The organism is Desulfofarcimen acetoxidans DSM 771, assembly GCF_000024205.1.
Taxonomy (GTDB): Bacteria; Bacillota; Desulfotomaculia; order Desulfotomaculales; family Desulfofarciminaceae; genus Desulfofarcimen; species Desulfofarcimen acetoxidans.
This window is the reverse complement of record NC_013216.1, coordinates 807,399-865,069: the sequence shown is the minus strand read 5'-3', so window position 1 is coordinate 865,069 and position 57,671 is coordinate 807,399. Positions and strand designations below refer to the sequence as shown.

59 protein-coding genes, 1 tRNA gene and 3 pseudogenes (2 of these 63 cut by a window edge) are annotated in these 57,671 nt (G+C 41.6%); 15 read left to right on the top strand and 48 right to left on the bottom strand.

Translation table 11 applies throughout. The features are described 5' to 3' along the window. From DTOX_RS04130 to DTOX_RS04110, 6 genes and pseudogenes are all read right to left on the bottom strand, one after another. Positions 1-333: pseudogene (locus DTOX_RS04130) on the bottom strand (IS200/IS605 family accessory protein TnpB-related protein); it reaches 1,126 nt to the left of the window's first position. Further along, positions 290-958: an IS607 family transposase gene (locus tag DTOX_RS04125; RefSeq protein WP_015756473.1), complete on the bottom strand. Its 669-nt coding sequence runs from the start codon at positions 956-958 to the stop codon at positions 290-292. The pseudogene DTOX_RS04130 and the gene DTOX_RS04125 overlap by 44 nt, the downstream one beginning before the upstream one ends. A gap of 300 nt (positions 959-1,258) precedes the next feature. Further along, entirely contained in the window at positions 1,259-1,453 is a 195-nt protein-coding gene (locus tag DTOX_RS23370; RefSeq protein WP_162013532.1) for a hypothetical protein, read from the bottom strand. 22 nt (positions 1,454-1,475) lie between these two features. Further along, the gene (locus DTOX_RS04115) at positions 1,476-1,790 is read right to left on the bottom strand and encodes a hypothetical protein (protein WP_015756471.1); all 315 of its coding nucleotides are present in this window, start codon (positions 1,788-1,790) and stop codon (positions 1,476-1,478) included. Between the two features lie 325 nt (positions 1,791-2,115). Next, complete coding sequence (locus tag DTOX_RS23605) at positions 2,116-2,283, bottom strand: hypothetical protein (RefSeq protein WP_015756469.1); 168 nt, start codon at positions 2,281-2,283, stop codon at positions 2,116-2,118. A 217-nt stretch (positions 2,284-2,500) separates the two neighbouring features. Beyond that, positions 2,501-2,836 (bottom strand): hypothetical protein, encoded by a 336-nt coding sequence (locus DTOX_RS04110; RefSeq protein WP_015756468.1) that lies wholly within the window; start codon positions 2,834-2,836, stop codon positions 2,501-2,503. An 831-nt stretch (positions 2,837-3,667) separates the two neighbouring features. Here DTOX_RS04110 and DTOX_RS04105 point away from each other — a divergent pair. Further along, positions 3,668-4,894 (top strand): IS110 family RNA-guided transposase, encoded by a 1,227-nt coding sequence (locus DTOX_RS04105; RefSeq protein WP_015756467.1) that lies wholly within the window; start codon positions 3,668-3,670, stop codon positions 4,892-4,894. Between the two features lie 318 nt (positions 4,895-5,212). Here DTOX_RS04105 and DTOX_RS04100 read toward each other — a convergent pair whose 3' ends face one another. The 5 genes from DTOX_RS04100 to DTOX_RS24085 all read right to left on the bottom strand — a co-directional run bounded on the left by DTOX_RS04100 (position 5,213) and on the right by DTOX_RS24085 (position 6,923). Further along, positions 5,213-5,419: a helix-turn-helix domain-containing protein gene (locus DTOX_RS04100; protein WP_015756466.1), complete on the bottom strand. Its 207-nt coding sequence runs from the start codon at positions 5,417-5,419 to the stop codon at positions 5,213-5,215. 274 nt (positions 5,420-5,693) lie between these two features. Further along, positions 5,694-6,215 (bottom strand): AAA family ATPase, encoded by a 522-nt coding sequence (locus DTOX_RS04095; RefSeq protein WP_015756465.1) that lies wholly within the window; start codon positions 6,213-6,215, stop codon positions 5,694-5,696. A 4-nt stretch (positions 6,216-6,219) separates the two neighbouring features. Beyond that, the gene (locus tag DTOX_RS04090) at positions 6,220-6,417 is read right to left on the bottom strand and encodes a hypothetical protein (RefSeq protein ID WP_015756464.1); all 198 of its coding nucleotides are present in this window, start codon (positions 6,415-6,417) and stop codon (positions 6,220-6,222) included. A gap of 120 nt (positions 6,418-6,537) precedes the next feature. Continuing rightward, the gene (locus DTOX_RS24090; protein ID WP_015756463.1) at positions 6,538-6,738 is read right to left on the bottom strand and encodes a hypothetical protein; all 201 of its coding nucleotides are present in this window, start codon (positions 6,736-6,738) and stop codon (positions 6,538-6,540) included. Then, positions 6,735-6,923, bottom strand: coding sequence for a hypothetical protein (locus DTOX_RS24085; protein WP_015756462.1), 189 nt, complete (start codon positions 6,921-6,923; stop codon positions 6,735-6,737). Before DTOX_RS24085 ends, DTOX_RS24090 begins: the two co-directional genes overlap by 4 nt. Before the next feature lie 142 nt (positions 6,924-7,065). Between DTOX_RS24085 and DTOX_RS04075 the strand changes: the two genes are divergently transcribed. From DTOX_RS04075 to DTOX_RS04060, 4 genes are all read left to right on the top strand, one after another. After that, positions 7,066-7,212, top strand: a complete 147-nt coding sequence (locus DTOX_RS04075) for a helix-turn-helix domain-containing protein (RefSeq protein WP_015756461.1) — start codon at positions 7,066-7,068, stop codon at positions 7,210-7,212. Positions 7,213-7,355: 143 nt separating this feature from the next. Beyond that, positions 7,356-9,038 carry an IS1634 family transposase gene (locus DTOX_RS04070; RefSeq protein ID WP_015755906.1) on the top strand — a complete coding sequence of 561 codons (1,683 nt, stop codon included), beginning with the start codon at positions 7,356-7,358 and terminating at the stop codon, positions 9,036-9,038. Between the two features lie 358 nt (positions 9,039-9,396). Then, positions 9,397-9,789, top strand: a complete 393-nt coding sequence (locus DTOX_RS04065; RefSeq protein ID WP_015756460.1) for a cupin domain-containing protein — start codon at positions 9,397-9,399, stop codon at positions 9,787-9,789. A gap of 212 nt (positions 9,790-10,001) precedes the next feature. Beyond that, complete coding sequence (locus tag DTOX_RS04060) at positions 10,002-10,244, top strand: aspartyl-phosphate phosphatase Spo0E family protein (protein ID WP_015756459.1); 243 nt, start codon at positions 10,002-10,004, stop codon at positions 10,242-10,244. Between the two features lie 93 nt (positions 10,245-10,337). On the opposite strand, the gene DTOX_RS04055 is transcribed toward DTOX_RS04060, so the two are convergent. The 5 genes and pseudogenes from DTOX_RS04055 to DTOX_RS23820 all read right to left on the bottom strand — a co-directional run bounded on the left by DTOX_RS04055 (position 10,338) and on the right by DTOX_RS23820 (position 13,713). Then, complete coding sequence (locus tag DTOX_RS04055) at positions 10,338-10,667, bottom strand: FAD-dependent thymidylate synthase (RefSeq protein WP_052292906.1); 330 nt, start codon at positions 10,665-10,667, stop codon at positions 10,338-10,340. Positions 10,668-10,740: 73 nt separating this feature from the next. Continuing rightward, on the bottom strand, positions 10,741-12,063 hold the full coding sequence (locus DTOX_RS04050) for an RNA-guided endonuclease InsQ/TnpB family protein (RefSeq protein WP_015756458.1): 1,323 nt from the start codon (positions 12,061-12,063) through the stop codon (positions 10,741-10,743). Positions 12,064-12,121: 58 nt separating this feature from the next. After that, positions 12,122-12,322 (bottom strand): annotated as a pseudogene (gene tnpA / locus DTOX_RS21970) (IS200/IS605 family transposase); the annotation flags it as partial. 86 nt (positions 12,323-12,408) lie between these two features. Continuing rightward, entirely contained in the window at positions 12,409-13,107 is a 699-nt protein-coding gene (locus tag DTOX_RS23825) for an AAA family ATPase (protein ID WP_207636006.1), read from the bottom strand. A gap of 33 nt (positions 13,108-13,140) precedes the next feature. Continuing rightward, a complete protein-coding gene (locus DTOX_RS23820; protein ID WP_207636005.1) occupies positions 13,141-13,713 on the bottom strand; it encodes an AAA family ATPase in 573 nt (190 codons plus the stop codon). Between the two features lie 349 nt (positions 13,714-14,062). Between DTOX_RS23820 and DTOX_RS04040 the strand changes: the two genes are divergently transcribed. Beyond that, positions 14,063-15,346, top strand: coding sequence for a hypothetical protein (locus tag DTOX_RS04040; protein ID WP_015756456.1), 1,284 nt, complete (start codon positions 14,063-14,065; stop codon positions 15,344-15,346). Positions 15,347-15,576: 230 nt separating this feature from the next. Then, positions 15,577-15,740, top strand: a pseudogene (locus DTOX_RS21960) (AAA family ATPase); the annotation flags it as partial. A gap of 83 nt (positions 15,741-15,823) precedes the next feature. On the opposite strand, the gene DTOX_RS22845 reads toward DTOX_RS21960, so the two are convergent. Further along, positions 15,824-15,988, bottom strand: a complete 165-nt coding sequence (locus DTOX_RS22845; RefSeq protein WP_157862845.1) for a transposase — start codon at positions 15,986-15,988, stop codon at positions 15,824-15,826. Positions 15,989-16,201: 213 nt separating this feature from the next. Beyond that, positions 16,202-16,288: transfer RNA gene (locus tag DTOX_RS04030), tRNA-Leu, on the bottom strand. A gap of 163 nt (positions 16,289-16,451) precedes the next feature. Here DTOX_RS04030 and DTOX_RS04025 point away from each other — a divergent pair. Beyond that, complete coding sequence (locus tag DTOX_RS04025) at positions 16,452-17,564, top strand: DUF6765 family protein (RefSeq protein ID WP_015756454.1); 1,113 nt, start codon at positions 16,452-16,454, stop codon at positions 17,562-17,564. Between the two features lie 16 nt (positions 17,565-17,580). Here DTOX_RS04025 and DTOX_RS04020 read toward each other — a convergent pair whose 3' ends face one another. Continuing rightward, positions 17,581-18,414, bottom strand: a complete 834-nt coding sequence (locus DTOX_RS04020) for a DNA adenine methylase (protein ID WP_015756453.1) — start codon at positions 18,412-18,414, stop codon at positions 17,581-17,583. 227 nt (positions 18,415-18,641) lie between these two features. On the opposite strand from DTOX_RS04020, the gene DTOX_RS04015 reads away from it, so the two are divergent. The 3 genes from DTOX_RS04015 to DTOX_RS04005 are packed head-to-tail and all read left to right on the top strand — an operon-like array spanning position 18,642 to position 22,241. Next, complete coding sequence (locus DTOX_RS04015) at positions 18,642-19,316, top strand: HAD-IB family phosphatase (RefSeq protein WP_015756452.1); 675 nt, start codon at positions 18,642-18,644, stop codon at positions 19,314-19,316. A 58-nt stretch (positions 19,317-19,374) separates the two neighbouring features. Further along, entirely contained in the window at positions 19,375-20,973 is a 1,599-nt protein-coding gene (locus DTOX_RS04010) for an NAD(P)/FAD-dependent oxidoreductase (RefSeq protein WP_015756451.1), read from the top strand. Between the two features lie 23 nt (positions 20,974-20,996). Continuing rightward, the gene (locus tag DTOX_RS04005) at positions 20,997-22,241 is read left to right on the top strand and encodes a BaiN/RdsA family NAD(P)/FAD-dependent oxidoreductase (protein ID WP_015756450.1); all 1,245 of its coding nucleotides are present in this window, start codon (positions 20,997-20,999) and stop codon (positions 22,239-22,241) included. 27 nt (positions 22,242-22,268) lie between these two features. Here the strand turns inward: DTOX_RS04005 and DTOX_RS04000 are convergent, their stop codons facing one another. Continuing rightward, complete coding sequence (locus tag DTOX_RS04000; protein ID WP_042315376.1) at positions 22,269-22,568, bottom strand: hypothetical protein; 300 nt, start codon at positions 22,566-22,568, stop codon at positions 22,269-22,271. Positions 22,569-23,190: 622 nt separating this feature from the next. Further along, on the bottom strand, positions 23,191-23,772 hold the full coding sequence (locus tag DTOX_RS03995) for a DUF1256 domain-containing protein (protein WP_157862843.1): 582 nt from the start codon (positions 23,770-23,772) through the stop codon (positions 23,191-23,193). A gap of 236 nt (positions 23,773-24,008) precedes the next feature. Between DTOX_RS03995 and cysK the strand changes: the two genes are divergently transcribed. Beyond that, positions 24,009-24,935, top strand: coding sequence for a cysteine synthase A (gene cysK, locus DTOX_RS03990; protein WP_015756448.1), 927 nt, complete (start codon positions 24,009-24,011; stop codon positions 24,933-24,935). A 64-nt stretch (positions 24,936-24,999) separates the two neighbouring features. Here the strand turns inward: cysK and glgA are convergent, their stop codons facing one another. The 19 genes from glgA to DTOX_RS03895 all read right to left on the bottom strand — a co-directional run bounded on the left by glgA (position 25,000) and on the right by DTOX_RS03895 (position 48,272). After that, entirely contained in the window at positions 25,000-26,448 is a 1,449-nt protein-coding gene (gene glgA / locus DTOX_RS03985) for a glycogen synthase GlgA (RefSeq protein ID WP_015756447.1), read from the bottom strand. Between the two features lie 43 nt (positions 26,449-26,491). Continuing rightward, on the bottom strand, positions 26,492-27,610 hold the full coding sequence (gene glgD, locus DTOX_RS03980) for a glucose-1-phosphate adenylyltransferase subunit GlgD (RefSeq protein WP_015756446.1): 1,119 nt from the start codon (positions 27,608-27,610) through the stop codon (positions 26,492-26,494). A 25-nt stretch (positions 27,611-27,635) separates the two neighbouring features. Beyond that, on the bottom strand, positions 27,636-28,844 hold the full coding sequence (locus DTOX_RS03975; RefSeq protein WP_015756445.1) for a glucose-1-phosphate adenylyltransferase: 1,209 nt from the start codon (positions 28,842-28,844) through the stop codon (positions 27,636-27,638). After that, entirely contained in the window at positions 28,777-30,801 is a 2,025-nt protein-coding gene (glgB, locus tag DTOX_RS03970; protein ID WP_015756444.1) for a 1,4-alpha-glucan branching protein GlgB, read from the bottom strand. The genes DTOX_RS03975 and glgB overlap by 68 nt, the downstream gene beginning before the upstream one ends. Before the next feature lie 293 nt (positions 30,802-31,094). Continuing rightward, a complete protein-coding gene (locus tag DTOX_RS21290) occupies positions 31,095-32,090 on the bottom strand; it encodes an SGNH/GDSL hydrolase family protein (RefSeq protein ID WP_015756443.1) in 996 nt (331 codons plus the stop codon). A 48-nt stretch (positions 32,091-32,138) separates the two neighbouring features. Then, the gene (locus DTOX_RS03960) at positions 32,139-32,729 is read right to left on the bottom strand and encodes a DedA family protein (RefSeq protein WP_242652598.1); all 591 of its coding nucleotides are present in this window, start codon (positions 32,727-32,729) and stop codon (positions 32,139-32,141) included. Positions 32,730-33,089: 360 nt separating this feature from the next. Next, on the bottom strand, positions 33,090-34,841 hold the full coding sequence (pyk, locus tag DTOX_RS03955; RefSeq protein ID WP_015756441.1) for a pyruvate kinase: 1,752 nt from the start codon (positions 34,839-34,841) through the stop codon (positions 33,090-33,092). Between the two features lie 12 nt (positions 34,842-34,853). Continuing rightward, positions 34,854-35,816 (bottom strand): 6-phosphofructokinase, encoded by a 963-nt coding sequence (gene pfkA / locus DTOX_RS03950; protein WP_015756440.1) that lies wholly within the window; start codon positions 35,814-35,816, stop codon positions 34,854-34,856. A gap of 130 nt (positions 35,817-35,946) precedes the next feature. Then, complete coding sequence (locus DTOX_RS03945) at positions 35,947-36,924, bottom strand: acetyl-CoA carboxylase carboxyltransferase subunit alpha (RefSeq protein WP_015756439.1); 978 nt, start codon at positions 36,922-36,924, stop codon at positions 35,947-35,949. A gap of 1 nt (position 36,925) precedes the next feature. Further along, positions 36,926-37,774 (bottom strand): acetyl-CoA carboxylase, carboxyltransferase subunit beta, encoded by an 849-nt coding sequence (gene accD, locus DTOX_RS03940; protein WP_015756438.1) that lies wholly within the window; start codon positions 37,772-37,774, stop codon positions 36,926-36,928. 27 nt (positions 37,775-37,801) lie between these two features. Then, positions 37,802-37,993: a hypothetical protein gene (locus DTOX_RS03935; protein ID WP_015756437.1), complete on the bottom strand. Its 192-nt coding sequence runs from the start codon at positions 37,991-37,993 to the stop codon at positions 37,802-37,804. A 173-nt stretch (positions 37,994-38,166) separates the two neighbouring features. After that, on the bottom strand, positions 38,167-38,394 hold the full coding sequence (gene mtrB, locus DTOX_RS03930; RefSeq protein WP_015756436.1) for a trp RNA-binding attenuation protein MtrB: 228 nt from the start codon (positions 38,392-38,394) through the stop codon (positions 38,167-38,169). A 134-nt stretch (positions 38,395-38,528) separates the two neighbouring features. Beyond that, complete coding sequence (locus DTOX_RS03925; RefSeq protein WP_015756435.1) at positions 38,529-41,966, bottom strand: DNA polymerase III subunit alpha; 3,438 nt, start codon at positions 41,964-41,966, stop codon at positions 38,529-38,531. Positions 41,967-42,203: 237 nt separating this feature from the next. Continuing rightward, complete coding sequence (locus DTOX_RS03920) at positions 42,204-43,979, bottom strand: sigma-54 interaction domain-containing protein (RefSeq protein WP_015756434.1); 1,776 nt, start codon at positions 43,977-43,979, stop codon at positions 42,204-42,206. Positions 43,980-44,077: 98 nt separating this feature from the next. Beyond that, entirely contained in the window at positions 44,078-45,517 is a 1,440-nt protein-coding gene (locus tag DTOX_RS03915; RefSeq protein WP_015756433.1) for a VWA domain-containing protein, read from the bottom strand. 20 nt (positions 45,518-45,537) lie between these two features. Beyond that, a complete protein-coding gene (locus DTOX_RS03910) occupies positions 45,538-46,497 on the bottom strand; it encodes an AAA family ATPase (RefSeq protein WP_015756432.1) in 960 nt (319 codons plus the stop codon). Between the two features lie 66 nt (positions 46,498-46,563). Continuing rightward, complete coding sequence (gene trmL, locus DTOX_RS03905) at positions 46,564-47,070, bottom strand: tRNA (uridine(34)/cytosine(34)/5-carboxymethylaminomethyluridine(34)-2'-O)-methyltransferase TrmL (protein ID WP_015756431.1); 507 nt, start codon at positions 47,068-47,070, stop codon at positions 46,564-46,566. 92 nt (positions 47,071-47,162) lie between these two features. Continuing rightward, complete coding sequence (gene nth / locus DTOX_RS03900; RefSeq protein WP_015756430.1) at positions 47,163-47,822, bottom strand: endonuclease III; 660 nt, start codon at positions 47,820-47,822, stop codon at positions 47,163-47,165. A gap of 3 nt (positions 47,823-47,825) precedes the next feature. Further along, positions 47,826-48,272, bottom strand: coding sequence for a CoA-binding protein (locus DTOX_RS03895; protein WP_042315373.1), 447 nt, complete (start codon positions 48,270-48,272; stop codon positions 47,826-47,828). 238 nt (positions 48,273-48,510) lie between these two features. Here DTOX_RS03895 and DTOX_RS03890 point away from each other — a divergent pair, with 238 nt between their 5' ends. From DTOX_RS03890 to DTOX_RS03880, 3 genes are all read left to right on the top strand, one after another. Beyond that, positions 48,511-49,245: a DUF4912 domain-containing protein gene (locus DTOX_RS03890; RefSeq protein WP_015756428.1), complete on the top strand. Its 735-nt coding sequence runs from the start codon at positions 48,511-48,513 to the stop codon at positions 49,243-49,245. Positions 49,246-49,269: 24 nt separating this feature from the next. Then, complete coding sequence (locus tag DTOX_RS03885; RefSeq protein WP_015756427.1) at positions 49,270-50,880, top strand: glycoside hydrolase family 57 protein; 1,611 nt, start codon at positions 49,270-49,272, stop codon at positions 50,878-50,880. A gap of 299 nt (positions 50,881-51,179) precedes the next feature. Then, positions 51,180-51,776, top strand: a complete 597-nt coding sequence (locus tag DTOX_RS03880; protein WP_015756426.1) for an acetate uptake transporter family protein — start codon at positions 51,180-51,182, stop codon at positions 51,774-51,776. A gap of 173 nt (positions 51,777-51,949) precedes the next feature. Here DTOX_RS03880 and DTOX_RS21955 read toward each other — a convergent pair whose 3' ends face one another. From DTOX_RS21955 to DTOX_RS03850, 8 genes are all read right to left on the bottom strand, one after another. Then, positions 51,950-52,138: a DUF4368 domain-containing protein gene (locus DTOX_RS21955; RefSeq protein ID WP_083773359.1), complete on the bottom strand. Its 189-nt coding sequence runs from the start codon at positions 52,136-52,138 to the stop codon at positions 51,950-51,952. Between the two features lie 207 nt (positions 52,139-52,345). Further along, entirely contained in the window at positions 52,346-52,690 is a 345-nt protein-coding gene (locus DTOX_RS03875; protein WP_015756425.1) for a type II toxin-antitoxin system PemK/MazF family toxin, read from the bottom strand. Then, a complete protein-coding gene (locus tag DTOX_RS22840; protein WP_015756424.1) occupies positions 52,662-52,820 on the bottom strand; it encodes a hypothetical protein in 159 nt (52 codons plus the stop codon). The genes DTOX_RS03875 and DTOX_RS22840 overlap by 29 nt, the downstream gene beginning before the upstream one ends. Positions 52,821-53,199: 379 nt before the next feature. Further along, positions 53,200-53,910 carry an NADH-quinone oxidoreductase subunit NuoB gene (locus tag DTOX_RS03870; protein WP_015756423.1) on the bottom strand — a complete coding sequence of 237 codons (711 nt, stop codon included), beginning with the start codon at positions 53,908-53,910 and terminating at the stop codon, positions 53,200-53,202. Positions 53,911-53,923: 13 nt separating this feature from the next. Next, the gene (locus DTOX_RS03865; protein ID WP_015756422.1) at positions 53,924-55,501 is read right to left on the bottom strand and encodes a hydrogenase large subunit; all 1,578 of its coding nucleotides are present in this window, start codon (positions 55,499-55,501) and stop codon (positions 53,924-53,926) included. 1 nt (position 55,502) lies between these two features. Continuing rightward, the gene (locus DTOX_RS03860) at positions 55,503-56,972 is read right to left on the bottom strand and encodes a hydrogenase 4 subunit F (RefSeq protein ID WP_015756421.1); all 1,470 of its coding nucleotides are present in this window, start codon (positions 56,970-56,972) and stop codon (positions 55,503-55,505) included. A gap of 5 nt (positions 56,973-56,977) precedes the next feature. Beyond that, positions 56,978-57,622 carry an NADH-quinone oxidoreductase subunit K gene (locus DTOX_RS03855; RefSeq protein WP_015756420.1) on the bottom strand — a complete coding sequence of 215 codons (645 nt, stop codon included), beginning with the start codon at positions 57,620-57,622 and terminating at the stop codon, positions 56,978-56,980. An 11-nt stretch (positions 57,623-57,633) separates the two neighbouring features. After that, positions 57,634-57,671, bottom strand: the 3' portion of a protein-coding gene (locus DTOX_RS03850; RefSeq protein WP_015756419.1) for a respiratory chain complex I subunit 1 family protein. 862 nt of this gene lie beyond the right edge of the window; the window shows 38 of its 900 coding nt (coding positions 863-900); its start codon lies beyond the right edge, outside the window; the stop codon is at positions 57,634-57,636.

Genomic DNA, 57,671 nt, shown 5'->3' with positions numbered 1-57,671 from the left:
TGCAGTTTGGCAATCTTAGCCGGTGATTTAGCCTTGGCGATACGCTTTTCTGTAAATTCAACCTTTGCTTTGGCGTTTTCATAGTGCATCTGCACTAATTTATATTGGCTTTTGGTTGTGGTCTGGGCATCAGATACTGCATCGTTAGCCTGCCGGGAGTTAAGTCTGAACTTTCCTTGTACAGTTTATACGAATGTCCTGTACTTTCCATCCGTCCAGCAGTCTTTTAAATGCCCAACGAACTGCGGCACAGTAACGATCCATGAGGTTATCAATGTATTCTTTCTGTTTAGCTGTCAGTTCCGGGATTATCCCCATCGCCGTTGTCTTCACTGGCAGTCACCTCGCTTTCAATGACCTTTGACAGCTTTTTTGCTACTCTGCCGCCACTTTTTCCATATATACGAGCAGAAAATGACGTTGTAACAGCAATTAAATCTTCTACCAACTCTTGCTGTTCATCGACGTCTTTTTTTTCTATTACTACGATATGCCCGCCAAAGTCGCTAATGTATTTCTCCAAGTAGGCATAACCGAACCGTGCTAAACGGTCTTTATACTCAATAATTACTAAGGCGTTATTAGTCTCCTTTACAGCCTTAAGTAACTTTTGTAGACCTTTACGGTTTTCATTTAAACCATTGGCAATATCACGAAAAACAGCCTGAATAGCATATTTGTTATTTGATGCATATTCAGTAAGCCTTCTTATTTGTCGATCCAGATTCCCGGCATCAGCCTGTTTTTGTGTAGATACCCTGGCGTAGAGAAATACGGTATTTTGAATTCGGCTATATTTTTTGCCCTCAAAGGATTCTACTTGGGACATTTTATAGCGGCGATGGCCAGTAGGAGTTCTTTCTGGAACTAATATCTTTTTCTTTTCCCAAACACGTAAAGTATTAATACTAACCCCTAAATATTTAGCTGCTTTGCCAATACTTATATGGTTTTCCATCCTAATCACCTGCCCCAATTATATCATATTATGGCAGGTTTTTTGATATTAATTTAGTTTTCTAGTAACAGTTATATCGTCCTCCTGCAGACTCCAATACCCTCAAAACAGCCTCATAATCCGTATAAATTATTAAATAACCATAAGAGGAGGCTATCATTTTGAATCTTAATTATAAAGTTATGCCTATTGTCCCAAGCTGTTCAGATAAAAACAATACTCAGCATAAACAAAAAACAGCATCTAAAAATACAAACTCAAGGTCTTTTTCACAAGTGCTAGATTTAGCGTTGAAAGACATTAAACATTCTTCCACACAAAAACTTCCGTCCTCGGCCTTTCTCGATCAGCCTTCAGCTCTGGGACCGGCACTGGCACCAGTTCCCCGTTATCATCTACCGGGACCCCGGCCCGGACCGGGGCGTCCATCAAAAATTTAGGTGCATAATTGTCCTGCGGATCCCGGCGCCGGTTAGTTCTAAAGTGGTGAATCACCTGCACTGTCGCCCTTTCAAACTTAGGTAACCTCATACGGTTTACCGGATAAATCTTTAGCAGTCAGTACCACACGTTTACCTATCATGGCCCTGGTTTCCGCTTCCGTAAATGGCAACCGTGCAATCTGTGCTTCCATCTTCTCCTGCATTTTTTGCTTGTATGCCGCTATCTGCTCATCCAAAGGCTTCACTTTGCCTTTTGCGAACCTAGCGTAGCCCTTTAACACAATTTCAGAAGATATATTTTTAAGCTGGTCATACAGGTAGTTTAGCTTCTCGGGCTTAGTTGGTAATTTATCCAGTTCAGCCTGATTGGTCTCACAAAAAACTACCACCTAATGACCATTACGACCTTGAAATACAAATTGCCGTTTTGTTGAGAGCCGAAAAGCCTGAAACTAGGATAAGGAAATAAAGAAATTTGGAATACCAGAACCGGTAATAGACTCCGAACCTGCAGCACACGGCCCCAATACTCCAGATTCGGGAATAAAGCTAAATGAAAATGAGTATTAATGGAGGTATCAGAATGGACAATGATAAATTTCAAGAACTTGTAGTGCAACAGCTAAAAATACTCATAGAAGGACAAAGCAACCTTTAAGTATGGGGACCAGTTGGTCCCCTTTTTAATACAAGGTTATTTACCCCCGTAACAAGTTATTTAAACAGTTTACCCAATAGCTTACCGGTGGCTTTACCAACTGCCCTCCTAGCTATGCGTTTGCCCATTGTGCCATTCTGTATGGCTGATATATTCCCTAGCAGTTTAGCCAAACCGTAAAGAAAGCCTCTGGTTTGGCTAATGGGATCTTTCTTTCTGGTCATAAAAAAGCCTCCATTTTATAATACTTTGACTTATTGTAGCACATCAAAACCAGGCATTAAATAGCTAAAATTATAAACTCACTCCGAAGATTTGCGGAATCAGTTTCCCGATTTGAAATCGGAAAAACTCATCCTTTTAGTATACCTGCATTGCAGTTTAATCACTACGTGGGAGCAAACCAGCTTCATAAAAAAAGCCCGGTTAATTGGCCGGGTTTTATCGTATAACCATTTTTTCTAAAGTAGTAATCCTATCATCAAAGTTACCAACATCCTTCCATGATTCCTTTAATTCTTTCCTGATAAGGGTAACATCTTTCTGGAGCCTACGCTGTCCCTTTTCCAGGCTAATTTGACCTTGTTTTAGATCGAGTTGGCCTTGATCCAGGTTATCTAATTGATCGTTTGTAGTCTGTAACCCTTCCTCCAAATTACTCAAGCGATCATTAATGGACTGTAATCCCTCATCCAGGGCAGTAAACCGTTCATTGATAGGTTTTAATTCCTCCCGGATAATAGAGCAAAGCATATTAGCTAATTCACTATTTGGCATTGGTTTATTCCTCCTCGTATAATAGAGTCAGAACAACCGAATACGACATGTTCTAAAATAGTAGAATGTTGTGGTCCGGATGTTCAGGGAACCGGTTCCCATATCAAGGGTACCTGGGTTTGATGAAGTCAATAACAATACCACAACAATGCAGTAAAGGTACCTATTAATCACGTGAATTACTGCATGTGGGTTACTTATTGGAAGTAGTTGCGCCAAGGTACCCAATCAATGATAGGATGGTGATGTCTATACGAACCGAAAATTTTATTGACAGAAAAATATCCACAGGCAAATCATTTTCAAAGAGACAGCCCACACTGAAAAATTAGTAAGATGAATTCATCAGTCCTCCTCGCATGTGGTGATATCCACAATGCTTTTTAAGTCTGTTTCTCTTTCCCCGTCAGGGTTTGATTCTGACACTTAGAATGTTTGCTTAGCAATTCTGATTTACGTGAGGCTGTTTAAACCCGGGGGAGTGGTGTTGTCAACTTTCTTTAAAGAGTGCTATAATTTACAATGGTTTAGATAGTACTTTTTAGGTGCCTGTCTGTCAATGTTTGATGAAATAAGCAATTTAAATAATCATTTAGTTAGAATGATCCCGGTAAGATGGTAAATTCTCAATACCCCGAGCAGCATAGACTGCTTAATAAAGTATGTTTCTTTTCCTTCTACGTTTTAGTTCTAACACCTAGCCTGTTCAGCATGATAGTTGACCTGGATGGCAGCAGATCCAGGTAGTCTCCCGCTCCATGTCAGTTCTGATTACGAGGATGTTCTCGCGTAGAAAACGGAAAAGTTAATCCACTTACCAGAGGTGTTTTTATGACAATATCCTTGCATGTTGGCATTGATATTGGTAAGAATAAGAATGTGGCTTGCTTTATGAAATTAGACGGAACGATTTTGTTGAAAAAGTTAGTTTTCGATAACTCCATTTCAGGTGCCGAGAGTTTGGCATCTAAAACTAAAGAGTTATCGATTAAAGATAGCTTTGATCATGTTGTTTTTGGAATGGAAGCTACTTCTTTATACCACTTTCACTTGATGAATTATTTACTAATCACCGAAGAATTAAAGCCATACAGGCCTACAGTTTACCAACTCAATGCCAGAAGTATCAAGAACTTCAAGAAGTCTTATCCTCCAAAGGGCAAGAACGATGCATATGACGCTTATATCATAGCTGAAAAACTAAGACACGGCAGATTACCTAAACCTTACGAGGTTGATGAGATGTATCTTCCGCTACAGCGACTGACCCGTTACAGGTTTCACCTGGTGGGTTCACTTGTGCGAGAAAAAAGTTATTTTTTAACTATGTTGTTTATGAAATTTAGTAATTATGGTGATGTATTCAGTGATATCTTTGGAGCCACCAGCATGTCTATTATTACCGATTTTTTTGGCCCGGAAGAAATTATTAATACACCACTTGAAGACTTGGTTCAATTGCTTGTGGATAAAGGAAATAAGCAATTTTCTAACCCTGAAACATTGGCTACTGAGCTAAAACGAATTTGCCGTGAATCCTACCGGATGAGTCCGAAGCTCACGGATTCGGTTAATCTGATTCTTGAAACCAGTATGAATAATATCCGCTTTTTTGAGCAAACCATCCGCAAATTGGACAGTGTGATTGCCAGGGATATGGCCAAGCTCTCGAATCCATTGATGTCAATCAAGGGAATTGGGCCAGTGTTTTCCGCCGGCATTATCTCTGAAATTGGGGATATTAACAAGTTCGAAGATCAGTCCCAGTTAGCTAAATTTTCAGGTATCACCTGGAATAGCAATCAATCCGGCGAATTTGACGGTGAAGATAAACCCCTGAATAGGGCTGGAAACCGGTATCTCAGGTATTATCTGATAGAAGCTGCGGACAGTTTGAGGAGACATAATGACGAGTACCGAGCTTACTATCAAAAAAAATTTCAAGAATCAAAAAAACATGCCCATAAACGAGCTCAGGTTCTTACAGCTAGGAAGTTTGTAAGGCTGGTTTTTTCCTTACTTTCAAAGAACCAGCTTTACAGGTCGGACAGGGGATAGCTGTTTAAATAACTGCGGTAACGGTGCTGATTAATATTCCTGCGGTTGTCTGCTGCCAACTGGCTAGGAATATTAATTATCATAGTTATCCACAGGTAAAAGAGTGGTGATGCACTGAAATATTATTTGTGCACCAATATATGTTTTTCCCTGAGCTTTATTGGTGCAAACAATAACCATATTTTAAGATTATGCCTTAATATCAGGGAATAATTTTATAGCCGCAACAGGAATTTTTGGGTGTTTCTGTGGTGGTTAATTTTTTATACCCAAAAACAAGGAAAAATATGTTTTTAAATTCCCTCTTGACATATTACCCTAGCACTTATCGGGAATGTGTTCCAGTAAATCCCCTGGTTGGCACTTGAGGGCTGCGCAGATTTTATCAATAACTTCTAGAGATACATACTCGTTAGTATTTAATTTAGCCATAGTAGCCCCAGAGATATGTGCTTTTTTTATTAATTCTTGTTTTTTAATATCTCTATCAATTAGTAACTTTTGAAAAGGTTTATAACTAATCAAGTAAAATTACCCCCATAGTTAAATTTATATTTTATTATATAAAAAAAAATTTAATAAGACAAAGATAAATTTATTAATTTTAGTATTTAGCATGCTATAATTAACTTTAATAAATCAAATATAAATTTAATAAATTAAATATGAGTAAGCAAGAGGTGCTATCATGACAGCCAATACCCAACAACAAAAAAATCCTAGGAAGCCTGCACAGAAGCGTTATGATGCAAACCACTGACTGGGCAAAGGCTAAATACAATACAGAATGGTATCAGCGCTACGGTTGCCTTCTACAGTCAATAATTCCGGTTTCATTTCCGTTGCCTTTGTTAACCAAAGCTAAATCTGCTATTGAGAAGTTATCACCACAGTCATTCATTCTTTTTATTCTGTTATCCAGCCTTGAATTCACCATTACAATGATAAAACCATGTTGCTTTAAAGCCTTATACTCATTTTGTTGCCTTAAATCCGTTACCACTAAATTGGTTTCCGGTGATTCCTTATCTATCTGCTTAAACAAATTATTAATCCATACGTCAGATTCAATTGTTCTCATCCCTTGTCCTACAGCTTGATATAAGTATCGTGGTTTACCTTTTGCCAAAGCTTCGGGAAACAGTTCTTGGCATATTGACCGGATAGCATCACCAAAGGCAAAATTTTTAAATCTATGCTGTCTGACAAGATAATCCCCCACTGTATCTTTACCACTTCTCATTTTGCCTGTTACTGCTATCCTCATTCTTTTTATTGTTCCCCCTTCTTTTTTTGCTTTGTCCGGCTTTATTATTTTCATTTTCTTAATCCCACTGCTGCAGCTTGGCCAGTTTTTTTTTCAGTCTCCCGAAGTATTGCAGTTCTGTCGGGTCAAGATATTCAAGTTCTTCTTCTATATTCGTACCGTTAAACTTTGCCAGTTTGTCTATCTCATTTAAGAAATCATCAAGTTCTTTTTGATACCTGGTCATTACATCACAATAATCTATAACTTCACTCATCACATTTGCATCCCTTAAAACTTATCCAATCAAATTCTTTTGCTTTTAGTTCGTAACACAATTTTCCACCCCACGGCAGAAAATAAATAAGTATCTTTACTTGCTTAATACGTTCCATGTCTATTTTTTAATCACAGTAAAGACCGGATTATCAGTTTTATAACCGTTAACCCAGAGAACCACAGCCTCTTGTTTTAGATAACTATTTAACTGGTCAACCTTAAAGTGAAATATCTTTAAATAATGTTTATTTAACTTAACCTCGACTGGTTTACCATTAACTAAAAAATCAGCTTTGGTGTTAACCTTTGATAAACTCAAAAGCTTACCGGTATTACACAGCCATTATCTAAAACGATGAGATTTTCTCCATACTTGTTCCGGTAATACTCAATATACCAATTAATAATCACCCTTTCAGCTTTTGAACCGTTTTTAATATCTCTGGCAAATTGTTCTGTTGTACGATAGTCCATCCTGTACCGATTATACGGGCTTGCTGTCATTGCCTGTGTCCCCCCTTTAAAAGCCCTCTACTATTACATTTCGTAATTAAAATTCATTTGTGACACTGTAATTACTTGATTTCGTAAAAATATTTATATATAATATGATTACGTTAATCAGTAATCACCGTGGAGGAATATCATGCCTTTAAAATTTACTGTAAAATTGAAACAAGTCTTATTTGAAAGAGGGATGACACAGAAAGAACTGGTGGAGTTAACCGGACTGAGACCTGCTGCTATTAGTGAATTTGCTAATAACCCACATTCCGTACCCTTAAGGAAATAAATCAATAATTATTACAAACAGATAAACTTAGGCTGAAATTTAAATATTTTTTGTTGAAAAATGCAATGGTAATAGATGTTTTTTTGCAGGAGAAACAAGCAATGATGTCAAATGCCTCCTTAATAGATTAGGAGGGTAAGTAAATGGAAAACCAAATACTACAAAATATTAATAGCTTACAGGTGGGGCCCAGCGCAATAATAGCTGCACTTACCCGAGAAATAAATTTAGTACAAATCATTAACAATCAGGTAATCTGGGATGAAAAACAATGTAATAATTCACCAGGCCTTTATGTAGAAGCTATGATTATAAACATATTGACAGACCGAAAACCTTTGTACCGAGTATCTGAATTTTTTAAAGATATGGACGTAGAAGCATTATTTGGTCCAACGGTACAAGCAACTGATTTCAACGACGATGCTTTAGGAAATACATTGGATCGATTAGCTGAATCAAATCTAGACCATTTGTATTCTAACATAGTTTTACAAGCACATTTAAAACACCGTTTTAGAGTAGATTTAGCACATGGTGATACTACATCCATTACTGTTTATGGAGATTATGCCAATGCTTCGTCGGAGACATTAAACATAGTTCGAGGATTTAACAAAGACGGCCATCGGGACTGCAAGCAGATAGTAGCTGGTGCAGTAGTAACTCCCGAAGGAATACCTCTTATGGGAACAATAAACGATGGCAACTTAAACGATGTGAAATGGAATCAACAAATAATCGAACAATTGCCGGAAATGTTAAAATCACTTAATAGTCCAGAAACCATATACGTAGCTGACTCAAAACTGGTTACCATAGATAACCTAAAACATTTAGCCAAGAAAAACATTCGCTTCATATCCCGAATTCCTGAGACATTTGGAATAGTACCGTCACTTAAAGATTGGGCCTTTCGCCAAGATAAGTGGCAAGAAATAGAGAATATATTGCCGGATAAAAACGCTGCTGTATATAAGCTTCAGTCCATAAAAGTGAAATTGGGCGACCGTCGTTACCGGTTTATTATCGTACATTCATCAAATCTTGATCAAAAGAAAGAAAAAACATTGAAGCGTACTGCTGAGAATGAACAGAAAAAACTAGAAAAAATCTGTAAAGAAATTGGTAAACAAGAATTTGCTTGCGAAAAAGATGCCATCTCGTACTTAAGACATATGAAAAAGAAACAGGACGGACAGTTCTACCATTTAGATGCAGAAGTAATTGCTGAAGAAAAAAAAGGTGTAGGGCGCCCCAAAACAAAAGAAAAGTCCCCCATAAAAATAGTTTATCGCATAAAGGCTATAGTTAGTGTAATGGATGAAACGGCCTGGCAAATGGCAAAAGAAAGGGCATCAACATTTGTACTGATCACCAATTTAAAAAATCCAAGGGAAAATACAGCAGAAACAATCCTTCGGCATTACAAAGAACAAAACACAGTGGAAATGCGCTTTCGCTTTCTAAAAAACCCCGCAATATTAGGTCAAGTCTTTTTGAAAAAGCCGTCAAGAGTAAAAGCACTTGGATATATATTCTTGATAACCATGTTAATTTATGCACTTATGGAACGTAGAGTTAGACAAAATCTAGCCGCAGAAGGGAAAGTCCTTCAATTAAGCTATCGTTCAAAAGTTAAACAACCAACAGGAATGTTGATTTTGCAAGAGATGACGAACTTTACAATAATTCATATTACCCGTAAATTAGGAAGAAGAGAGAGGTATCTACCAACCAAAACAAGCAAACAACAATTAGAAATAATCCGATTGACAGGATTTGATGAGTCGATATACCTAAAAGAATTATCTATAGTATCATAAGCCCATAACTACTCACCCTAAAATGTTAAATTTGTTCATTAAAAACATTAAGGTGTTTTACATTTATTACAATGTAAATATAAAGTTCAATAGTGAGGTATAAAAAGTGCAAATTCAATAATATGTCATGTTAATAAAAGTAAATTTATCGGCCTAAAGCAAAATTGCTTGTGTTTGTATATGCTAGATGCGGAACGTGGGTAATAACAGGAGGTCAGTTATTAATACGGAGCATTTAGTGAAAGTTGCCGAAGCTTTAAATATAAAGGATATTAGTGAGTTGATTCGATTTGAGGAAGTCAAACAATAGCTTCTATGATATACAATCTATTCAACTAAAAAACGAAAGGAGAAAATTATGAATACAAATATTAAAAAATATCTATTGACCCTTGAGGATGGCCGAAATGAACCTATTAAGGATTTAGATAATGCAAAAAGGATTGTCTTAGTAGATAAGGATACTGTTGGTGCTGAAGATATTACCTTTGCCTATTGTAAATTTGAGGCTAAGACATCTGTACATAAGAAACATACTCATAAAGATGCAGAAGAAGTTATATATATTCTTTCTGGCAAAGGTATGAGTGGAATCGGGGACACTGAGATTGAGATGACTAAAGGAGATACAATGTTCATTCCACGTGGGTCAGTACATTGGTTTTATAACCCATTTGATGAACCCGTTGAAATGTTATTTATTTATACAAAACCATCTCTCAATTCGGCTGGTTATAAGGTTGTGGAGTAGCTTTCATCAACAAAAGAAAATGTGTAAAAATGTTATTATACTAGACTAAATTACCACGAAATCTAAACACTTCGTTTTTAATTTGCTTTCTTGAGAAAAAATGAAAAAAAGTTATTTTAAAATGCTATATACCATATATTTCTAAAGGGTATTATCAATTTATGTCTAATATTCTTGGTAATTGCAATTCATTGAAAAAGGAAGCATTCACTATGAACTTAGCAAAGATAATAATAAAAATAGAAAAAACAAGAAGAAAACTTTACAATGCTAGGTATAACGGTGACCCTAACAAGTTACTGAAAATTAGTCAAGAGCTTGATATTCTGTTGAATGAATATTTTATATTTAAGGGAGAACTGATAACAAGTCATCCTGAGGTTAACAGCGTTCCCCCTAAAGAGAACGCTGTATCAAATCAATCTCCTACTGAATTGAATGAATTAGCGTGTTAAAAAACTTTGGCTAACCCACTTTCTGATTTACCATATGTTTACCACATGAGCCGTGAATATCTGGACAATAGCCTAATTCATCACCTTCACAGTTTAATTCTTTAAATATAACCGGCATAATTTCTGCCAGTATATATTTAAATTTATTAGCCAGTTGTCTAATTTCCACTCTGCTCTTTCACAGAGTCTTAGCTGTAGAAATTCATATAATGCTTGATAATTGCCGGATAACACCAGGTCTGTGGTACTACCCCAAAGGCAGCATAAGTTTTGCCAGTTCGTTTCTCTGTTCATGGCTATTGTATCGTCTTTTTCTGACCACTTCCGATATATTTTCATTATTGTTTCATAATCATCGTTATACTCAAAGCGCTGAAAGTTATAGTCTACATTTCCTACCTCATCAAAATAGTTGCTTGACATTCTCCCCATGGCTAAAGCCAGGCGATTCCGGGGTCGAACCCCGAGGGCAATACAATCACCTCTAAGCAGTCGCTTACGCCGCTGCCTTACTTTTCTTTTTCTGGACTACCGGTGGTTTCTTACGGGGCGTATTTAGAACCTGTACCCGGTAGGGATTTAAGAATATACCCTTATCCAGAACAGAAAAATCCCCATCCAACCGGTATTTGCGGATGATATTCGCTGCACCATTGATGTCGGCATGAATAGTACAACCGTTTTTTGTTCGATACAACCCCCGCTTAACCCGTCTACCGCTGAAGGTGTATTCATTTTTGTTCGCGGGATCGTACTCCGGCAAAAAATCCTTATCAAGGAAGCTGGCTTTACTGGTGTAGCTTTCCTCTACCTCAATATAGGTGATACCGTACTTATCGCAGATGTTTTTCAGAACACGCCGGAACTTCCAGAGGGGGATTTGTACAAAGTTCTGGTTGTTAACGTGGCCAATGTTGACTCCCTGCTTTTGTTCCTTATTTACACCAACTACCACGGTGCCAATCTCCAGGGAGATACTGAATTCTACAATATGTTTGGCAGCTTTCCGCAAGTAGTCGGTGATAAAATTTTCCCGGGATACGGCAAGGGCAGCCAGCTTGTGGGTTTCACTCTTAATGTTGTGCAGATCTTTAATAGACTGCAGTCTGGCTCTTTCTTTGTTATACCACTGGTTGGCGGCCTTGAGTTGCTTGCCGTCAATTAATAAGACATGCCCGGTGGTGGATGCACAGGCAGCCAGGTTATCTACACCCAAATCTATGCCCAGGATGCGATTGCTATCCAGGGAAGGCAGCACTACTGGCTTGTCACGGTAGATATACTCCACTTCAAAGAAGTGGGCCTTATGAGCCGGATTGATGCGTACCTCCCGAATACTGGTTTTATCTAATCGCTCGGGAAACGGAAACCGGATGTCCCTGGCCTCCGGGTGGTCTTTTTTGAATACGTTTGATAACGGCAGCTGCAGGTACCCGGCATTTATGGTTATTGCGTTGGTTGACAGTACCAGTTGAAAGTAGCCGTCTTTTTTCAGGTAGCGTGGGATACGGACTTTCTCTGCCGGGTACTGGCCTTTAGCTGCTAACCTTTTCAATCCGAGAAAGCTTTTGAAACTTTGGGTAGCTACCCGGATAATCTGCTGGGAAACACCGGCCTGCAGCATCTTAAAGTTTTCGTTGGTTTTGCACAGGGCACAGTTTTTGGCGTAGCTTAGAAGCTTGCCGGTGACAAAGTAGTGCTGCCGTATGTTGTACAATGCCACATTGTACAGGTTTTTGGCATACCGGCAGAGGTTTTGCAGTAGAGCATATTGCTCTTTAGTTAGATGTTTAATACGGTTCTTTTGGGTTGCAAACATTTGGTTTCACCTCCCCTCTATGTAGAGATTTAGTGTCTTATACTTTCTTTTGGTTCTCAATGTACTGTTTAATAATTTCTAACTCCAGGATTTCTGATTGATGTTCGCTGCAAATCTGATATATCAACTCCTTTAGTCGAACATCTACACCTTGGGTTAGCACTTTACGACGATATTTAGGACACCATACTACATGATATTTGCATGAGTACACTACATTGTTGTTGGATTTATATTCCATGATATTATTATACAACATAAAGTTATATAACTAAATAGCAAGATTGCATAATTATCGGGCTTCGCCCGATGGCCCTTATATCCCAATGGCTAAAGCCAGGGGCTTTACGGGCCGTTCCGGTAACTGGTTATGCGACCTCTATAGATTTTCCCTCTTTTTCTCCCGGTTTCCACACACCTAACACCACCAACGTAAACGTCGTGCATTGATAAATGTGGTGATAACATATCCCTAACAAAAGTTTCCTCGGTATGGCCTTCAACAATTATATTTAGTTTAACCACGTGAAGGCCTCCCCCTAAAACATTCTTCTCCCATAGCTCACCTAAACTATATTCTTCAAGCCAAACTTCAAATTCATGGCTTGCTAATCGTTTAAAAACAGATTGATTATCTTTACGATCTACTACAATCAGGTCATCCAATTCAAGTTGATCAATTAATGTTACCGATTGCGTGGAAACAATAATTTGTGTTTTTGCTGAAGCACTGCGCAACAAGGAAGCTAAAACAGTAATGGCATAAGGATGCAACCCTAATTCCGGTTCATCTATAATAATCAGATTTGGCAATTCTGGCTGCAACAATAATGTAACTAAGGCCATCATCCGTAATGTACCATCTGATAATTGATGCGGCCCAAAAATTAAATCTGGATGTGAACCTCTCTCTTTCCAATTCAATAAAATATAATTCTGGTTATACTTAGAAGGAACCAATTCAAAATCATCAAAAAAAGGAGCCATTAGTCTGATGGTAGATATTATTCTACGATAGTATTGCTCTTTGGTTTTCTTTAGCATGTAAAGGTAGACGGCTAAATTACCAGCATCATGTCACAAATAGTTACAGTCTTCTATATAACCTGTCTTTTTTATTTTCGCTTGCGGCGAAGTATCATGAAAATGATATACACGCCATCGATCCATAATATTCTTAATAATATTAGCTGTTTTAAGAACTTTCGTGGCTTTTGCATTTATTCTATTATCATTAATTTTTTCTGAGAGCATTGTCTCTTTATGCCCAACACCAAGCGATACAAGTGAATTTACCGGGTATCCTTTTTTAGTAAAGGAGATAGCCTCATCTGCAAACAACAGAGTATCCTGAGCAGCACTTACTAAACGTAAGTGATAGATATTTTGGCCCGCATCTGTAGTGAAATATAATGTCCCAGAAAGCTGCGGTGTGCGTTTCGAACCATAATACAATAGAGAATCAGCTCCACCTAATTCACCGACATATCCCTGTAAATAACCGCTCATGATGTAATTAAGCAACTTAAAAAAAGAAATAAAATTGGACTTGCCAGCACCATTCGCCCCGATCAACACATTTAAGGGGCGAAGTTCAAGATCCATTTCATGAATTGACTTATAACCAGCCAGTTCAATTTTATTGAGCATATCAGGTTTCCTCCTTGAAAAATATTGCCAGAAGCATTATAACATAGTTATCCACCATACACCACTGAATTTCCATATAATACCAAGAAAACTGTCCGTTATATTAATCTCAAGCCTTCGAAGGAGTTTTTCCATTACTACTTCAAATATGCAACCCAGTTTCGATATTTAACAGGGAGAAGTTCTCTTAATAGCATATCAGATGATCTAAATCCATTTTCATCACTAATGGAACTTGTAAGAGGAGCATCTATCGCAACAGTCACCACATTATTTTGTTCCGAATAGTGAAATATGTCGGTCAAAGCCTGCTTTAATGGCAGGAGATGTATTATAAGACCAGTTGTAGTTGGGGATAAACCGCAACTATGAATGCGATAGCATCTTAGAGTGGCTAGAGTATTGGTTTTCTACTAGAAAAAATATAATAGATCTATTTCAAAAAAGTGTTGCTTGCATATGCAAACAACTTGAAGAAAAACCCCTTGGGAGTCTTGCAACTGAAATAGATAGTTTAAGAATTGAAATGAATAAAAAACTAATTAAAGAATTTAGATTTCCTTATAAAGATAGACCTTTTGATGAAAAAGCAAAAATACCTGAGGGATTTAGCAAAATAAAAAGTGATTATTTTCAAAGTACTCGTAATTTCTTTGACCAATTAGCTGGTTTTCTGCTTAGAGATTCAAATAAGGCTAGGCTGGCTTTAATTAACCTTAGAGCTACAAAATCATCTTTAGTGAAAATGCAAAAGTATTTTGAAAATATTGCTGACGAGCAAGGAATTTTAATGCGGAAACACTATGAACTTTGTATACTGGAAGAACAAAATTTACAGAATCTTATGATGGCATGTCTATACTATAATGAACATCAACCAAGCAAGTTTTTTAACAAATATCAAATCAAAAGCTGGTATAAAGAAAACTTCAAGAATGCAATGGAAAAAGCCAAACAAGCTCTGTGCGGTTTATTATCAGATCATTTTGTCATTTTCCCAGAGAAATATTATTACAATGGAATCCTCAATTTTTACCCGATTATCGTACACGATCTGGACATGACAGATGGCACGCTGTTAATAGAGTTTTTTTGTCACTGCACACCTTTTGCGGAACTAGATTATGACTACTTAGTGGTAGTGTGCAAAAATGACCATGATAAAATCATGCCAAGTGGGCTAAGGGTTTCAAAGGACTTTTTAAAGAGGCTTAAAATCGCTATTAATACCGAGGATACCAAACTGGCAGAACAGTTGACATCACCTTTCCCAGAAGAAGTAACAACACAAATTTTAGAATGCTTCGAGCATCAGTACGAAGTATTTAGTCCCATTGTTACCGGATATGAGGAAATTGATAGGATTGCAGAATTGTTATGGGCTTTCTCTAAATCGCAAGAAGAATTATCTGATGACAGTGATACTGAATACCGGAAATATATTGAAAACAATTATAAAACCGAAATTTCAAGCCTTCTTAGAACAGTTGAATCTCAAATTCCTCAAACTGATCTCAGTGAAATATCTCAGCTTTGCAATGATGTGTTTAACGGGTATACATTTGATGATGGAAGCTTTAATTCTTTTTATAACAAACTTATTGTTAAGTCTTTGGAACAAATACAACATTAATAGCCATAATGTTGAGCACAAACCATTTTTGAATTTCCCATTATGTTTAGAATATACCAAGTCTTCAAGAACGTTAAACTGCTCATTATCCATATTACAATCAAATAGATGAACAAGAGGACATAGTGTTGATTAATTATGTCCTCTTTTCATATATCAACCACAAAGCCATTTGCTTTATTATCCCAGTTAAAGCAAACGGCTTTTTTGCGTGAAAGGAGGAAATTTAAGTGGCAAAAGTAATCGCCCTTGCCAACCAGAAAGGCGGCACGGGCAAAACGACCACAACGGTCAATCTGGGTATCGGCCTTGCGATGCAGGTAAAAAGGTGCTTTTAGTAGACGCGGACGCACAAGGCAACCTGACGGATTCGTTAGGCTTCCATGAGCCGGACAAATCTACCTGTTTCACTGTTGCGTATTCCGGTTTATCCGAGGTTCATCCGTAGATTTGGGTATGAAAGGCTAAAATAAAAAGCTAATAGATAATCTTAGCTCTGAGAAGATCTAAACCGGCTCTTCCATACATGGTGTGTTTGATCATTTTTAAACGATTGTTATTACCTTCAATAAATCCATTACTGTATTCACTGATAACTGAATTTTTAACAGCTATAAAGTCTTTAAAAATTGGAAAGGACACCGAAGGACTGACATAAGGGGCGGCGGTATCATTACGATGCCGCCGCCCCTTTTTTGTCTATTCAGTCTTCCGTTTTTTCCGTGCGCCTCTCGGCTTGGATTCCGGACGTTGCTTCACACCATTCGGGAAGAAGTTATAATCGAAATAAAGCAATAATCCGAACCCGTCACCGACAGGAATTAGCTGTCGAGATTGGTTCGGATTATATTGGTTTGGTGCCGAAGGTGGGAGTCGAACCCACACGTTGTTGCCAACGCTGGATTTTGAGTCCAGTGCGTCTGCCAGTTCCGCCACTTCGGCCAGCTACGTTTATTATCTTAACATACATATAATAAAAGGTCAACTATTTTTGAGTGGCCATACTAATCTTCTATTGTGATAAATTCTACCATGTGCTATATTTTAAATAATATTAACTTTTATTCCTACCTATAGCGATATTTTTAAAGGAGTTGATTAAATATTGCAAATTGACTTTCATCATGGTGTTACCTACCTGCTGGCCAGGTTGGCCGGTTTCCTTCAACATGAATCGGAAATTATAGCCTACAGCTCACAGTATGTAGACGATGCAACAAACAACGCTCTGGTTAAACTGCCGAACCAAGCCATGTACCATGCTGTCCGCTCAGCTCACAAAAGCCTGGATTACAAGAATTTTGATGAATTATCCGACCACCATGTCTGGATACCGTATCATTTTTTGCCGGGCAACTGTTCTTTACCAGTCGATCATGGAAGTGATCTTAATTTCGCCAGCAGACTGGTCTGCAGAGCAAACAGTTACATAGCAAGGGACATGGTAGAGGAATGTATTAGGCGGCATAACGAGCCAAATGCCTTGCACAGGCTTGGCATTACTATGCATGTTTACGCAGATACATGGGCGCATCAAGGCTTTGCCGGCATAAAACATCATGTTAATTCAGTTAAGTACCTGGAGGATACGGACGAGTGGGCAGGCGGCAAAGTTATTAAAGATGTGGCAAACTATTTTCAAGAAATTTTTGACCCGATAGTCAGCAAATTTGTAGACGGGGTTATACCTTTAGGACATGCTGCGGTACTCAGTTATCCTGATAAACCCTATCTTAAATGGCATTATGAAGATTACCGGGGCACCATAATGCACCGCAACAACCCGGCTGAGTATTTAGACGCCGCCAAGAATATGTTTATAGCTATGAAAAGATTCAAACTGGGAGATCCGGAAGCCGATGTCACAGGACTGCAAGAGAAAACAGCTAACCAGTTAGCAAGTCTTTTTCAGGAAATTAACGATGAAAATCAGAAATTAAGACATGAGCAATGGTTGGAATACATTCGTACCGGTATCTTCAGTTTTGAGCGGGACGGCGAAACTATTATAATTGAGGATAAAATTGCTTATGACGAAAGCGGGCCTGATTCATGGGAATATAATTTTCTCAACACCGATATCTGGCTTTCAGATCCTATAGAAATCTACAATGAGTTTCTGGATAGCAACTGGAAAAAGTTTCACGATGCACTTAAGGATCACCATTATTTCCTTACCCGCCGGCTTTTTCCCCGCTATGGCCTGTGTGTGGTGTAAACAAGCACTAATAAATCTATGTATAATTCATCACCAGTACTTCATTTATTTTACCCCTCCCTGTACCAACTGAATTTATACTCCTATTGGCGGATACAAACAATACTCTATAATTCTTATACAGGTCAAGAATGAAATCCGTAGCAGAATTGCTTAACATAACCTTACATCCTTTTTTGTCTAAATCAACAAAAACATCCCTTAGCCTCTTCTGCTCGTCTTTACCGAAACCACTGCTGCTGTAAGCGGTAAAGGAGGAAGTGTCCGACAAAGGATCATAAGGTGGATCAAAGTATATAAAATCACCGCTGGCAGCTTCTTCTACAGCCTCTGCAAAATCCGTATCCAATATTTTAATTTTATTTTCGGACAAGTAGCTGCTAACGAGACGCAAAACATGCTCGTTAACTATATTCGGCTTTTTATATTTGCCAAAAGGCACATTAAAATGTCCTTTCTTATTAACGCGGTAAAGACCATTATAACATGTTTTATTCAAAAAAATAGTCCTGGAAGCTCTTTGGACAGGCGAAAGCAGCCCGTACTCCTCACTGAGGTCTATATCTCTTAATTTGTAATAATAACTCTCATCATTTTGATGTCTGCCTAAGTCAGCAATCAGTTCCTCAATGTAATCCCTGACAACAATATAGCAATTATATAAATCAGGATTAGTGTCATTTATTACTGCTTGGTAAGGATGAAGCTCAAATAATACTGCTCCCCCGCCGACAAAAGGCTCAAAATAATTATTGAATTCACCGGGCATAAAATTACTAATCTCTTTAAGCAACTGGCTTTTACCCCCGGCCCACTTCAAAAATGGCTGCAGAGTCTTAGCTTTCTTCACCGTAACATACCTCCGAACAGTTTCGTTATCGATTCTACAAATAGTGTCGAAATTCCTGCTGCGTTTTAATAAAGAGTTACTCAAGAGACCGTTAAAAAATCGACATTTTGAAATAACAAAATAATTTATAGCAGGCAACCGAATAAAAAGCAATGCTTACCTCTTGACTGAGAGGCTCTTTTAATTATAAATATATAGAGTAATCTCTTATACCGGAGGAAATTTTAGTGTCAGATCAAAAAATAAAACTTATCGCCTTTGATATGGACGGAACACTGACCAGCGAACACAGTTCCTGGGAATACCTGCACAGGCGTATGGAAATATGGCATGAAAAAGCACACGTTTTTCAGGATCTCTTCTGGGCAGGCAAGATTGATTATGCTGAATTCTGCCGTCTGGACGCGTCTTTATGGCAGGGTACTGACTGCCTAAGAGCAGCAGAAATACTTACTGAAATACAACTAAGACCAAGGGCCGGAAAGGTACTGAGAACTCTTCACCGATCAGGTGTTAAAATAGCTTTACTCTCCTCCGGCTTAAAACTATTGGCTGATCAACTGGCTCAGATACTTCCCTTTCACCATCATCTGGCCAATGAATTGGTTTGCCGGGACGGAAGCTTTACCGGTGAAGTGCTTATCCATGTATCCACCGATGTTCGGGGTTTGCGTAAAGAAGATCACCTGCAAAATCTTATGGATAAATATAATATAAGACCGGAAGAAGCCGCTGCCGTCGGAGACAGCTTAGGAGATTTGGAAATGCTAAGGGCAACACCCAACGCCTTGCTGATTGGAGCTAAAGATGAGGATAAACACAAAATTATGCGGGAATTGCCTAAAATAATTCTCTTGCAGGAGCTGGAAGACATTTTCAGGCATTTGCCTTTCAGGGTGTAAAAATACGCTTTGCCTGTCGAGAAGTTAATGAAATTATTCAACGAAGGGATACAATAATATGCTCAGGTTAAACGGAATAAAATTAACCCTTGACGAGGATAAAAATGATCTGGAAAAAGCTATCCTTCAAAAACTAAGAATAAAGAATAAAGACCTGTTGGACTACCGGATTTTCAAACAATCTCTGGATGCCAGAAAAAGTTCGCAGATTAATTTTGTTTATACTATTGATGTTAATGTGAAAAATGAAGCTGATGTATTAAAAAAAATAAAAGACCGGTCAATATCAGAAACTCCCTGCCTCAACTATCAATATGTCGAACAGGGTAATAAAAAACTTGATCACCGTCCTGTAATCGCCGGAACAGGTCCGGCGGGTCTTTTCGCCGGGCTGATACTGGCTCAAACCGGCTGCCGCCCGCTTTTATTGGAAAGAGGCAGCGACGTAGACACCAGGATAAGAGCAGTAAACAGGTTCTGGCAAACAGGAGAGTTGGATCCCGAATGCAATGTTCAATTCGGCGAGGGTGGCGCGGGAACTTTTTCTGACGGTAAGCTGACCACGTTGATAAAGGATTACCGGTGCCGCAAAGTATTAGAAGAACTGGTCAAGGCCGGGGCTCCCGAGGAAATACTCTACACCCATAAACCACACGTAGGAACAGATAAATTGAGAGCGGTGGTAAAAAACCTCCGCCAAACCATAACCGAACTGGGCGGTGAGATTAAATTCAACTCTAAAATTACTGATCTCATCATTAAATCAGGCAAAATTGTCGGTATCATCATCAACGGGCAGGAGCAGTTAGCCACGGATATCCTGATTCTCGCCATCGGGCACAGTGCCAGGGATACTTTTGAAATGCTGCATAAACGCCAGGTAAACCTGCTGCCTAAAGCCTTTTCCATCGGTGTGAGAATAGAACACCCGCAAAAATTGATTGATCAATCACAGTACAAAAACTTGGCCGGACACCCAAAGCTGGGAGCGGCTGATTATAAACTGGCCTACCACTCGCCATCAGGACGCTCAGCTTATACCTTTTGCATGTGTCCGGGCGGCATGGTTGTCTCAGCGGCTTCCGAAAGTGAAACAGTGGTTACCAATGGAATGAGCGAATACGCCCGCAATACCCCAAACGCCAACAGTGCTTTTCTGGTAGGGGTAACACCAAAGGATTTTCCGGGCAACCACCCGCTGGCCGGGGTAGAATTCCAAAGAATCTGGGAAAAGAATGCCTTTCTACGGGGCGGCAGCAATTATAACGCGCCGGCTCAGCTACTGGGAGATTTCCTGATCGATAAGCCATCAGACTGTCCAGGATCGGTTACACCTTCCTTTAAAAAATCTGTGCGGATGACATCTTTAGATGACTGCCTGCCGCCTTATGTGATCTCAACTTTAAAAGAAGCTGTTAGAGACTTCGACAAAAAATTAAAGGGGTTTAACCTGCCTGACGCAGTATTAACAGGAGTGGAAACCAGAAGTTCTTCCCCTGTACGCATCACCAGAAATGAAAATTTTGAGTCAAATGTAGAAGGCCTCTACCCGGCGGGTGAAGGAGCAGGTTACGCGGGAGGCATTGTTTCCGCCGCGGTTGACGGTATTAAAGCGGCAGAAGCTGTGTCAGGCAAATACAAAACTGTATCACAATAGAACAATCTGGAGGGAGCAGCATTATGAGTTTTAACCATCCCACCACTGTACTGGTAATCGGGGGCGGCGCGGCAGGTATTATGGCAGCCATAACAGCCGCCAGAGAAGGCGCGGCAGCAACAATTCTGGAAAAAAACGAGCGGATAGGCAGAAAGATATTAGCAACCGGCAACGGCAGGTGCAATTTGACCAACACAGACTTGCACCTGAAACATTATCATGGTCAAAATCCTAAGTTTGCCTACACCGCTTTAACCGAGTTTAACTACCAAAACACTATTGATTTTTTTGCAAATCTGGGAATAATGCCAAAAACAGAAACCGGAGGCAAAGTCTTTCCTTTTTCCGGGCAGGCTTCTTCCGTATTGGATGTATTGCGTTTCGAAATGGAACAGAGAAAGATTATTGTTATTTGCCAGGCAGATATCAATAAGATTAAAAAGACGGATAACAACTTTTACGCTACCTGTAAAGACGGGAGAAAGTTTCAAGCCAACCGCTTAATTCTGGCCGCGGGGGGCAAAGCCTCTCCCAACCTGGGCTCTAACGGCAGCGGTTTTTCACTGGCTCAAAGCCTGGGCCACCACATAATAGAACCTTTCCCCGCTCTGGTACGGCTGCAGTTGGCCGAAAGCTTTCTTAAGCAAGTTCAGGGTTTTAAATTTGAGGGCACGGCGGAAATAATTGTTGATAATAAGGCAAAGGCCAGAGCAACCGGTGAAATACTCTTCACTGCTAACGGTATTTCCGGGCCACCCATTCTGCAGCTTAGCCGTAAAGCCGGTGAATACCTGCAAAAACAGCTAAAAGTATGGCTAAAATTAAGTCTCATTAATCATCTTTCTACAGAGCAGCTGGAGCAGATACTGCTCAAACGCTGGCATAACCAGCCTTCCCAGTCATTAGCTTTCAGCTTCACCGGCTTTATACATAAAAGAATAATCCCGGCCATGTTAAAAGCAGCCGGGATTGAAGACATAAACAAAAAAGTTAGTAATCTCTCTTCTAAAGAAATAAAACAGATAGCTTCTATCCTGCAAGACTGGCGTTTTCAGGTTACCGGTACCGATTCCTGGTCAGCCGCGCAAGTAACAGCGGGAGGAGTTGCTGTAAACGAAGTCAACCCGCAGACATTGGAATCTAAAAAAGTAAAAGGGCTGTATCTGGCCGGAGAAATTCTCGATATAGACGGGGATTGTGGCGGTTATAACTTGCAGTGGGCCTGGTCTTCCGGTTATATCGCAGGCAAAAATGCCGCCTTTGTATAAAAAAAAACCAGGTGCAGCAACCTGGTTTTAAAAGGACCCGTTTTTCATTTCACTACCCGAGTAAGTTGCAAAGTTCTTTGCAATAAAGCGTCTGCGGTTGGGTAAACTCACTGTTTTACGAGCAATGGAAGCTTGTTCTGCTTCTTTTAAATAAAGATGCTCTTGAGGAGATAATAGTTCCCCACCTTCTACTATCCGCGAGGTAAAGAAAATACATTCCTGCCGGAAGCTCTTAACCTTTGTATTTATAGCAGTTCTGTATTTATGACAAAAAATCATATCCTCACCGGTTTCCTCAGCAATACCACATTTTTTACATTCCAACATTTTTAGTACACACCTTTCTCAATATTCTTGATATGATTTTCCGTGTTAAACTTATTTACGAAAATTAAATAAATTTAAACAACTGATTATTTTACATTGCAATATCTGTGCCAAACATATTATTGTGTTCTTGCTCAAGCATATTTAACAGCCGCGCGGCAGGCTATTATAACTTGCAAAGACAATGTAAAGCAGCAAATATCGACTTTCCTCCCTATAAAACAACAGAGTTTTTTAACACACCGCCACCAATAAACAAGCTTATTCAATATTAAAAATGATTACTCAATTGTATACATGTATATAAATCTTCTCATCATTTTTTCATTCTTAGCAAAAAGAAAGTCGCTTGAAGCGACTTTCTTTTTGCTATTGTCACTTATGAAAATTACACGGTACTGACCTTGTCATATAATATAAATTTACACTTTAATTAAACAATGATTTATTCACGGGTCTATCGTAAGCATAATTTCCCGGATCATAAAAAAACGGTTATCCCCAAAAGGGAAAACCACTTAAAAACACGTTTTCTATAAGAGTCAACCGAATGGGGTATAACGACATCAATTCCATCTACATAGAGGTGCTTGCATATTAAAGATAGTATCTTACTCTGCTCTTATCCAAATAATATCTGACGATAGGACCGTGAAAACATTCTAAAACCAAATTTCTCCGGCTTCTTGACATTTTCCAATTCCCTTATTGTTCTAACGATCATCCCGGCTGTTACTGTGGCACCTCGCCAGATCATCTCAGGATCAACATTTAAATCCAAACCCCATTCCCTCTCCACAGCTATATTAAAGGAAACCGTCAAATCCCCAACAGGCAAAAGTTTTTTCTTAATCCCGGTACCAGGGTAACAACGTCCTCTTCTGATTCTGATTTTACCCAGATTCTCTTCCCTGCCGGACATAGCATCAAAAGCTATCACAAAATGTTCTCTGGGTATCCCGGCCGCATACGTGCTCAGATTCTTAGCATGCACCGGCTGGCCTATCATCCCAAGTATATTTTTCATGCCCATATCGCTTAATAAACTGCCTACCAGGGGACCATATATGTCAGCTAATACCCTGTCAGTACCGATACATAGAAATGTAATCTCCCGTTCAGGAGGCAGCAGCTTCTTTAATTTTTCACACATTTTCATACAGGCATTTTTTTTTCGACAATCAATAAGAAATTCTTTTCGCACAACCATATCCTGCATAATTAGGTACTTTCCTTTCAGAATGAAATTAAATGGGCCGATTTAATACACTGTTCTAAAAAGTTGAACTATTTAGAAACATCTTAACACATTTTTATTATTTTGTTTACTAGAATTTACACTATTTATTACAATACACAGTAATGAATCAAGGAATAATAGTATTAACGTCGAATAATAAATAGACCGCTTGCTTTAATTCACACCGAAAGGATGATAGCATGAGCAAAGTTTTACATAATATACTGGAAACAATTGGCATGACACCGGTTGTCCGGTTAAATAAAGTCGCTGATGACTGCCCGGCAAAATTGCTGGCCAAGCTGGAAATGTTTAATCCCAGTGGCAGTTCAAAAGCCAGAGCTGCTTACGGAATGCTGCTGGAAGCAGAAAAGGAAGGCATTATAAAACCGGGCATGGTCATTGTGGAACCGACCAGCGGCAATCAGGGCATTGCTTTAGCCATGGTTGGCGCAGTAAAAGGATACAGAATTATCATTGTTATGCCGGATTCCATGAGTATGGAACGCAGGATGCTGGCCCGCGCTTACGGAGCAGAAGTTGTTCTTTCACCGGCCAGTGAAAATTTAGAGGGAACTGTTCGCAAAGCCCAGGAGATAGTTGCATCCACGCCTAACTCCTGGATGCCCAACCAGTTTGCCAATCCCTCCAATCCCAGGTATCATGCCAGAACAACCGCACAGGAAATTTTAGAACAAATTGAAGGACCGATAGACGCACTGGTGGCGGGAGTCGGAACAGGCGGTACCCTTACAGGGATTGCCAGAGTATTGAAAGAAGTATACCCTTCAATAAAAGTATACGCGGTAGAACCAGCCAATTCCGCCGTCATTGCCGGTGAACAACCGGGACAGCATAAACTGCAGGGAATAGGAGACGGGTTTGTTCCGGAAAACCTGGATATGGACATACTTGACGCTCCCTTGTCAGTGAGCGACGGGGATGCATATATGATGACACGCCGGCTGGCCAGAGAAGAAGGCATTCTGGCCGGCATATCCAGCGGGGCAGCCGTATACGCGGCTAAACAAATCGGCCACAGACTGGGCGAAGATAAAAAAATTCTAATCATTTTACCTGATACAGGGGAAAGATACTTGAGCACAGATTTATATAAAGAAGAGTGAGTATAAAATATTAACCGCAATAAAATTGCCCTTAAAAACCAGAGCATTTTTATTGCGGTAGTTTTTATCTGCCCACCTGGGCTCTCTTAGCCAAAATATTATATAGTTTAGCATATTCCTGGGCGGAAGTGTCCCAGCTGTAATCCATTGACATAGACTGCCTGACAATTTTCTGCCAAACTTCCTGCTGCTTGTAGAAACCAACTGCCCTGCTAACAGTATAAAGCATGTCATGCGCATTATAATTAGCAAAACTAAAACCGTTTCCTTCTCCGGTATTTTCATTATATGACAATACCGTGTCTTTTAAGCCCCCTGTTTCCCGGGCAACCGGCAGGCAGCCGTAACGCATGGCTATCAACTGCGACAAACCGCAGGGCTCAAAGAGTGAAGGCACCAGCAGCATATCCGAACCGGCATAAACCCTGTGAGCCAGAGAATTATCAAAATAAATATTTGCAGATACCTTTTGTGGAAACCAATAGGCCGCATTTCTAAACATATTCTCGTAAATCGCCTCACCTGTTCCCAGTACCACCAGTTGAACATCCAGATCCAACATCTCACCTAAAACTCTGGCCACCAAATCCAGCCCTTTTTGACCGACCAATCTTGAAACAATTGCAATCAGAGGAATCTCAGGGCGCTCAGGCAAACCCAAATACTGTTGCAAAGAAGCCTTGTTTTGTAACTTTTTGTCCAGAGAATCAGCATTATAGTTTACAAATATATGCGGGTCAGTAAGCGGATTATATTCCTCATAATCAATGCCGTTGATTATACCGTATAACTCATGGCTGCGGCGTCTTAACAACCCGTCCAGCCTCTCCCCGTAAAAAGGAGTTTGAATTTCATACATATAATTTTGACTGACGGTAGTGATAATATCTGAATAAACTAAACCAGCCTTAAGATAACTGACGTCACCGTAAAATTCCAAACCCTCTGCATTGAAGTGCTCATAAGACAAGCGGAATAGATCCCATAAGATGCCATGGGGAAAAATCCCCTGGTATTTCAGGTTGTGCACGGTAAATATAGTTTTCAAACGGCCGCATATAGCATTATACCTGTACTGCGTCTTTATTAATGCGCTTACCATACCGGCGTGCCAATCGTGACAATGTATAATCTGAGGTATAAAGTGTATATGAGGCAAACAATCAAGCACCGCCCGGCAGAAAAAAGCATAACGCTCAGCTTCATCATAAAAACCGTAATAACCCTGTCTTTTGAAATAATATTCATTGTCGACAAAATAAATAGGTACTCCCTGATAGTTTACTTCTTGAATGCCGCAGTACTGGTGTCTCCAGCCAACATCTACAATTCTGCTATGAACAGTTACGGCATCTTCAGTATAAATATCCTGAATATCGCCGTACTTGGGAATCATCACACGAACATCAACGCCTAATTTTCTCAGGTACTTGGGCAAAGAACCAACCACATCTGCTAAACCACCGGTTTTAGCAAAAGGAAAAGCTTCTCCGGCTACAAACAGCACTTTCATTATATGCCTCACCTGTTTCCTGTTGTTTAATCTAAAACATATTTTAAACTACAGTCTCCAAATCGATAACTATAGGATAATTTTTCACCCCGTTCAAACGGGTCCCGCAAGTTACAGTAACCATCTTATCAGTTATTATGTTTTCTATAAAAGCATTTTCACGGATTTCTGTTTTTTGCATTAATATACTGTCTTTAACATAGGCGCCTTTGTGAATTTTTACCCCGCGAAACAGGATACTGTTTTCCACAGTACCGTCAATAACACAGCCATTAGCTACAATAGAATTAATTACATTGGCATTGCTCAAGTATTTTACTGGTGCTTCATCTTTTACTTTAGTATATATTAAACCCGGTTTAAAAAATAACTGCCTCATTATCTCGGGTCTCAGCAAATCCATACTGTATTTATAGTAGCTGTTAATAGAGTATATTTTAGCCCAGTAACCTTGATATTCATAACTCTGCATATTCAGCATACCAATGTTCCTTATAAAACCATCCCTGACTAAATCATAATAACCACGTGAAATACAAGCATCCATAACTTCTAACAAAAAGGATTTTTCCATAATAAACATATCCAGACTTATCTTTGCTCTGCTGGATTTATCCGGACTAACCTTCATATCTATAACTCTGCCGTCTTCTCTTGTTTCCAATACACTATACTGAGAATAATCCAAAATATTTTCATCCGGTTCTTTACAAATAACAGTTATATCCGCCTTAGTATCAAGGTGGTGCTGAAAAGCTTTCCGGTAGTCTATATTGCAGACAATATTCCCCCCGGTAATAAGCACATGTTTTTGACTGCTTCTATGGATATAATTCAGATTGATGTATATATTTTGCAAGTCACCTTTTAAAGAATTAATAGTTGCATTAATGTCTTCCGGAGGAAATAAGAACAGGCCATCCCTCTTGCGATCCAAATCCCATTCCTTTCCTGATCGCAGATGATTCATCACTGAACGGTATTTATTTCTGGTAAAGACACCTACATTATGCATGCCGGAATTAACCATACTGGACAAAACAAAGTCGATTACCCGGTACCTGCCCCCAAAAGGAACGGAAGCAACAGGGCGAAAATGAGTAATTCCCTTCAGCAATCCTTCCGCCTCAACTATATTTATGATTCCCATAACATCTTTCATATCTATACGCCTCGCTTCCGGTCACTTATTTTGCCAGATCACAGCCATTCCCTCTTTGGCCTGCCGGTATTACCGTGCCTCTGGCAATCATACCGTTCCCCCCCACCACAGTAATGTCGCATCCGGAGCAACGATGCTCAACTTCTGCCTGGCAAATGCCAATACGACAATAATCTTGAATAACTGTAGCTTCACAAATAATAGACTTATAAATTTTCACATGAGAACCGATAATGGCATTGGGCATGATGATTGAGTCCTTTATTTCTGCACCTTCACCAATATAAACTCCAGGAAATATAACAGAATTATGCACATTGCCGCGAACAAAACATCCTTCATTAATTAACGAGCAAGTTACTCTGGCTGTAGAAGAAATGTAATGAGCGGGCATTGTGGGATTTTGTGAATAGATACGCCATTTGGCATCGTAAAGATCCAGTGCCGGCTCATCCTGCAGCAAATCCATATGGGCCTGCCACAAACTTTCAATAGTACCTACATCTCTCCAATAATCTTTAAACGGGTAGGCAAAAAGCCTTTGTTCGCACTGCAGCATTTTGGGAATAACATTTTTACCAAAATCATTATCGGAGGCAGGATCATGCTCATCCTCTTCCAAATATTTGACCAGCAGTTCCCAGTTAAAAACATATACACCCATCGAAGCATAATTGCTTTTAGGAACCGGAGGCTTCTCTTCAAACTCAGTAATGCGCCCGTTTTCATCAGTACTCAATATACCGAAATTACTGGCATCCGACCAAGGCACCTCAATAACCGCGATAGTTGCATCGGCGTTCTTTTCTTTATGCCATTGCAGCATTAAAGAATAATCCATTTTGTATATATGGTCGCCCGAAAGTACGAGTAAATACTTTGGTCTGAACTCATCTATAAAATTTATATTTTGATAAATTGCATTGGCTGTTCCTTTATACCACTCCTTACCTACCTCTCTCTCATACGGGGGAAGCAAGGTAACTCCACCGTTTTTGCGATCTAAATTCCAGGGACTGCCAATGCCTATATAGGAATTTAGTTTTAAAGGCTGGTATTGCGTCAGCACACCCACAGTATCAAGTCCGGAATTGCAACAATTGCTCAAGGTAAAATCAATAATCCTGTATTTACCGCCAAAAGGTACTGCCGGTTTGGCCAGATTTTTAGTTAAAATCCCCAAACGACTGCCCTTCCCTCCCGCTAAGAGCATCGCGACACATTCCTTGCGCATTTTTTCCCCTCCCTGTGCATGATTGTTTTGTCTTTATCCTCTTCAAATATACAACAGCCAAAGGTGGAATAGTTATTCTCATAGAATGTGGCAAACCGTGGTATGGGAATTCATCGGCAAAAATCAAGCGGTTATTCTTTTGTCCTGATCCACCGTATTTTTCATTATCACTGTTAAACACTTCCTGATAGACCCCCGCCTGCGGGACCCCAATAAGGTAACTGTCTCTAACGACAGGTGTAAAGTTGCATACAACTATGATAAAATCCTCCTCATTGCTGGCCCTGCGTATAAAAGTGATAATACTTCTCTCGCTGTCATGCGGGTCGATCCAGGAGAAACCGTTCCAATTACCGTCCTCTTCCCATAAACATCTTTCATCTAAATATATATGATTTAAGTCCTTAACATAAGAATGCAGTTTACCATGCATTTCATAAACCAGCAGGTGCCAATCCAAACTTTCTTTATAAGACCACTCAATAAACTGCCCGAATTCTCCGCCCATAAAAAGTAACTTTTTACCGGGATGGGCCATCATATAAGCGTAAAGAAGTCTTAGATTGGCAAATTTCTGCCAGTAGTCACCGGGCATCTTATTAATTAAAGATTTTTTTCCATGGACTACCTCATCATGAGACAGAGGGAGTACATAATTTTCAGAAAAAGCATACATTAAGGAAAATGTTAATAAACTGTGCTTGTCTTTTCTGTATAGAGGATCGGATTTCATATAATCCAGTATGTCGTTCATCCAACCCATATTCCATTTATAATTATAACCCAACCCCCCCAGATAAGTGGGATAGGTTACCATAGGCCAGTGAGTTGCTTCTTCAGCAATCATTAAAGCTTCCGGGAAATTCTCAAATATAACCAGATTTAATTTTTTCATAAACTCAATAGCTTCCAGGTTTTCCGGGCCGTTGTACTTATTAGGCAGCCATTGGCCCGGCTGTTTGCAGTAATCCAGATATAATATATACGCTACTGCATCAACTCTTAAACCGTCAATATGATATACATCAAACCAAAAATAAGCATTGGAGATAAGAAAGCTCCAAACCTCGTTCTTGGAAAAATCAAAGTTGGCTGTACCCCACTGAACGTTCTCTCCCCGCAGGCTGTTCTCGTTTTCATACAGGGCACTGCCGTCATATCTTCTAAGCCCACAGTCATCCTTGCAAAAATGTGCCGGTACCCAGTCTAAAATAACCCCCAGTCCTTTTTGATGGCAACAGTCTACAAAATACATAAAATCATGGGGATTTCCATACCTGCTGGTTACGGAAAAATAACCTGTAGCCTGGTAGCCCCAGGAACCGTCATAAGGGTGCTCAGAAACCGGCAGCAGTTCAATATGAGTGTAACCCATCTCATAGACATAATCAACTAATTGCTGAGCCAGATCCCTGTAACTCAAAGAACGGTCATTTTGATCCGATTCATACACATTCTCGCCTGTCTCAGGCAAGCCACACCTCCAGGAACCTAAATGAACTTCATATATATTCATGGGACATTTATAAATTGAACGGCTGTTTTTATGTTTATACCAGCAAGCATCCTGCCAGTGATAACCGTGCAATGAGGCAACCCTCGAGGCAGTACCTGGCCTGCGCTCCGAAAAAAAAGCGTAAGCATCCGACTTTAAAAAGACCTCACCTTGATAGGTAATTATTTGGTATTTATATAAATCTCCTTCTCGCAAACCTGGTACAAAAAGTGACCATATACCGGAGTTGTCCAGCTTCACCATCTCATGAGAATCACCCTGCCAGTTGTTGAAATCACCGACAACTCTTACACTTCCGGCATTTGGGGCCCATAAAGTGAAGCGCACACCGGCTTGCCCGTTCTGCTCAACAATATGAGCGCCAAAAATTTTGTAGCTCTGGTAGTGCGTACCTTCATGAAATAAATATAAATCATAATCACTAACGGAAAAGCCGTTCATGTAATGATCACATCCGCCTTTGTTTTGATGTCTATTCACAATAAGATTACAAAAGCTTTTTATACTCCAGGAAATTATACTTATGATAATTCTGTGGATAAATCATTGTTTAATGTTGTGCAAATTTATATGGTATGAGCAGGGTTAGTATCGCATAATTTCTATCGAGCACAAGCGCCTGTGGCTGCTCGATAGTCGCTTAAAACGACTTTCTTGATAAAATGCCAAAACCTTATAATTTAATTATACAACAATTTTGTGAAAAACATAGCATATGAGGATTTTTTATTAAGTTAAATCTTGAAGTTGTGCAAACAAATTCTATTCATAATGGGAACCAAACTTTTTTCAATACTAAACGACAACTCACGATAGCCAGCCCGGTTGGGATGATAGCCATCAACAAAATAACGGGGGTCTCCCATTCCCCCGGGTGCCAGTAAAGGAGTGTAAAAGTCCAGCAACGGCAGGTGATTCTCCTCCGCATAATTCCTAATCCAGTTGCGCATAATTTTTAACTCGGTCTCAACGCTATAAAGTTCCTCCGGCGATACCTCCGATAAAATTCCCTCACCGGTTACAGCAGCCGGTAAGCCGAGCGCAGGACAAATTCCCGCAGCAAAAGATTGCTCAACCATATAAGCTATGGCTGAACCAACACTTTCAGAAGCTGCTCCCATAAAAGCATCATTTGTACCACCAAGAATAACAACCAAGGCAGGCCGGCAGCTAATAACATCCCGTTCAAAGCGAGAAGCCATCTGGCTTAAAGTATCACCATTAACTCCCTTATTGATCATTGTTACGCCCAACCTGTCGGCCAATAATTTTACCCAGGAAACCTGAGAATCATAAGGATATCCATAGGTTATACTGTCCCCCAGACAAACTGTATTATTCCTGTTAATAAGCTGCTCAAGCCTTTTTCCCACTTTTTGATCGGCTGTTGCAAAAACAACCCGGCCCAGAACGGAGCCTACTGCCAGGTGCCGCCTTACCTCAGCCAACAAGATATCCTCTATTGGACTGCTGCCTGCCGGCTGGCTGATACTAAACTGAACCAGCACGCTGGATACCTTCAAGCTTTCCAGCTGTTCAAGAATCTTTGTCAAAGTTCTCCTGATGTTTTGAGTGAAGTCAGGCGAGCATATCATCACCTGTTCACTAAATATAGGGTTAATCTCATCCCCAACAAAAATTTCATATTTATCTGTTTCATTTTTCTTTATAAATAGCTTAATTACCGCATCAGCCCGCAGTTGGCCAGATTCCCCCCACACTTCCAGCATACCTTCCACCCCCGTTTCAGGGTTCCCTGCTCCGAAAGATTTTTTGTTTTAGAGCTTCTTCCTGGCCAGCTTCTTTTTAATGGAAGTAAAGCCCAGATAAATAAGCGATAGAATTATGGCCACTACCGGCAAGCCTATCTGAAGCTTACCGCTGATATAACTCCATCTATGTCCAAAAAATATACCAATCCCTAAATACAGACCTCCCCAAAGCAAGGCAAATATAAAATTATACAAAATAAACCTGCCTAATCCCAAACGGCTGATTCCCGCCAGGTAAGGTGAAACATTACTCAGACCGGGAATAAACCTCCCCAAAATAATAAAAACAGCAGATGAGTGTTTTAACCTAACCTGAGCTTGATTGAGATCGCGGGGTGAAAAATTTAGATATTTGCCGCAGCGCTGAAAGAACGGTTCCCCCACGTATCTGCCCAGGAAAAAAGCTACTATAGAGCCAAGAACAAAAGCCGCTACGGCAGAAAAAAGCGCATGGTATAAATTTAGCCTGCCCTGTCCTACCATAAAACCCGCAAACACTACCATTATCCCACCAGGAAAGGGTACTCCTAATGATTCTATGAATATAGCGATAAATAAACCGGCAACACCCAAAGTTGACAGATAGTGCATCATCATTTCCTTCACTGAATACTCCCCCTAATTTCACAGCTACAAATATTATGATCCATATGACTGCTGCTTATGAAATCAAGGAAAGGCTTTGAAATTATAAATCGCACACAATATGCTTTATATGCTGATGTTTTAAAAAATATGAATAATTAAAAGTGCAATATCCTGCCGCACGAACACCTTAACTTCTTTCGAAGCAGCCACAGGCACTTATGCTCGATGGAAATTACGCGGTGTCAACCCTGCTTATGCTACATAAATTTGCGCAACATTAACCAATGATTAATCCACAAAATTATCATAAGCATAATTTCCTAAAGTATCAAAAAAAATGCATCCCCTATAAAGAAGACGCAATATTTTTTATAATACCCTGGCCTCACCGCTATAGATCAGGCCTCTGCGCCCGTCTACCGTAACAATCTGCCCTTCAGGCAGAATACCTACCGCCCCGTCAACTCCGACAATCACCGGTATGCCAAACTGCAGGCCAACAATAGCAGCGTGTGAAGTTAAACCTCCTACTTCAGTAATTATAGCTCCCGCCTTCTGTATAGCCGGCATATAATCCCTATCAGTCGACTCGGCCACCAGAATATCGCCCTGCTGAACATTTTCCTGGGCATCCTTTACCGTACGCACAATTCTCACTTTACCGGTAACAGCACGCGCACCTATACCGGTGCCCCTGGCCAGGATATCTCCCACAGTGTGAACTCTGATTAAATTAGTCGTGCCGTGTATACCTACCGGAACACCGGCGGTAATTACCAGCAGATCACCTGACTTAATTAAACCGGCAGCCAGCGTAAAATTAACCGCTGTTGAAATCATCTCATCAGTGGTTTTCGTTGGCACGGTCAAGATTGATTTAACCCCCCAGACCAAAGCCATTTTTCTGGATATGCTCTCTACAGGCGTTACCGCTATAACCGGTGCCTTGGGACGATATTTAGAAACCATAATGGAGGTATAACCGGTCTGTGTGGCCGTTATAATGGCCGCTGCCCCCAAATCCTGGGCCATTGCACAGGTGGCATAACTTATCGAATCCGTTACGGTACGGGTCTGCACCTGTCTTTTTTTACTTAAAATTTCTTCATAATTAAGTGACTGTTCCGAGCATTCCGCTATCCTGGCCATAGTTTTGACGGCTTCCACAGGGTGTTTGCCAATAGCGGTTTCCCCCGACAGCATGATGGCATCTGTCCCGTCAAAAATGGCATTGGCCACATCACTGGCTTCAGCTCTGGTTGGACGGGGATTTTGTATCATGGACTCCAGCATTTGGGTAGCGGTAATCACCGGCTTTCCAAGCCTGTTACACTTTTCGATAATTCTCTTTTGCAGCAAAGGAACCTCTTCGGCAGGTATCTCTACTCCCAAATCACCTCTGGCTACCATAATACCATCGGCAACCTTGATGATATCAGAAACATTATCCACACCTTCCCGATTTTCTATCTTAGCGATAATATCCAGATCAGCTCCCGCTTCCTCCAATACCTCACGTATAGCCAGCACATCAGAGGTCTTGCGCACAAAAGAAGCAGCAATAAAATCCATATTTTGTTTGATGCCAAATTTCAAATCGGAAATATCCTGCTCTGTCATAGCTGACAGGTTTACCTTTACCCCCGGTACGTTGACCCCTTTTTGACCGGTGAGTTGACCGCCGTTGACTATCTCACAGGTAATTTCCTTCTTGGAAGTGCTAAGAACCTTTAATTCTATTAAACCGTCCGCAATCAAAATAGTGTTGCCCGGCTCAACATCTGCCGGCAATCCTGAATAAGTAATATGTATATGTTCACTGTCTCCCAGTATTTCTTCAGTAGTCAAAACAAGCTTTTTACCCTCTTTTAAAGTAACAGGTTCCTCTTTGAACTTGCCAATTCTAATTTCCGGTCCCTTGGTGTCTAAAAGCAGGGCTATATTATACCCTCCCTCAATGGCAGCCTGTCGCACCAGTTTAATTCTCTTTTCGTGCTCTTCATAGGTACCGTGAGAAAAATTAAGTCTGGCTACATTCATACCTGCCTGCATCATTTTTTTTAATATTTCCACATCCTCGCAGGCTGGTCCTATAGTACAAACGATCTTTGTTCGGCGCACAAATTTCACCCCTTAAATTGATAAAATGTTTGCCAAATCATACATATCCATATCTATGGGTTTCTTTTTCAAGGCTGAATCTTCTATATCCAGGGCCACAATCTTGCCGGCCTGCATGCCGACCATCTTAAGAACCTCACCGTTTCTTAACAATTCCACTGCCTTTGCTCCCATACAGCTGCCTATTACCCTTTCATAAGCAGTCGGTGCCCCGCCTCTTTGCAGGTGTCCCAAAATAATTACTTTAGTGTCAAAACCTGTTTTTTCTTTAATCTGGCTGGCTACATCAAAACTGTCGGAAGCACCTTCCGCTACCAGTATAATACTATGCAGCTTACCTCTTTTATGACCCTGCATCAGTTTGTGACAGATGTCATTTATGGAAAAAGGCTTTTCCGGGATCAGTATTGATTCGGCACCTGCCGCCAGACCGGCAGTAAGTGCTATAAAACCCGTATCCCTGCCCATAACTTCAACTATAAAAGTGCGCTCGTGCGAGGTGGCAGTATCCCTGATCTTGTTTATTGCATCTACAACTGTATTTATAGCCGTGTCAAAACCTATTGAGTAGTCAGTGCCAACTATGTCGTTATCAATTGTTCCCGGCACACCAATGATAGGCAAACCGAATTCCTTATGAAATTGCCTTGCACCACGAAAGGAGCCGTCACCGCCAATAACGATTAGGCCCTGGATGCCAAATCTCTCAACATTTTCAAAAGCCTTTTTTCGTCCTTCAGGTGTCCGGAATTCTTCCGATCTGGCTGAAAATAACATTGTTCCGCCTCTCTGTATGATGTCTGCTACCGAGCCCAGGTTTAAAAGTGACATCTCCCCCTCAATAAAACCTGTATAACCACGTTTGATGCCGATAACCTCTATCCCATGATAAATTGCTTTCCTTGTTACTGCCCGGATAGCCGGGTTCATGCCGGATGAATCGCCCCCGCTGGTTAATACTGCTATTCTTTGCAATTTATATCCCTCCTCAAACAATATTAAAAATTATCCACGAATATAATATAATAGGGAATATTTTCCTCGTTCTACAAAAAACAGCCGTGGGATATATATTTATTATTACCCACAGCTGCTTGAATTTTTGTCAGTTAATATTTGGTTGCTGCCCTATTGCCGCAGAACCAATTTTGCGTATTTTGCTAAACCTGGCGGAGAGCAGTTCTTCTGCCGGCAATTCGCGCAAATGCTGCAAGTGCCGGGATACAGCTTCTTTGAGCAAAGCAGCCGCTTCCTCTCCGGCGCTGTGCGCACCGCCAAGCGGTTCTGCAATAATTTCATCGGCAATACCCAGTTCATAAACATCCCGTGCGGTTATTTTCATTATTTCAGCCGCATCTTTAGCACGTGAAGATTCCTTCCAGAGAATTATAGCGTAGCTTTCCGGTGAGATAATGGAAAATACGGCATGCTGCTGCATTAATATTCGATCCCCGGCGGCTAAAGCCAGAGCCCCGCCGCTGCCGCCCTCTCCGATAACTATGCTCACAACCGGCACTTTAATCTTCGACAGCAATACCAGGCTGCTGGCTATGGCTTCGGACTGTCCCCTTTCCTCCGCTCCCATGCCGCAATAGGCACCGGGAGTATCAATAAAACAGATAACCGGGCGGCCGAATTTTTCTGCCTGCCGGATTAAGCGCATTGCCTTCCGGTAACCTTCCGGGTGAGGCATGCCAAAATTTCTGGCCAAATTCTCCTTGGTTTCCCGACCTTTTAAAATACCTACGGCAGTAACAGGGTAACCGCAGAAGTAGCCGATGCCACCTGTGATTGCCGGGTCGTCTCCGTAACAGCGGTCACCGTGCAGTTCGATATAGTCATCTATAATCATATTTATATATTCCAAAGCATTAGGCCGGTTCGGGTGGCGTGCCAGCAAAACCGTTTGCCAGGGCGTAAGATTGCCGTATATGGACTTCTTCAGTTCCCGTGCCTTTTTATCCAGAATATCTATTTCTGATACTAAATCAATACCGGTCTGGCTGCTGAAATTCTTTAATTCAGAGATCTTTTCCACCAGTTCCAGTATAGGCTTTTCAAATTCTAAAACAGTGCCGGGCATTTTATTTCTCCTCCTGCCGGTGCAGCCTAAGCAATTTAGCTAAAAAAGATTTCATCTGCTGCCGGCTGACAATCTTATCAACAAAACCATGTTGACGGACAAATTCGGCTCTCTGAAACCCTTCAGGAAGCTTTTGACGTATAGTCTGCTCAATAACCCTGGGCCCGGCAAAACCAATTAAAGCTCCCGGCTCAGCAACAATGATATCGGCTGCAGAGGCAAAACTGGCACTTACACCACCGGTAGTCGGATCAGTCATAACAGAAATATACAAGCCGCCGGAAAGATCTAACTTTGCTAAAGCTGCAGTGGTCTTGGCCATCTGCATCAGTGACAATAACCCTTCCTGCATGCGCGCACCGCCGGAAGCGGTAAAAGCCAGAAAAGGCAATCCTTTTTCTATGGCGGTTTCCACGGCTCGCGTGAACTTCTCACCTACCACAGCACCCATACTACCCATAATAAAACGGGCGTCCATAATAGCCAGGACAACTCTTTGACCCTCAATGGCACCTTCACCGGTAACAATTGCTTCGTTTAATTCTGTTTTTTCTCTGGCAACAACCAGCTTCTCACTATAATCAGCAATACCCAGAGGATTCACCGAGATAAGTTCGCTGTCAAATTCATTAAAACTGTTTTCATCTATGGTCATCTGCAACCGTTCTCTGGAGGAAAGGCGAAAATGAAATCCGCATTTCTCACATACCTTGAAATTCTTATCAAGCTCTTTATTGTACAGTATTTCCCCACAGCGATCACATTTAACCCAAAGTCCTTCGGGAATTTCCCGTTTAGTTTCAGGATGTAAGGTAACATATTTTTGCTTGCGGAAAATATCTAAAACCAAAAACTCACTCTCCCCTGCGCTGAAAAACTAACCCAAATTAATAATATCCAAAGCCTCGTTTACCTCAGACTCAGGCACAAGAATTTCTACCGAGTAAACGGAATCAGGCTGTACCTGTCCGATAGGGCGTAGTTTCACCAGCAAACCCTCAGCGGTTAATTTGCGCTGAAGTTTATCAGCCACTTTCTGGTTTGGTGCAATATATACCACTGTCCACACAGCCTAAAGCCCCCCCACAAAAACATATATCACTGATATCTTTTCTACCTTAATAAATAAAATCCTCTATTTTTTAAAGAAGAAAGTCGCGTTAAGCGGCTTTCGAACAGCCAATCATAAGCATAATTTCTTAGAGTATAAAAAAGGTATATCCAGAGCCAAGACCCTGGATACTACTCATCTGTGTGCATCTTGCCATGTTTTGTTAATATTTCCGCCCGGCCTCTTATTTTTATAGCCGAGGTATGTTCTGTAAACTGGGCAATCATTACCTCGCCCTTATCAAGTTTCTCAGAATGATGAAATTTAGTATCCTTACCCCTGGTTAAACCGATAATGGTTACCCCGTTTTCCTTGGCCTTGATTACTACATATTCCTCATGGTTTTTACCATCCGGCACATTATCACCTCTGAATCATCATTTCCTTTTTTTTCAAGCATATCATATCACAACTTTACCTGTTTGACAAGCTAATCCTGCTTAAATTGGATAATTGCGCGCTAAATTATCGTTTTTTCATGCTTAAATCTGTTTTATAAAGAAACTGCTTCTTGAGCCGGGGCTTTTTGCTTTATCCTGACGTTAGAAACCCCAAGTACCTGCTCCAGTTCTTTGACCACTTCACTGTCCAAATTAACCCAATAGTTTTCCGAGGTTTTCGCTAATTTTTTCTCCTGCGGAAAATATAAGTATACATGATTATTACCCGGATAAGTTTGCAATATAAGCTGCACCTGTTTAACTGTCTGCATATCCCGCTTAATAAACTGCAGGTATAAATCCCCCTGTGTCGTTTTAACTAAAGAGGATACTTCCTCGGCAATTATTTTTATTTCCTCACCGGCCTGGTTTACTCTGCCCTTAACCAGTACGACCCTGTCAGGCTGCAGCAATTGCCGGTATTGTTTGAAGATACGCGGAAAAATCACCACTTCAACTACCCCGGTTAAATCCTCCAGATTGACAAAGGCCATAGCATCGCCTTTTTTGGTGGTTATCTGTTTGTAATTTATAATTAAGCCGCCCAGCGCCACTGTCTCGCCTTCGGTGAAATCCGGCAATTCCCCCGCATTAACAGTATCGTTTTGGCGTAATACCTCACGGTATTCGGCCAGGGGATGCCCACTGATATACAGTCCCAATGATTCTTTTTCCAGAGCCAGCATTTCACTGTAGAGATACTCAGCAATATCAGGCAATACAAAAGACAAATTATATTCTTCCTCTTCTTCCAAAAATTCAAAAAGCGACATTTGCCCGCTGTTTCTATCCCGCTGTGCCTGTTGGGCAATGCTCAGGCCGGTATCGACCACAGCCATAAGCTGGGCCCGCCTGTGACCCAAAGAATCAAAGGCCCCGCCTTTAATCAAACTCTCCAGCACTCTCCGGTTAACTACTCTGGTATCCAAACGGTTACAAAAATCAGCATAATTTTTGAACGGCCCGCCTTGCTCACGCATGGAAATAATCGAATAGACAGCTGCCAGCCCGACATTTTTCATTGCCGCCAGGCCAAAACGAATTTTATCGCCGACTACCGTAAAACCATCCCGGCTTTCATTGACATCGGGCGGCAAAACTACTATGCCCATGCGCCTGCACTCTTCAATATAGACTGCTACCTTGTCAGAGTTGTCTCTAACCGAGGTTAAAAGAGCAGCCATAAACTCTGCCGGGTAATTGGCCTTTAAATAAGCAGTCTGGTAAGAAACCAGTGCATAAGCTGCGCTGTGGCTCTTATTGAAGCCGTAACCGGCAAAAAACTCCATCAAATCAAATACTTTACCGGCGACTTCCGGGTCCACATCTTTTTTAGCCGCGCCCTCCATAAATTGAGAACGCAGACCGGCAATTACCTCCGGTTTTTTCTTGCCCATAGCCCGGCGCAAAAGATCCGCCTCACCCAGACTAAAACCGGCCAGGTCGCTGGAGATACGCATTACCTGTTCCTGGTAGAGGATAACCCCATAAGTGTCTTTCAATATCGGTTCCAGGATAGGATGCAAATAGGAAACCTTTTGCAACCCGTGCTTGTTTTTGATAAAATCGTCAACCATACCGCTGCCCAAAGGACCGGGCCGGTAAAGGGCCACCAGGGCCACAATATCCTCAAAAACCTCCGGTTTTAAATCGCGCAGAATAGCTCTCATGCCACTGCTTTCTAACTGAAACACACCAATACCCTCACCCCGGGATAAAAGATCAAAGGTATTTTTATCTTCCAGTGTAATTTTGTCAATATCCAGAGGGGAACCGGCTCTTTTATTTACCTCTGCCACAGCATCGGCTATAACAGTCAGGGTGCGCAATCCCAGAAGATCCATTTTTAACAGCCCCAGTTCTTCCACCGGTTCCTTGGCAAACTGGGTAGTTACCGGACCGTCCGTGGACTTATACAAGGGCAGGTAATGGGTCAAAGGCTGTTTGGTAATTACCACGCCGGCTGCGTGAGTAGAGGCATGGCGGGGCATGCCTTCCAAGCCTTTGGCAGTATCAATCAGCCTGCGCACTTCCGGTTCATTATTGTAAGCTTCCAACAAGTCCTGGTTCTCACTTAAAGCCTTCTCAATGGTCATATGCAGCTCGGCCGGCACCAGCTTGGCTACCCTGTCCACTTCACCGTAGGACATGGCTAAAGCCCGCCCGACATCACGAATAGCTCCTTTAGCCGCCATGGTACCGAAAGTGGCTATCTGGGCTACCCGTTCAGCCCCGTATTTCCGCACTACATATTCAATTACTTTATTCCGGCGTTCATAACATATATCTATATCAATATCCGGCATTGAGACACGTTCCGGGTTCAAAAACCTTTCAAACAGCAGGTCATATTTTAAGGGATCCAGGTTAGTAATTCCCAACACATAGGATACCAGGCTGCCGGCTGCCGAGCCGCGGCCAGGGCCCACCGGAACACCGTTTTGCCGTGCATAATCTATGAAGTCCCAGACAATTAAAAAATAAGCCGAATAACCCATTTGCTCGATAACGGATAACTCGAATTCCATTCTCTGCCTGACACTTTCCTCGGGTGCCGCCCCGTACCTGTCCAGCAAACCTTTTTCGCACAGTTCCCTTAAATAGCTTTCCACAGTATGCCCCTCCGGCACCTGGTAAAAAGGCAGGTGCAGTTGGCCAAACTCCATGCTTATCTCACACTTATCAGCTATTGACACTGTATTTTGCAGCGCTTGCGGCAGCTCAGGAAAAAGCTCCGCCATTTCCTCCGGGCTTTTCAGGTAAAACTCCTGGGATTGGAATTTCATTCTTTTAGGGTCATCCACTGTTTTACCGGTCTGGATGCAAAGCAATACATCCTGCATTTCAGCGTTTTCTTTAGCCACATAATGCACATCATTGGTAGCCACCAGCGGAATATTCAGCTCTTCGCTTATTTTTACCAGTTCCCGATTGGCTTTTTTCTGCTCGGGGAAACTGTGATCCTGGATTTCCAGGTAGTAATTGTCCTCACCAAAAATTTTCAGGTATTCAGCAGCGGCAGCCCTAGCCTGCTCAGGCAAGTCTTTTAAAATATACTCGGCCACTTCCCCGGCAATACAACCGCTCAAGGCAATCAATCCCTCACTGTACATAGCCAGAACTTCTTTATCCACTCTTGGCTTGTAATAGAACCCTTCAGTGAAACTTATGGAAACCAGGTTGAGCAGATTTCTGTAGCCTGTTTCATTCTTAGCCAGCAATACCAGGTGGTAGAGGTTGTCATCCACTCTGGGTGTGCGATCATGCCTGCTGCGCGGCGCCACATAAACCTCACAGCCCAGGATAGGCTTGATGCCTTCCTTTTTACAGGCCTTAAAAAAGTCCACCACCCCGAACATAACCCCGTGGTCAGTTATGGCCAAAGCAGACATGCCCAGGGATTTGGCCTTTTTCACCACTTCTTTAATCCGGGCCGCCCCGTCCAGCAAGCTATACTCAGTATGCACATGAAGATGAACAAAAGAAGGCAAAAACACCCCTCCGATCTTCCAGCGTTTGATATAATTCTACCATTATATTTCTACCTTTAACAGAACTTTTCCTACCGGGTAACCAAGAAAGTCGCTTAAAGCGACTTTCGAGCAGCCACAAGTGCTAGTTGGAAATTATGTAATACTAACCTTAACGTATCCACGGATTTATAATAAGCATAATTTCTTAGAGTACAGGAAAGGCCCCTGCCTTTAACAGCAGCGGCCTTTAATTTCTTATGCTTTTATTCCGTACTGGGCAATTTTCTTGTACAACCAGGCCCGCGATATGCCCAGAATCTTAGCAGCCTGCATCTTATTGCCGTTAGTGACTGAAAGGGCGTCGGCAATGGCTTCTTTCTCCACCTGTTCGAGCAGCGAGGGAAGCGACTTATTAATTGAGTGCCGTTTGCTCTTACCGAATTTTTGCAAATAAGGCGGCAGGTGCATCACATCAATGATATGCCCGTCAACCAGATTAAAAGCTCTTTCCACCACATTTTCCAACTCCCGCACATTGCCCGGCCAATTGTAATTTTCAAAAAGCTCAAGGGCATCAGCGGAAAGACCTGTTATATTGAGACCAAAGGCATGATTATATTTAGCCAGAAAATATTCAACCAAGTCTTTTAAATCATCTATCCTTTCACGCAAGGAGGGTATTTGCAGTGTGACTACATTAAGGCGATAATACAAATCTTCCCGGAAAGTATTGTCTGCAATCATTTGCTCCAACGGCCGGTTGGTAGCGGCAACAACCCGTACCTCAACATGACGGGCACGGTTATCGCCCAATCTCTCTATTTCCTTCTCCTGAAGCACTCTTAATAGCTTGGCCTGCATTAAAAGCGGCATATCCCCTATCTCATCAAGGAAAATAGTGCCCCCGTTAGCCTGCTCAAATTTGCCTATTTGCCCGCCTTTTTTAGCTCCGGTGAAAGCCCCTTCCACATAGCCGAATAATTCCGACTCCAACAGGTTTTCCGGTACAGCGGCGCAATTAACCTTAACAAACGGGCCCAGGCAGCGATTAGATCCAACATGCAGGGAATGAGCCAAAAGCTCTTTACCTGTACCGCTCTCACCGCGAATCAATACAGTGGAGGGACCTAAAGCCACCCGCCTGACTGTTTCTTTCAGCCGCAGCATGGGATGACTTTTACCTATTAGATTGTCAACTGTATAGCGGGCACTGGCCCACTGTTCAGGCTCACCTTTAATACGCCTTTGTGAAGAATAGACTGTTTTAGCCGAGGTAATGAACTGATTGACATCCCTGAACATTACCTTGCTGACGGCACCGATAATCCGCCCGTCTTTATTTATCGGGTAGCGCATAACCACTGCTTCCCGTCCTTTAACTCTCAAAACCTCGCCGATTTGCGTTTTACCTGTTTGAGATACAAGATGCAATTCTGTCTCAGGAATTACTTCTTTTATATGCCTTCCGATAGCATCTTCAGGGTTAATATCGATCAACTCAGCATATGCTTTGTTCAGCGTTATGACATACCCTTCCTTATTGACTACCAGGTAACCGTCATGTCCTGTATCTATTATGGTTTCTAAAGTTGATTTCATCTCATTGACAGAATTCAGCTCGTTGGCTATCTGCTGCAATTCCGTAATGTCCTGTGCCACACCTACTGCTCCGACAACCTTGTTGTCATGTAAAATCGGAGTCCTGTTAACAATATAAAGAGAATTTCCCTGTACAAATTTACGACCTATATGCGAATTACCGGTTTTTAAAACCTTTAACAAACCGGTCATGGGGACTACCTCCGATACAAAGCGTCCCATCGCTTTTTCCGCCGGAACCTTAAACAGCCGTTCACAACCGTGGTTATAAACAATAATTTTGCCGGAATAATCAACAGCAATTACAACATTGTAAATGGCATTGAGAACCGGCACTTCTTTTACTATCAGTTCGTGCGCATGAAAATCATGTGCCTGTACGGCTTCCCTGGAAGATCCCTTTGCAATTGCGGCTGCTTTCCCTGCTGTCACGCAAATCACCTCATTAAAAACTATCCTATGCGGGTAATCGAAGACATAATTTATTATAATTTCGACACTATTCTATAAATTCCTGCAAAAATATCAATTCAAACAGAGAAAATTTGACTGCGCATAACTTTATCCAGGTGAGCCAGCGTATTGCACTCAAACATACGGGACTGCTGTTGAAAAATAAAGACTGATTTATATTGTATCCATTCATTTCTGGGCAAAGTATTCAGCCATATTACACCCCTGAGGTTCTTTTTCATCTGCTTCAGGCGAAAAGCAGCCTGTTCAACCGCCAGAGTTTTTGTATCGCTCATAATTATCAAATATGTTTCACTTGTTAATAAATTTTGATATCTCTGCCCAAAAGTCTCTAATGACCGGTTAAAATCGGTTGCCTGACCCCATATGCCGCTCTGGTTGATGATTTCAGTCATGGTATCAGCAAAACCTTTTTTTCTTTTAAACATGGGGGTTATGCGTTCCAGATCCTCAGAAAAAATAAAACTTTCAATATCTTTCACCGCGTTGGAAAGACCGTATATAAACTGGATCACAAACCTGGCGTAGCGGGCCATGGAGGCAGATACGTCACAAATCAATAACAGGCGCGGCTTTTGAATCCTTTTGGCCCGGTAGCGCAGTTCCAGAGGAATGCCCCCGTAACTTATATTCTGGCGAATGCTGCGCCGGATGTCTATGGTTTTTTTCATTTTACTGAACCTGGTACGGCGGGAAACTCTTGTTACCAGCTTCTTGGTCATCTTTTTGATCAGGGACATGACACGGGGCAAGTTTTCATCCGAAATATTCTTCATATCCTGATACATTATATTATCGCCCGCGTCACGGAAAAACTCGGCGCTTACTCTTTCGATTACCTCATCCATCTCTTCCTCGCCGGTTAACCTGTCTGGAGCAAGAGGCTCCGGCTCATCGAAATCCTCATTATTCTTCAGCATATGATAACGCCAGAAATTTAAGGAAGATTCGGCCACCTGAGCTATCAAAGTATCAGGATTGTTGATATTATTGCCCTGGAAACTGGTCAGGATTTCTTTTAATCTTTGCTTTTCTTTTTCCGGCAGGTGAGCATAAGTTTCTTTCTGCTCCCTGGTCAGCCTGATATTCTTCAATAATTCCTCACTCCAGGGAAACTCTCCGTCCTGCATACTGGCCAAAAAGTCCTCCTCTGCTTCCTGCAGGCTGGCCAGACGATCCTGCTCGGCCAACTTCTCTTCCAGGCGCAGGCTGGCTTTTTCTTCAGGCGGGAGAAAGAAATTATTAAAAGCCAGGTCAAAAATTCTATGTTCCATTTCCCCTTTGACCAGAGTGCCTCTTAAAGCTGCTCTAACTTGATCTCTGTCCATGATGTTAATTATGGATAAAGCCCTTAAAGCATCTATGGTTTCTGAGGCGCTCACCCGGACATCCAAATGTCTCAGGATATGTGCAAACCTGGCTACCATATACTCCAAAGATTTATTATCCTTGCTGCTTATTTCTGAAAGAATTTGAGTATACTTTTGATTGTTCATCCGCACCTCCCGGCCTGCATCTAATGCCCGTGGCCGCTGCAATGGCATTTTGACTGTTCAAGGGAGTTTCCCTTGGCCGGCTTGGACTGAACTTTTTCCGGGTTATCCCTGGCGGCAACTGCTACGCTGTCCAAACCGGCCCTTTGTATTGTTTGCATATCCTCATTATTCTTCAATAATACACTTAAAGTCTGCGCCAACACCTTCTCATCAATGGAACTGGCACTTAAAGCAACCAGCGCTCTGGCCCAGTCTATCGACTCTGAGATAGAAGGCTGCTTGATCAAATCAAGATTATTTCTGATATAGCCTACAGCTCTGGCCACCTGCAGGGAAAGCTTTTCTCCCGCCTCGGGAACTTTGGTCCTTAAAATCTTTACTTCTTTTTCTACTGAAGGGTAATTTATATAGAGATAAATGCAGCGCCGTTTTAATCCGTCAGAGATTTCCCTCTCCCCGTTGCTGGTCAGAACAACTATGGGTATGTTGCGGGCAGTCAAAGTGCCCAGTTCAGGTATAGAGACCTGAAAATCCGACAGTATTTCAAATAAAAAGGCTTCAAAGGGTTCATCAACCTTGTCGCACTCATCAATCAGGAGCACAGCCTTTTCCTTGGACCTAATGGCTTTTAAGAGAGGCCTTTCCAGCAAATACTCTTCATTAAACAAATCATTTTCTATATCGCTGCATGCTTCCTGGCCCCTTAGAATTTGAATTTTTAAAAGTTGACGCTGGTAATTCCACTCGTAAAGAGACTTATTTTCATCCAGACCTTCATAGCACTGCAGGCGGATTAGCTTTAAACCAAAAGCCTGGCTTAATACCTTGGCAATTTCCGTTTTTCCAACACCCGGCGCCCCTTCCACCAGAAGCGGTTTCTCCAGTTTCAGGGATAAGAATATGGTCGTAGCCAAATCCATATCACAGATATAGCCTTGCTCTTCTAAAGTTTTTTGTAATTCGTTAACCGTTATATCCATTAAATCACCTCAATTACATATTTTTAAATATTTAGTAAGAAGATTAATTATGTTTAACCTTCCCTGTTAAGGCTTCGTACAAGTACCTTGCAATTGCGGGTTGACCCTGCCTGCTGTCTCTAAGCCGGCAAAAGCCTGCTGTCTTAAGGCTTCATATAAAACAATAGCTACAGAATTGGCTAAATTTAACGAGCGGGCGTCAGAAACCATGGGTATGCGCACACAGTTCCCGCTGTTGGCCTGCAATAAACTTTCCGGCAATCCTCTGGTTTCCTTGCCAAATACCAAGAAATCACCAGGACCGTACTCAACATCACAATAGTGCCTGGCAGCCTTGGTACTGACATAATAAAAAGTGCCAAGCGGGTATTTTTCCTTTAAAGCCTCAAAACTGTCGTGATAATATATCTCTACTAAATACCAGTAATCCAGACCCGCCCGTTTTAAATATTTATCCTCAGTAGAAAACCCCAAAGGGCGCACCAGATGCAAAACAGAAGAGGTAGCGGCACAGGTGCGCACGATATTGCCTGTATTGGCTGGAATTTCCGGTTCAACTAAAACAATATGCAAATTTTATGTCCCTCCAGCAGCGTGGCTGAACTAGCTTCAATAAAAGCTTACCCCGCGTATCAGTTATTTTTCAAGATATATTCTGTGTAATGTTAAAAAACGCTGCCAGGTGGTTGCAACGGGTTACTTGGGCACAAATCACTGAGAAAACAAGAACTGCAGAGAGGCTTTCTGGCCTTGCATAGCTTTCGCCCGTGTGTAATGAGCCGGTGATGAAAATCCTTTCTTTGCAGTAAAGGGATAACATCCAAAAGTTCCTTTTCTGTCTGCAGAGTATTTTTACCCGAGGCCAGGCCTAATCTGGCGGCAACCCTGTGCACATGAGTGTCTACAGCTAAAGTGTCCTGTCCAAAGGCCAGGCTCAAGACTACATTGGCGGTTTTTCTGCCTACTCCGGGCAGTGCTTCCAGTTGCTGTCTGTTTGCCGGTACACGGGAATTATAGTCAGATACCAATTGTTTGGCAATTTGCACTAAAAAAACCGCCTTGTTTCTATATAGGCCGCAACCTTTAATTTCTTCCGCCAGTTCCTCCGGTGCGAGAACCGCAAAGTCCTCCGGCGTACGATATTTTTGAAACAACTCCCGCGTAACCTGATTAACCTGCTTATCTGTGCTCTGAGCCGACAGGACAACAGACACCAGCAGTTCAAATTCATTACTAAAATTAAGAGCAGTAGTTGCGTCAGGATAGTGCTCTGCCAGTTTTTTTAAGATTTCTGCCGCTCTTCTATTTTTCTTCAATTGAGACATATATTAAATTTCACAGAGCAGCCTGTAATGATCTACTTTAATACAGCGATCCATTACCACTGTAAGTCCGGCTGCTCTGGCGGCCTGGGCTGCTTCTTCATTAACTATGCCTAGCTGCAGCCAAACCGACTTCTCTTTCAGGCGAATGGCCTCAGCAATGATCGGGGGTACATCAGAACTGCGTCTAAAAATATTAACTATATCCACCGGCTCAGGAATATCTGATAACGAAGGATAAGCTTTTTCACCTAATACTTCTTTAATGCCAGGATTAACAGGAAATATTTTGTAACCCTGTTTTTTTAGGTAAGCAGCCACCATATAACTGTCCCGTTCCGGTTTATTGGATAAACCAACAATAGCGATTTTTTTACTGTTTTGCAGCAAGAACTTAATTTCCTGTTCACTGGGATTTGGCAGCACATCAACACTCCTATCCTTGTCATTCATAATTTGATTTTTCTAAATAATTCTAATTATAACACTTTATATTGTGACTTTATTATAGCATATTAATTCTTTATCGTTACAAACTATCTTAAACATCGCAAAAAAACATTTATTTTTAAATTCTCAAAAGCGACTTTTTGTTAATAAAAGAACGCCTACTGGCAATAATAATAAAGCCTATGCATTAAGAAAACCTAACAGTTTTTTTGCTACTATTTTTATTAAAGGAGGGCACTCCATGACTACCATTGTTCCATGGATAATCGGGGTAGCAGTATTATTTCTGGCAGCATTTATCGTTTATAAACAAATTATTCAGCGCCAGAGCAAGCATGCAAGTAAAAAGCCAGGCGATTTTGCACAGGAAACCAGCGAAGAATTAGCACCTGTACAAATTAAATACACAGAACCCTCAGCACATAAGGAGCCTGAACTGCACCTTCCCCAAGCTTACGGCTTCGACCGCATGGTTTTAATGGTACGTGATCCTGATTGGCTGTATGCTTATTGGGAAATTACAGCTACCAAACAGGAGGAATTCTATCATAATCTGGGCTTTAATGCCTGGGAAAATTCCCATCCCGTCCTGCGTGTCTATGATGTGACCGGTGTTTGTTTTAACGGGGAAAATGCTAACAGCTATCTTGACATATCTGTAAATGATGATGCTGATAGCTGGCATATTAATGTCGGCAAAGCAAACTGCTCCTTTTGCGTGGACATAGGAAGAAAGTTATCTGACGGCAGATTCATTACATTACTCAGATCAAATGTTGTCACTACACCCAGGGTTGCCTTGTCCGAATGCCTGGATGAGGAATGGATGTGGATTGAAGGAATTTATCGCTATATGGGAAAGTGGAAGTATGGTCTCAGTTCAGCCGCCCTATTGGAGCAATTAGGTCCTACAGGAGGCATTATACCCAGCGGTGTCAGTTCCCCAGGATTTCATCAGGAAAACCCAAAACATTAAATAACTCATGAAAAGGTGAAGAAAATGCCCCAAGGCTACCTGTCACTGGTCTTACATGCACACCTGCCCTATGTAAGGCACCCGGAACACGAAAATTTTCTGGAAGAAAGATGGCTGTTCGAAGCCATTACAGAGACTTATATTCCCTTGATATCTGTTTTCGACAGTTTAGTTTACGACAATGTACCATTTCGAATAACATTTTCCATGTCACCGCCACTCTTATCTATGTTAACAGATCCCTTACTGCAGGATAGATATATTAAACACCTCAATAAACTTATTGAGTTAGTGGAAAAAGAATTGGGCCGCACCTACGGCAGTCCTTTTCACGAAGTGGCTAAAATGTACAGAGATCGCCTTCATGAAGCCCGTGAAATATTCTGCGGCAGGTATAATCGCAATTTGGTCAGTGCTTTTAAAAAATTTATGGATGCCGGCCGGCTGGAAATAACTACTTGCGCGGCTACTCACGGTTTTTTTCCGCTGATGCTGCACCAGGAAACCGCCAGGGGACAGATTAAAACCGCCATCGACCTGCATACAAAACATCTCGGACAACCTCCGGAAGGCATATGGCTTCCAGAGTGCGGCTATACTCCGGGCATAGATAAAATATTAAAAGAATTTAATATCAAGTTTTTCTTTGTAGACACTCACGGCATTATGTATGCCTCGCACCGGCCGCGTTTTGGTGTTTTTGCTCCTATTTTTTGTCCCAGCGGGGTAGCTGCTTTCGGGCGTGATATAGAATCCTCAAAACAAGTCTGGAGTAAAGATGAAGGTTATCCGGGAGACGGCACCTACCGTGAATTCTACCGGGATATAGGCTTTGATTTGGATTTTGATTATATTAAGCCTTATATTCACCCGGACGGTATTCGGATACATACAGGTATAAAATATTATCGCATCACCGGTAAAACACATGACAAACAGGTTTATGATCCCCGGTTGGCCGACCGCATAGCCGCAACTCACGCCGGAAACTTTATGTTCAATCGTGAATTGCAAGTAAGGCACCTGACAACGCTAATGGACAGGCCTCCTATCATTGTTGCTCCTTATGACGCGGAACTTTTCGGTCACTGGTGGTATGAAGGTCCCCTGTGGTTAAATTATTTAATCAGAAAAATGGCCTATGACCAGGATACGGTCAAATTGATAACACCCGGTGAATATCTTAAAATGTTTCCCTGCAATCAGATAGCCACACCCTGTGCATCCACCTGGGGCAATAAAGGCTATAACGAGGTATGGCTGAATACCTCTAATGACTGGATTTACCGTCATTTGCACGCCGCAAGTGAAAGAATGGTAGAACTGGCTAAAAACTATCCGCAGGCAGAAGGTGATTTAAGGCGTGCGTTAAACCAAGCGGCCAGGGAACTGCTTCTGGCCCAAAGCAGCGACTGGGCCTTTATAATAAGTACAAACACCATGGTTAACTACGCCATTAAGCGGACCAAGCAGCATCTCGTGAATTTCAACAGATTATATGAAGAAATAAAATACAACCGGATTGATACCGGTTGGCTGTATTATTTAGAATATCAAAATAATATTTTCCCTGATATAAACTATGAAAATTACCAGCCTGTCAAAGGCATTCTGCCCAGTGCAGTCAACAATTAATGACATGATTTTAACCAGTGACACTTTAAGGCGGCAGCCGGTAACCTAACCGGTTGGCCTTCTTTCTTTTTTTAGCCTTTTATTTTCCGCTGGCCCCGTCAAAAAAACCATTTACCCCGAATAATCAACTATTTAATTAATTAACTTTTCCTTTGCCATAATTTTTGCATATTTAAGTTGTGTAAATTTTCAAGAACTAATGTTGCATTTAAAAACAGTCTGGCGGGGGGTGAAAAATTCCAATTCTTTGTAATTAATTTGCAGTAGAATAACTTATCAAACAGGAGGGATTTTTCTTTATGTCAAAAGGTCACGATTGGGCCAATCCCGGCCCTGCAGGTTTAGTGGCATTAGCCATGGCTTGCTTTACATTCTTCGCCATTTTTACCGGCCGCGTCAGCCATGGAGCCATTGGACTGCTGGGCTGCTGGTTAATCGGCGGTTTTGTTGTTCAAGTTATAGTTGCTCTCATTGAGTTAAAAGAGGGAAATACCACAGGCGGCAACGTATTTCTATATTTCTCCGCCTTTTTTATGCTGGCATCGGGAATGGAACTCATATTAAAATTCTTTGCCGCGCAATACGGCTGGCATATTGATGCAAAGATTGACGGGTGGGCCTGGTTGCCGCTGGCAATTGCCTTAATAGCTTTCACCCCTGCTTATTTCAAATCCCCTTTATCCTTACTTGTTGTTGTATTAGCCTTAGACCCGGCTGTATTAATGGTTGCTTTATTTGATATGGGAGCAATTGACAAAGCAGTATATGCTCCAATCGCAGGAAAATTACTTTTAACCGGCGGCATTTTCGGTTTATACACCGCAGCAGGCATTGTTTTAAATACCGCTTACGGTAAAACAATTATACCTTTAGGCAAGCCGATTGTTAAAAGTTAAGTAATTTTTTTCAAATTGTTAGCTGCAATCATATATCATTCTTCCCCAAAAACAAAGCCCAGATATAAGGAGGCTCCCTTTTAGGAGCCCCCTTTTTTATGTCCATAGGGACACAAGTTGAACCGTGGGTTTAGAGAAGGAAGGCAGCAGATTTCGCTGTCTGCCTTCCTTCTCTAAACGGCTATTTTCTCGGCTTCTTCTGCGAAGGCACTGATTACGCCGATGTACCGGTAGTGGATGACGATCTTCTGCCCCGCGGTTCTGGAATATCGCTCATCACGTTCACCGACTTCAATCCGCTTGATAAACAGATTCAAAAGTTCGCCGGTCAGTTCGTTAATCTCGGTGTAACATTTTAGTATTAAACGTTATGATGGATAAAAAAGAATTTGAGGATGCTATCGAGATGCTACGTAGTTTTACTATGAGAATAATGACCAGCGTACCATATAATGAGCCAGTGGAGGAAAATAATCTACATATCGTTTCAAGCCACTAAACATTATTGTAAAGCAGTAGTTGTGTAATAATAATTAAACCACCGCAACTGTTTAGTTAACTTAGGTGGTTTAATAAAGCTCTCTATTTTTTTGTAAGACTTTAACTAGATCATCAGGGTCTAACTCACCAATTTTTTTATGGAGTTCAGATCCAATTATCGTAAGGGGTTTTGAAGCTCTTATAATAGATGGCCCTGCTAAACCGGCTTTTTGCCAGTTGATGATGGGAATATCAAAATCAGTGCGAGGACTTTCTGTAGTGATTGGGTTAATAATTACGTCCGTCTCATGGGCAATGTTTTTCCCAACTATTACTACAGGTCTAGCCTTTACTTTTGAAAGGTCTTGAATAAACCGAACTCTTGCAATCCAAATGTCACCTTGATTAAATTTCGTCCCCATAGAGGTCGTCATAAACACTATCACCTTCGCTTAACCAAAAATCAAAATCCTTGCCTACGACAATTTCACCTTTCTGATTATTGTTTTTATCAACATCGGCAATTTCATAGATAGCATCTTCAAGAAGTATACTTTTTGCCATGTTAACACTCCTCTCTCGTTGACTATATCTTAACATAGAATCAAGGCTTTTTGTATAGTATGAACATGTAATTATCTATATAAACTGGGTCGCTTTATACATTAATATTCGTTTTATCGTCTAATGTGATGCCTAAAGTTTGGTCGTAGAGGTTAGATGCGGTAAAAGCTACCCCCACCAAAAAATTTTACAAATCTTGTCCAAAATCCAGCCTCAACTACATGGCGAAAAAGAGAGCCAATGTTTTTCAGCATTACCTCTCTTTTTCGCATTTCTGTATCGGTTTGGAGTATGGTTCAATAAGTTTCCCTATTAAACCGTGCCTTTAGGAGCCCCCTTTTTTTATACTCCGGAAAATTATGCTTATGCCGCATCCCGCTTAAAGCCTGCCAATAGCAGTCAATATCCCTTTTATAATTTGCGCAGGTGTCGGTGGACAACCGGGCACATAGACGTCTACGGGCAAAAACTTGTCCACACCGCCACCGGAGGCATAGGCTTCTTTAAAAACCCCGCCGCCACAGGCGCAGGCTCCCACAGCCACCACTAAGGCCGGTCTGGGACAGGCTTCATAGGTTTTATGCAAGGCAATTTCCAAATTTCTGGTGACAACACCTGTAACTAAAAGCATATCCGCATGGCGGGGGGAAGCTACGAAATCCACGCCATACTGCTGTATATCATATACAGGATTGGTCATAGAATTAATTTCAAAATCGCAGCCATTACAGGCCCCGGCATCGACATAACGAATATGCAGTGACCTGTGGCATATTTTTTTAATTTTTTCACGCAAGGCCCTGCCCAGGTCTTCCGCTGACGCAGGTGCTGTCAGAACAGGAACTTCCGTCTCGCCAATCGCTCCAACCGGGCAGACCTCACGGCAAGCGTGACAATAAATACACAGCCTGCTGTTAACAGTTTTGCCTGCTATTGCTCCCACAGGACAAACAGCCTCACAGTTATTGCAGTCTTTCTGACAAAGTTTCATATCTATCTGGGGAAGACCCCTGCCCATGCTTTCCCCCCAGGTCCGGGGATCTTCCGTTACAATTCTGGTTTTCATTAAGCCTTTAAATAATTTCAGCATTTTTGCCCTCCCCCTACCGGTCAAGGCAGGCATAACATAATTCAAAGCTCTTATTAATCAATGGAAAGTCCGGTACAATATTTCCGGGCAAACACAGGGGAACTACCGGCCAATTACAATGAGAAGCAGAACGAACCATATAACGGTAAACAGTATTGTCCGGCCCGCTCATAACCCAGTGGACATTAGCCCCCCTGGCGGATTCAGTATATCCGACAGCCGTATGGTAAGGCTGAAGATAAGTGATAGGCGCTTGCAATTCACCTGCGGGCAGGTTATTAAAAACCTGGCGTATAATATCAAATGACTGCTCGCTTTCTTCTATCCTTTGTATCAAACGGCAATAAACATCGCCTTCGTGTTGAATAGGCACCTGAAAGGAAACCCTTCTGTAAGCCGCATAAGGGAATTCCCTTCTTAAATCTCTGTTCACGCCTGACGCTCTGGCGGCAGGTCCGGTGGCGCCCAGGTCACGGGCCGCATCTGTCGGCAGAACACCGGTTGTCTGCATTCGGTCAAGAAGAGACTGGGAACTGAGCATGGTGTCGGTCAACTCTTTCAATTCTCTCTTTACAGTATCCAAAGCACGACCGATCCCCTCTGTATCCTTTAGATCAATCTTTACACCCCCCGGAACAACAGTTCCGCGCAGGTACCTGTGTCCGGCCAGTTTCATATTCATTCTCATCAAGCGTTCTTTCAATTCCGCTCCCCTGCTAATGCCAAAGGAAAAACCGATGCCAGCGCACATATTGCCAATATCCCCCACATGATTATATAGCCTCTCCATCTCCAGCAGTACGGTCCGAATGTATCTTGCCCTTAACGGGGCGTTAATGCCCGCCAGGCTTTCAATTGCCTGGGCATAAGATACCGCATGGGAAGCCGAGCAAACCCCGCATACTCTTTCCGCCACTAAGACGGCGTCAAGGAAGTGTTTTCCCTCGGCTGTTTTCTCAATACCACGGTGAGTATAAAATAATTGAGCCTGTAAATTAATAACGTCCTCGCCAAAAGTAAAAAATCTAAAGTGACCGGGTTCAATAATCCCGGCATGCACGGGACCTACCGGAACCTGGTAAAGACCCTCGCCCTCGACCTTACAGAATTGCATTTCTCCTTGTACACGGGGCACCTGCCGGCCCGCAATAAAATCTTTTCTCATGGGGAAAACATCCTGCGGCCAATCAGGGTGAACCGCTACCCTGCGTAAATCAGGATGGCCATAGGGCACAATGCCCAGCATATCCTTGATTTCCCTTTCCAACCAGTGAGCTGAGGGCATCACAGGTGATATTGACGTAAAAGTGGGGTTTTCCGCGTTCAATACTATTTTGGTTTCTACCAGAGTAGTATCACCCGGCAAACCGAAAACAGAATAGACACTAAAATGTCCGTTATAATCTCTTTCGTCAACCCCTGTCATGGTCAATAAATAGGCTCCCTCAGCCTTTAATCTTTTTACCGTTTCCATAAAGCTGGCAGCAGGCACTCCCAGCTTTATCGTGCGAATTGCCAGTTCGGTAGTAAATTGCAATATGTCACAGTTCTGCTCGTCTTGCAGTTCCTTCCAGATAACACCAGTATTCACCTTAGATACCTCCAACAATCAAATAGTTGACTACCTTTCCTATCAGACTCTGAAATGCATCAGGCATATAAATACCCTGCATTATCAATAAGCAAAGAGGCAGCAGGATCAGTACATGGTTGAACGAAAACCTCTCTCCTTGAATAAATCTCTTCGGCAAATTACTGAAATACATTTTACCGGCAAAATAAATCAAACCGGCAAATACAATAGCAATTACCATAAGAAATATAAAACCAACACTTTTTCCCACATAGGCAAAACCGCCGGAAGCTACATTAAGTTCACTGATAAACAGCCCGAAAGGAGGAGCCCCTCCAATAGCCAGCAGGCTGGCCATGAATACAGTAGAAGTGATCGGAAGCAATTGACCGATACCTTTCATTTTAGGGATTAACTTGCTGTTATACTTCTGCGTCAAAGTACCTGCACTTAAAAAAAGAACCGACTTGCCAAGAGCATGGTTGATTAAATGCAGCAGTGCTCCTGTATAGCCTAAAACCCCGCCGATACCCACACCAAGCACAATAATGCCTATGTGTTCAACACTTGAATAAGCAAGCAGCCTCTTAATATCCTTCTGCACCAGGATAAAAGGCAAAGAACCTACCATTGACAATAAGCCAAAAATTATCAACAGTTTGGCGGAGAAGTTTCCCCCGACAGATTTAACTGTCAGCAGGTGAAACCTGATGATGGCATAAACAGCACAATTCAACAAGACCCCTGATAAAAGCGCGCTTACAGGTGAAGGTGCCTGACTGTGAGCGTCCGGCAACCATGTATGCAGGGGGAACAAACCGGCTTTTGTCCCATACCCGACCAGCACAAAAATAAAAGCCAGTTTCATCAAAGAGGGGTCAATCTGCCCGGCCATAGAAAAAAGCAGCCGCCAGCTAAGGCTGATTTCTTCTCCACCGGAAATTCCTCTGACAGCATAATAAGTAAATATTATACCTAGCATCGCAAAAGCAATGCCTACCGTACAAATAATAATATATTTCCAGGCAGCTTCCAGTGACTCCTTATGACCGTAAAAACCAACCAGCAGAGCCGAAACTATAGTGGTAGCTTCAATAGCCACCCACATAACACCCAAGTTATCGGCCAGCACCGCTAAATACATGCTGGCTAGAAATAAGTGCAAAAGACCGAAGAAAATACCCGTGCGGCGCTGCTCCAACTCTCCTCTTTCTTGATCCCTCCTGAGATAACTGACCGCATACAGGCAGCAAATTGTCCCCACAACGCCAATTATAAAGACAAACACAGAGGAAAGTGCATCCAGTACCAGAAAAGAGGACTTTACCGCAGCACTTCCGGAAACCAAGGCTTGAAAAATACAATAGATTGCTGTGCAGCCGGTCAACAAAGCACCCCAAATGTTTATCTTTTCCACAGCGGAAGCTCTCATGGGTAAAAAACACAGCACTGCCGTTATAACCGGTACAGCCAATAAGAGGTATAACATTTCTCTCACCCCTTTAATTTATTCAAATATTTAGTATCAAGAGTATCAAAAGTTCCTCTTATCTGATAAGTCATTATACCCATGACTAAAGCACCGACTAAAACGTCAAAGAAAATACCCAGTTCAATAATCAGAGGCATGCCTCCGGTAACAGCAACAGCGCACAAAAACAACCCGTTTTCCATAACTACTATACCAATTAACTGGCTTATAGCGGTTCGCCTGCTGATCATAAAAAAACAGCCCAGCAAAACTGTGGATAGAGCGGCTGAAAGCAGGTGACCTCCGGGGAGTTCCTCCAGCAGAACAGGTACTGCATAGTCATAAGAAAGACCTATTAATAATATGCCTATTAAAATAGAAGGAATCAAACCCACGGAAAGGGAAGCTTCCCGGTCAACCTTAACGCTGTAAACCAGCTTAAAGAGCACCCAGGGCAGAATAACCACCTTGATTAGCAGGGTCAACCCGCCCACTAAAAACATATGTGTACCATTTGCACCCTGGTTATAACCCATATAGAAAGCCATGCTGCTTAAAGCCAGGGACTGAACAGCCAGCAGATTTATATTATTCGGAATACTCTTGCCGGCCAGCATTAATAAGCCTGACATCAGAAAAACCACTGCCAAAAAATCAACTACAAGCACCCTAACCCCCCCTATACCAAACAATAAATTAACAATGCCAGCAGGCAAA

What these genes read in the sequence shown, in the direction of transcription:
- DTOX_RS04125 (WP_015756473.1), bottom strand. Translation starts at nt 958, where the DNA reads ATGGAAAACCATATAAGTATTGGCAAAGCAGCTAAATATTTAGGGGTT.
- DTOX_RS23605 (WP_015756469.1), bottom strand. Translation starts at nt 2,283, where the DNA reads ATGACCAGAAAGAAAGATCCCATTAGCCAAACCAGAGGCTTTCTTTAC.
- DTOX_RS04110 (WP_015756468.1), bottom strand. Translation starts at nt 2,836, where the DNA reads ATGCCAAATAGTGAATTAGCTAATATGCTTTGCTCTATTATCCGGGAG.
- DTOX_RS04105 (WP_015756467.1), top strand. Translation starts at nt 3,668, where the DNA reads ATGACAATATCCTTGCATGTTGGCATTGATATTGGTAAGAATAAGAAT.
- DTOX_RS04095 (WP_015756465.1), bottom strand. Translation starts at nt 6,215, where the DNA reads ATGAAAATAATAAAGCCGGACAAAGCAAAAAAAGAAGGGGGAACAATA.
- DTOX_RS04090 (WP_015756464.1), bottom strand. Translation starts at nt 6,417, where the DNA reads ATGAGTGAAGTTATAGATTATTGTGATGTAATGACCAGGTATCAAAAA.
- DTOX_RS24085 (WP_015756462.1), bottom strand. Translation starts at nt 6,923, where the DNA reads ATGACAGCAAGCCCGTATAATCGGTACAGGATGGACTATCGTACAACA.
- DTOX_RS04075 (WP_015756461.1), top strand. Translation starts at nt 7,066, where the DNA reads ATGCCTTTAAAATTTACTGTAAAATTGAAACAAGTCTTATTTGAAAGA.
- DTOX_RS04070 (WP_015755906.1), top strand. Translation starts at nt 7,356, where the DNA reads ATGGAAAACCAAATACTACAAAATATTAATAGCTTACAGGTGGGGCCC.
- DTOX_RS04065 (WP_015756460.1), top strand. Translation starts at nt 9,397, where the DNA reads ATGAATACAAATATTAAAAAATATCTATTGACCCTTGAGGATGGCCGA.
- DTOX_RS04060 (WP_015756459.1), top strand. Translation starts at nt 10,002, where the DNA reads ATGAACTTAGCAAAGATAATAATAAAAATAGAAAAAACAAGAAGAAAA.
- DTOX_RS04055 (WP_052292906.1), bottom strand. Translation starts at nt 10,667, where the DNA reads ATGTCAAGCAACTATTTTGATGAGGTAGGAAATGTAGACTATAACTTT.
- DTOX_RS04050 (WP_015756458.1), bottom strand. Translation starts at nt 12,063, where the DNA reads ATGTTTGCAACCCAAAAGAACCGTATTAAACATCTAACTAAAGAGCAA.
- DTOX_RS23825 (WP_207636006.1), bottom strand. Translation starts at nt 13,107, where the DNA reads ATGCTAAAGAAAACCAAAGAGCAATACTATCGTAGAATAATATCTACC.
- DTOX_RS23820 (WP_207636005.1), bottom strand. Translation starts at nt 13,713, where the DNA reads ATGCTCAATAAAATTGAACTGGCTGGTTATAAGTCAATTCATGAAATG.
- DTOX_RS04010 (WP_015756451.1), top strand. Translation starts at nt 19,375, where the DNA reads ATGCTCAGGTTAAACGGAATAAAATTAACCCTTGACGAGGATAAAAAT.
- DTOX_RS04005 (WP_015756450.1), top strand. Translation starts at nt 20,997, where the DNA reads ATGAGTTTTAACCATCCCACCACTGTACTGGTAATCGGGGGCGGCGCG.
- DTOX_RS04000 (WP_042315376.1), bottom strand. Translation starts at nt 22,568, where the DNA reads ATGTTGGAATGTAAAAAATGTGGTATTGCTGAGGAAACCGGTGAGGAT.
- cysK (WP_015756448.1), top strand. Translation starts at nt 24,009, where the DNA reads ATGAGCAAAGTTTTACATAATATACTGGAAACAATTGGCATGACACCG.
- glgA (WP_015756447.1), bottom strand. Translation starts at nt 26,448, where the DNA reads ATGAAAGTGCTGTTTGTAGCCGGAGAAGCTTTTCCTTTTGCTAAAACC.
- glgD (WP_015756446.1), bottom strand. Translation starts at nt 27,610, where the DNA reads ATGAAAGATGTTATGGGAATCATAAATATAGTTGAGGCGGAAGGATTG.
- DTOX_RS03975 (WP_015756445.1), bottom strand. Translation starts at nt 28,844, where the DNA reads ATGCGCAAGGAATGTGTCGCGATGCTCTTAGCGGGAGGGAAGGGCAGT.
- glgB (WP_015756444.1), bottom strand. Translation starts at nt 30,801, where the DNA reads ATGAACGGCTTTTCCGTTAGTGATTATGATTTATATTTATTTCATGAA.
- DTOX_RS21290 (WP_015756443.1), bottom strand. Translation starts at nt 32,090, where the DNA reads ATGCTGGAAGTGTGGGGGGAATCTGGCCAACTGCGGGCTGATGCGGTA.
- DTOX_RS03960 (WP_242652598.1), bottom strand. Translation starts at nt 32,729, where the DNA reads ATGATGATGCACTATCTGTCAACTTTGGGTGTTGCCGGTTTATTTATC.
- DTOX_RS03945 (WP_015756439.1), bottom strand. Translation starts at nt 36,924, where the DNA reads ATGCCCGGCACTGTTTTAGAATTTGAAAAGCCTATACTGGAACTGGTG.
- DTOX_RS03915 (WP_015756433.1), bottom strand. Translation starts at nt 45,517, where the DNA reads ATGAACAATCAAAAGTATACTCAAATTCTTTCAGAAATAAGCAGCAAG.
- DTOX_RS03910 (WP_015756432.1), bottom strand. Translation starts at nt 46,497, where the DNA reads ATGGATATAACGGTTAACGAATTACAAAAAACTTTAGAAGAGCAAGGC.
- nth (WP_015756430.1), bottom strand. Translation starts at nt 47,822, where the DNA reads ATGTCTCAATTGAAGAAAAATAGAAGAGCGGCAGAAATCTTAAAAAAA.
- DTOX_RS03895 (WP_042315373.1), bottom strand. Translation starts at nt 48,272, where the DNA reads ATGAATGACAAGGATAGGAGTGTTGATGTGCTGCCAAATCCCAGTGAA.
- DTOX_RS03890 (WP_015756428.1), top strand. Translation starts at nt 48,511, where the DNA reads ATGACTACCATTGTTCCATGGATAATCGGGGTAGCAGTATTATTTCTG.
- DTOX_RS03885 (WP_015756427.1), top strand. Translation starts at nt 49,270, where the DNA reads ATGCCCCAAGGCTACCTGTCACTGGTCTTACATGCACACCTGCCCTAT.
- DTOX_RS03880 (WP_015756426.1), top strand. Translation starts at nt 51,180, where the DNA reads ATGTCAAAAGGTCACGATTGGGCCAATCCCGGCCCTGCAGGTTTAGTG.
- DTOX_RS03875 (WP_015756425.1), bottom strand. Translation starts at nt 52,690, where the DNA reads ATGACGACCTCTATGGGGACGAAATTTAATCAAGGTGACATTTGGATT.
- DTOX_RS22840 (WP_015756424.1), bottom strand. Translation starts at nt 52,820, where the DNA reads ATGGCAAAAAGTATACTTCTTGAAGATGCTATCTATGAAATTGCCGAT.
- DTOX_RS03870 (WP_015756423.1), bottom strand. Translation starts at nt 53,910, where the DNA reads ATGCTGAAATTATTTAAAGGCTTAATGAAAACCAGAATTGTAACGGAA.
- DTOX_RS03860 (WP_015756421.1), bottom strand. Translation starts at nt 56,972, where the DNA reads ATGTTATACCTCTTATTGGCTGTACCGGTTATAACGGCAGTGCTGTGT.